45 protein-coding genes, 2 pseudogenes and 1 riboswitch (2 of these 48 cut by a window edge) are annotated in these 57,671 nt (G+C 59.0%); of the genes and pseudogenes, 26 read left to right on the top strand and 21 right to left on the bottom strand.

Annotation, left to right across the window (positions count from 1 at the left end; genetic code table 11):
• The 4 genes from IPK09_13480 to IPK09_13465 form a co-directional block, all read left to right on the top strand.
• Positions 1 to 43 carry the final stretch of an SUF system NifU family Fe-S cluster assembly protein gene (locus IPK09_13480; protein ID MBK7984618.1) on the top strand. It extends 401 nt beyond the left edge of the window, so only the last 43 of its 444 coding nucleotides appear in the window; its start codon lies beyond the left edge, outside the window; the stop codon is at positions 41 to 43.
• A 120-nt stretch (positions 44 to 163) separates the two neighbouring features.
• On the top strand, positions 164 to 1,126 hold the full coding sequence (locus IPK09_13475) for a hypothetical protein (protein MBK7984617.1): 963 nt from the start codon (positions 164 to 166) through the stop codon (positions 1,124 to 1,126).
• Between the two features lie 9 nt (positions 1,127 to 1,135).
• Positions 1,136 to 1,480: an SUF system Fe-S cluster assembly protein gene (locus tag IPK09_13470; GenBank protein ID MBK7984616.1), complete on the top strand. Its 345-nt coding sequence runs from the start codon at positions 1,136 to 1,138 to the stop codon at positions 1,478 to 1,480.
• A 222-nt stretch (positions 1,481 to 1,702) separates the two neighbouring features.
• The gene (locus IPK09_13465) at positions 1,703 to 1,936 is read left to right on the top strand and encodes a hypothetical protein (protein MBK7984615.1); all 234 of its coding nucleotides are present in this window, start codon (positions 1,703 to 1,705) and stop codon (positions 1,934 to 1,936) included.
• 104 nt (positions 1,937 to 2,040) lie between these two features.
• On the opposite strand, the gene IPK09_13460 is transcribed toward IPK09_13465, so the two are convergent.
• The 7 genes and pseudogenes from IPK09_13460 to IPK09_13430 all read right to left on the bottom strand — a co-directional run bounded on the left by IPK09_13460 (position 2,041) and on the right by IPK09_13430 (position 12,105).
• The gene (locus tag IPK09_13460; protein MBK7984614.1) at positions 2,041 to 2,898 is read right to left on the bottom strand and encodes a DMT family transporter; all 858 of its coding nucleotides are present in this window, start codon (positions 2,896 to 2,898) and stop codon (positions 2,041 to 2,043) included.
• A gap of 115 nt (positions 2,899 to 3,013) precedes the next feature.
• Complete coding sequence (locus IPK09_13455; GenBank protein ID MBK7984613.1) at positions 3,014 to 4,180, bottom strand: ATP-binding protein; 1,167 nt, start codon at positions 4,178 to 4,180, stop codon at positions 3,014 to 3,016.
• 266 nt (positions 4,181 to 4,446) lie between these two features.
• Positions 4,447 to 6,054, bottom strand: coding sequence for a type I restriction-modification system subunit M (locus tag IPK09_13450; protein ID MBK7984612.1), 1,608 nt, complete (start codon positions 6,052 to 6,054; stop codon positions 4,447 to 4,449).
• Positions 6,051 to 7,150, bottom strand: a pseudogene (locus tag IPK09_13445) (AAA family ATPase). The gene IPK09_13450 and the pseudogene IPK09_13445 overlap by 4 nt, the downstream one beginning before the upstream one ends.
• Positions 7,147 to 7,563, bottom strand: a complete 417-nt coding sequence (locus IPK09_13440) for an endonuclease domain-containing protein (protein MBK7984611.1) — start codon at positions 7,561 to 7,563, stop codon at positions 7,147 to 7,149. Before IPK09_13440 ends, IPK09_13445 begins: the two are co-directional and overlap by 4 nt.
• Positions 7,564 to 7,718: 155 nt before the next feature.
• Positions 7,719 to 9,152 (bottom strand): restriction endonuclease subunit S, encoded by a 1,434-nt coding sequence (locus IPK09_13435; protein MBK7984610.1) that lies wholly within the window; start codon positions 9,150 to 9,152, stop codon positions 7,719 to 7,721.
• Complete coding sequence (locus tag IPK09_13430; GenBank protein ID MBK7984609.1) at positions 9,142 to 12,105, bottom strand: type I restriction endonuclease subunit R; 2,964 nt, start codon at positions 12,103 to 12,105, stop codon at positions 9,142 to 9,144. Before IPK09_13430 ends, IPK09_13435 begins: the two co-directional genes overlap by 11 nt.
• 143 nt (positions 12,106 to 12,248) lie before the next feature.
• Here IPK09_13430 and serC point away from each other — a divergent pair, with 143 nt between their 5' ends.
• Entirely contained in the window at positions 12,249 to 13,328 is a 1,080-nt protein-coding gene (serC, locus tag IPK09_13425; GenBank protein MBK7984608.1) for a 3-phosphoserine/phosphohydroxythreonine transaminase, read from the top strand.
• Between the two features lie 76 nt (positions 13,329 to 13,404).
• Positions 13,405 to 14,568, top strand: a complete 1,164-nt coding sequence (locus IPK09_13420; protein ID MBK7984607.1) for a 3-phosphoglycerate dehydrogenase — start codon at positions 13,405 to 13,407, stop codon at positions 14,566 to 14,568.
• 45 nt (positions 14,569 to 14,613) lie between these two features.
• Here the strand turns inward: IPK09_13420 and IPK09_13415 are convergent, their stop codons facing one another.
• From IPK09_13415 to IPK09_13395, 5 genes are all read right to left on the bottom strand, one after another.
• A complete protein-coding gene (locus tag IPK09_13415; protein ID MBK7984606.1) occupies positions 14,614 to 15,378 on the bottom strand; it encodes a hypothetical protein in 765 nt (254 codons plus the stop codon).
• A 74-nt stretch (positions 15,379 to 15,452) separates the two neighbouring features.
• Positions 15,453 to 15,653 (bottom strand): hypothetical protein, encoded by a 201-nt coding sequence (locus IPK09_13410; GenBank protein MBK7984605.1) that lies wholly within the window; start codon positions 15,651 to 15,653, stop codon positions 15,453 to 15,455.
• Positions 15,654 to 15,776: 123 nt separating this feature from the next.
• A complete protein-coding gene (locus tag IPK09_13405; GenBank protein ID MBK7984604.1) occupies positions 15,777 to 16,343 on the bottom strand; it encodes an NUDIX hydrolase in 567 nt (188 codons plus the stop codon).
• Positions 16,344 to 16,517: 174 nt separating this feature from the next.
• A complete protein-coding gene (locus IPK09_13400) occupies positions 16,518 to 16,988 on the bottom strand; it encodes a DUF4124 domain-containing protein (GenBank protein ID MBK7984603.1) in 471 nt (156 codons plus the stop codon).
• Positions 16,989 to 17,282: 294 nt separating this feature from the next.
• Positions 17,283 to 17,525: a hypothetical protein gene (locus tag IPK09_13395; GenBank protein MBK7984602.1), complete on the bottom strand. Its 243-nt coding sequence runs from the start codon at positions 17,523 to 17,525 to the stop codon at positions 17,283 to 17,285.
• On the opposite strand from IPK09_13395, the gene IPK09_13390 reads away from it, so the two are divergent.
• The gene (locus IPK09_13390; protein MBK7984601.1) at positions 17,524 to 20,748 is read left to right on the top strand and encodes a discoidin domain-containing protein; all 3,225 of its coding nucleotides are present in this window, start codon (positions 17,524 to 17,526) and stop codon (positions 20,746 to 20,748) included. The genes IPK09_13395 and IPK09_13390 overlap by 2 nt on opposite strands.
• Before the next feature lie 43 nt (positions 20,749 to 20,791).
• Here the strand turns inward: IPK09_13390 and IPK09_13385 are convergent, their stop codons facing one another.
• Complete coding sequence (locus IPK09_13385) at positions 20,792 to 22,012, bottom strand: trypsin-like serine protease (GenBank protein ID MBK7984600.1); 1,221 nt, start codon at positions 22,010 to 22,012, stop codon at positions 20,792 to 20,794.
• A gap of 176 nt (positions 22,013 to 22,188) precedes the next feature.
• Between IPK09_13385 and IPK09_13380 the strand changes: the two genes are divergently transcribed.
• The 15 genes and pseudogenes from IPK09_13380 to IPK09_13310 all read left to right on the top strand — a co-directional run bounded on the left by IPK09_13380 (position 22,189) and on the right by IPK09_13310 (position 45,829).
• Positions 22,189 to 25,629: a glycosyl transferase gene (locus IPK09_13380; protein ID MBK7984599.1), complete on the top strand. Its 3,441-nt coding sequence runs from the start codon at positions 22,189 to 22,191 to the stop codon at positions 25,627 to 25,629.
• 35 nt (positions 25,630 to 25,664) lie between these two features.
• Positions 25,665 to 25,748, top strand: a pseudogene (locus IPK09_13375) (protease).
• A 702-nt stretch (positions 25,749 to 26,450) separates the two neighbouring features.
• Complete coding sequence (locus IPK09_13370) at positions 26,451 to 29,894, top strand: tetratricopeptide repeat protein (GenBank protein MBK7984598.1); 3,444 nt, start codon at positions 26,451 to 26,453, stop codon at positions 29,892 to 29,894.
• 33 nt (positions 29,895 to 29,927) lie between these two features.
• Positions 29,928 to 31,901, top strand: coding sequence for a PatA/PatG family cyanobactin maturation protease (locus IPK09_13365; protein MBK7984597.1), 1,974 nt, complete (start codon positions 29,928 to 29,930; stop codon positions 31,899 to 31,901).
• 507 nt (positions 31,902 to 32,408) lie between these two features.
• A complete protein-coding gene (locus IPK09_13360) occupies positions 32,409 to 33,272 on the top strand; it encodes an HDOD domain-containing protein (GenBank protein MBK7984596.1) in 864 nt (287 codons plus the stop codon).
• Between the two features lie 42 nt (positions 33,273 to 33,314).
• Entirely contained in the window at positions 33,315 to 35,510 is a 2,196-nt protein-coding gene (locus IPK09_13355) for a YgiQ family radical SAM protein (protein ID MBK7984595.1), read from the top strand.
• A 45-nt stretch (positions 35,511 to 35,555) separates the two neighbouring features.
• The gene (locus tag IPK09_13350; protein ID MBK7984594.1) at positions 35,556 to 36,620 is read left to right on the top strand and encodes a YihY/virulence factor BrkB family protein; all 1,065 of its coding nucleotides are present in this window, start codon (positions 35,556 to 35,558) and stop codon (positions 36,618 to 36,620) included.
• A gap of 149 nt (positions 36,621 to 36,769) precedes the next feature.
• Complete coding sequence (locus tag IPK09_13345) at positions 36,770 to 37,753, top strand: lipid A deacylase LpxR family protein (protein ID MBK7984593.1); 984 nt, start codon at positions 36,770 to 36,772, stop codon at positions 37,751 to 37,753.
• Between the two features lie 69 nt (positions 37,754 to 37,822).
• Positions 37,823 to 38,611 (top strand): nucleoside triphosphate pyrophosphohydrolase, encoded by a 789-nt coding sequence (gene mazG / locus IPK09_13340; GenBank protein MBK7984592.1) that lies wholly within the window; start codon positions 37,823 to 37,825, stop codon positions 38,609 to 38,611.
• A 12-nt stretch (positions 38,612 to 38,623) separates the two neighbouring features.
• Positions 38,624 to 39,799, top strand: coding sequence for an acyltransferase (locus IPK09_13335; GenBank protein MBK7984591.1), 1,176 nt, complete (start codon positions 38,624 to 38,626; stop codon positions 39,797 to 39,799).
• A gap of 113 nt (positions 39,800 to 39,912) precedes the next feature.
• Positions 39,913 to 40,112, top strand: a riboswitch (cobalamin riboswitch).
• 219 nt (positions 40,113 to 40,331) lie between these two features.
• Positions 40,332 to 42,227, top strand: coding sequence for a TonB-dependent receptor (locus tag IPK09_13330; GenBank protein MBK7984590.1), 1,896 nt, complete (start codon positions 40,332 to 40,334; stop codon positions 42,225 to 42,227).
• An 8-nt stretch (positions 42,228 to 42,235) separates the two neighbouring features.
• On the top strand, positions 42,236 to 43,084 hold the full coding sequence (locus IPK09_13325) for an ABC transporter substrate-binding protein (GenBank protein MBK7984589.1): 849 nt from the start codon (positions 42,236 to 42,238) through the stop codon (positions 43,082 to 43,084).
• Between the two features lie 38 nt (positions 43,085 to 43,122).
• Complete coding sequence (locus IPK09_13320; protein ID MBK7984588.1) at positions 43,123 to 44,094, top strand: iron ABC transporter permease; 972 nt, start codon at positions 43,123 to 43,125, stop codon at positions 44,092 to 44,094.
• Positions 44,091 to 44,885, top strand: coding sequence for an ABC transporter ATP-binding protein (locus IPK09_13315; GenBank protein MBK7984587.1), 795 nt, complete (start codon positions 44,091 to 44,093; stop codon positions 44,883 to 44,885). The genes IPK09_13320 and IPK09_13315 overlap by 4 nt, the downstream gene beginning before the upstream one ends.
• Complete coding sequence (locus IPK09_13310; GenBank protein ID MBK7984586.1) at positions 44,882 to 45,829, top strand: energy transducer TonB; 948 nt, start codon at positions 44,882 to 44,884, stop codon at positions 45,827 to 45,829. The genes IPK09_13315 and IPK09_13310 overlap by 4 nt, the downstream gene beginning before the upstream one ends.
• 4 nt (positions 45,830 to 45,833) lie before the next feature.
• On the opposite strand, the gene IPK09_13305 is transcribed toward IPK09_13310, so the two are convergent.
• The 8 genes from IPK09_13305 to IPK09_13270 form a co-directional block, all read right to left on the bottom strand.
• On the bottom strand, positions 45,834 to 46,583 hold the full coding sequence (locus tag IPK09_13305) for a DUF599 domain-containing protein (protein MBK7984585.1): 750 nt from the start codon (positions 46,581 to 46,583) through the stop codon (positions 45,834 to 45,836).
• 17 nt (positions 46,584 to 46,600) lie between these two features.
• On the bottom strand, positions 46,601 to 47,194 hold the full coding sequence (gene folA, locus IPK09_13300) for a type 3 dihydrofolate reductase (protein MBK7984584.1): 594 nt from the start codon (positions 47,192 to 47,194) through the stop codon (positions 46,601 to 46,603).
• Positions 47,194 to 48,027, bottom strand: coding sequence for a symmetrical bis(5'-nucleosyl)-tetraphosphatase (locus tag IPK09_13295; protein ID MBK7984583.1), 834 nt, complete (start codon positions 48,025 to 48,027; stop codon positions 47,194 to 47,196). Before IPK09_13295 ends, folA begins: the two co-directional genes overlap by 1 nt.
• A 1-nt stretch (position 48,028) precedes the next feature.
• Positions 48,029 to 49,492 (bottom strand): virulence factor family protein, encoded by a 1,464-nt coding sequence (locus IPK09_13290; GenBank protein MBK7984582.1) that lies wholly within the window; start codon positions 49,490 to 49,492, stop codon positions 48,029 to 48,031.
• 18 nt (positions 49,493 to 49,510) lie between these two features.
• Positions 49,511 to 52,069: a bifunctional lysylphosphatidylglycerol flippase/synthetase MprF gene (mprF, locus tag IPK09_13285; protein MBK7984581.1), complete on the bottom strand. Its 2,559-nt coding sequence runs from the start codon at positions 52,067 to 52,069 to the stop codon at positions 49,511 to 49,513.
• Positions 52,066 to 52,521 (bottom strand): dihydroneopterin triphosphate diphosphatase, encoded by a 456-nt coding sequence (gene nudB, locus IPK09_13280; GenBank protein ID MBK7984580.1) that lies wholly within the window; start codon positions 52,519 to 52,521, stop codon positions 52,066 to 52,068. Before nudB ends, mprF begins: the two co-directional genes overlap by 4 nt.
• Positions 52,522 to 52,560: 39 nt before the next feature.
• On the bottom strand, positions 52,561 to 54,330 hold the full coding sequence (aspS, locus tag IPK09_13275; GenBank protein ID MBK7984579.1) for an aspartate--tRNA ligase: 1,770 nt from the start codon (positions 54,328 to 54,330) through the stop codon (positions 52,561 to 52,563).
• 293 nt (positions 54,331 to 54,623) lie between these two features.
• Positions 54,624 to 54,929, bottom strand: a complete 306-nt coding sequence (locus IPK09_13270) for a zinc ribbon domain-containing protein (protein MBK7984578.1) — start codon at positions 54,927 to 54,929, stop codon at positions 54,624 to 54,626.
• A gap of 119 nt (positions 54,930 to 55,048) precedes the next feature.
• Between IPK09_13270 and IPK09_13265 the strand changes: the two genes are divergently transcribed.
• From IPK09_13265 to IPK09_13250, 4 genes are all read left to right on the top strand, one after another.
• The gene (locus tag IPK09_13265) at positions 55,049 to 56,326 is read left to right on the top strand and encodes an extracellular solute-binding protein (protein MBK7984577.1); all 1,278 of its coding nucleotides are present in this window, start codon (positions 55,049 to 55,051) and stop codon (positions 56,324 to 56,326) included.
• The gene (locus tag IPK09_13260; GenBank protein ID MBK7984576.1) at positions 56,323 to 57,219 is read left to right on the top strand and encodes a sugar ABC transporter permease; all 897 of its coding nucleotides are present in this window, start codon (positions 56,323 to 56,325) and stop codon (positions 57,217 to 57,219) included. Before IPK09_13265 ends, IPK09_13260 begins: the two co-directional genes overlap by 4 nt.
• Before the next feature lie 64 nt (positions 57,220 to 57,283).
• Complete coding sequence (locus IPK09_13255) at positions 57,284 to 57,595, top strand: hypothetical protein (protein MBK7984575.1); 312 nt, start codon at positions 57,284 to 57,286, stop codon at positions 57,593 to 57,595.
• A 52-nt stretch (positions 57,596 to 57,647) separates the two neighbouring features.
• Positions 57,648 to 57,671 carry the start of a starch-binding protein gene (locus IPK09_13250; GenBank protein MBK7984574.1) on the top strand. It continues 2,148 nt past the right edge of the window, so only the first 24 of its 2,172 coding nucleotides appear in the window; its start codon is at positions 57,648 to 57,650; its stop codon lies off the right edge, out of view.

The raw sequence follows: 57,671 nt of genomic DNA, 5'->3' as shown, positions 1-57,671 counted from the left end.
CGCCGCGCTGGAAGAACACAAGGGACCGGTAGCGACCGAGTGAAGCGTTATTGCGGATCGAAAGCCCACGCACTTAAAGGACATTCCGATGCGGATTTGTTATATCGACATCATCGACAAATGCAATTTGCGCTGTCCGACTTGCGTACGTGGAGCGCAGCTTTTGAAAAACTCGGCGTCGGCGATGCCGCTCGATCTTTTTGAAAAGCTGGTGGCAAAAGCGAAAGGCGAAGGTTACGACACCATCGGCCTTTACAATTGGATCGAACCCTTTCTATGCAAGGATGTGGACTCTTTTATAGAAATCATCAAGGCGGCGGATCTTGATTGCGAGCTTTCCAGCAATTTGTCCTTAAAACCAGCCAGTTATTTCGACACCATTCAACGCGCCTTGCGCAAGGGCGTGGATCGTCTGACGGTTTCGGTTTCGGGATTCCACCAGGAGACGTATGAGATCAACCATGTGGGCGGCAACATCGCATGGATTAAGGAGAACCTGGAACAAATCGCGCTTTTGAAAAAGAAGTCGCTGATTCAAACCAAGGTTTTTCTAAGACTCATCCAATTTGATTACAACGCGGCGGATGAGCCTTTGTTGCGCGAGTATGCCCGGTCTTTAAAACTTGAATTTGAAGTCATCCCAGGCGTGGGGAACCCGAAACAGTCCGTCGCGCAATATGCCGCACCGAATTTCTACGAGGAACGTCTAAAAAACTTCAATTCAGCCGACGACCGCGAAGCTCAAGGGGAGGTTTGCCCGCTCATTATGGATACTGTTGCGATTAACAGTCAGGGTGATGTCTATATCTGCTGTGCCTACCCTTATTATTCTTCCTTGCGCATTGGCTCCTACCTCGAACTTTCCAAACAGGAACTCCTGTTGAAACGATACATGCATCCTATTTGCCCCTCTTGTGATTTTACGCGACGCAAGACGACGCCGGCGGATCGCGACAGGCTGGTGGATGCACTTGAGTTCAAATTAGGTTTTGTTAAAAACTTAGATCATTCCCTTGAGACGGTTTCCGCGACGACAGAATTGCCGCAACAACCGCCTCTTTGGACGCGCACGCTCAAAACGGCGTACCGTGGCATGGTGGACAAATTTAAAGCCCATACTTCGTAGGAGCTGACAATGACCACACAGACTCCGGTTTCGAATCTCCCCGATGCCGAGGAAATGGAAGCCAAAATCATCGAGGCGTTGAAAACCGTTTACGATCCCGAAATTCCAGTCAACATTTATGAGTTGGGCCTGATTTATGGGATCAACGTCGATCCGCTGGGCGATCACGCCGACATTCAGATGACCTTGACCGCACCCGGTTGCCCGGTCGCCGGTTCGATGCCGGAATGGGTGGAAAATGCCGTCCGCCACGGCGCGGGCGTGGAATCGGTCAACGTCGAATTGGTCTGGGATCCGCCTTGGTCGCAAGAACGGATGTCGATGCGGGCCAAGCTGGAATTGAATATGGTGTGAAGGATAAACTTCCGTCCGGCGTCTCCGCCCCCTATCGTCGGTGACGCACCGTGATCGACCGTAGCCCGATGGCGGCAACCACGGTTCGTTCATTCCCATCATCCTTTATCGACATCGCTAGCGCTAGAATGCGCTGCTGGTCGGTATCCACAGCACCGACCACAATCTCCGCCTTCTTCCTATTTCTAAATCTGAACGCAAGGTGATCTTGTGGAAAATTTCGTGCCCGTCTTCGAATCGAAAGTTAAAAAACTTCACGAAAAAGTCGTCGAGGAGCTTTCGGCCCCCAAGAAGGAAAGAAACAAAAAACGCCTGAAGAAGATGCTTAAGGAACTCAAAAGCCTCAAGAAAACCATTCGCTCCGCGAAAAAGGTCAAAACTTGCCCACATTGCGGCCATGCCCTGTGGGACGAGGATTCTACATCGGATGCCGATACCGAGGCGCAGCCGTTGTAGTTTTGCCCTGGAGCGGCGCTGGTTCCGGCTGGCTGTCATGATGCAAGAAATATATGGGAAAAAGCGGAAGCGGGTGGGATAAGCTGCTTTGCGCCCACCGTTTCTCATGCCGCCGGCCTCACCACCCGATAAACGCCCCCCACCGCCAGCCCCATCCCGGCCAGCGACAGCAAAGGCAATGTCTCGCCGAACAGCGCCCAAGCGATCAGCGCGGTGCTCAACGGCACCAGATAGAACAGGCTGGCGACGTTGACCGCGCTGCCGCTGTGGATCAGGACGTTGAGCAAGCTAATCGCGCCGATGGAGAGCACCAGCACCAACCAAGCGAGCGCGAACAGGAACCGCGGCGTCCAATCGATCTGAAATTCGGTGAACAAACCGATGGCGATGGCGGTGACGATGGCGCTTGGCACGAATTGAATGACCGAACCCGTGCGCAGATCGAAACCGGCGCAAAAGCGTTTTTGATAGAGCGTTCCCACCGTGATGCCCAGCAAAGCCGCAAGCCCCGGAACCAGCATCGGGCCGAGTTGGGCTTGGATGCCGAACTTGCCGCCGATCACCAGCGCGACGCCGATAAAGCCCAGCACCAATCCGCCCCACTGCCGGGAACTGACCCGCTCGCCGAGCAGCCAACCCGCGCCGAGCGCCGTTAACAGCGGTTGCATCCCGACCACCAGGGCCGCAATTCCGGCGGGAAGGCCATGCTTGATCGCAATGAAGACCCCGCCCAAGTAAATGGCGTGAATTAATATCCCCGATACGCCGATATGACACCAGTCGCGCCATTGCTTCGGCCACGGCGCACCGCTGACGACCGCCAGTGCGGTCATGAGCACGATCACGCATAAATAGCGCACCAGCAGAAAGGATAACGGCTCGGCGTGAGGCAGCCCAAACCGCGCGCCGATAAAGCCGGTGCTCCATAAAAAAACGAAAAGCAATGGGTAGAGGCGTTTCATTCAAGCCTGTAGCGTGGGTTAAAGTTCGTGGCGGCCGCACGCGCGGGGGTCGTCTCGTTCTGCTGGGCGGCGTCGAGTGCGACGGGCCATTCGCGCGCGAGGAGCGGGAACGGTGTCATGCCGCGGAAAGCTCCTCGCACAGGTCGTTGAGCGCAACCGCCTCCACACCCTCGGCGATTGGGAAGCGTTCGACACCACCATACACCACGCGACGGTGTTCCGGTTCGACAGTCTCGCAAGCCAGATGGAACCCCCGTTCGATCTTCGGTGTCAACCCGCGCTTGATCTCGATGGCCCAAGGCGCGCGCCGGCCGGGAAGCTGGAGCAGCAGATCGATTTCGGCACCCGCCGCGCTGCGGTAGAAATGCGCCTCAGTGCCACTGGGAGCGACTGCGATCAGCGACTCGACCGCCAGACCCTCCCAGCTTCCGCCCGCGACCGGGTGCGCCAATAGCGCTTCGCGGTCGCCGATACCGAGCAGCGCGTGCACCAGCCCGCTGTCGCGCACGTACACCTTAGGCGACTTGACCAGACGCTTGCGCAAATTGCCATGCCACGGCGCAAGGCGGCGCACTAGCAGCAGGTCCACGAGCAAATCCAGGTAGGAGGCGACCGTCTTGCCATCGACAGCGAGGGCGCGAGCGAGCACGGCGGCGTTGAGCAGGCCGCCCTGCTGGTGGGCGAGCATGGTCCACAGCCGGCGCAGCGTCTCCGCCGGAATGCGCGGTCCGAGCTGCGGGATGTCGCGCTCCAGGTAGGTGCGGATAAAGTCCACACGCCAGCGCAGGCTGGCCCCATCGGACACGGCCAGCAAGCTTTCCGGAAATCCGCCCCGCAGCCAAAGCGCGTCGAGACGCGCGCGGCCGGCCTCGGCGGCATCGATCGGAGCGAGTTCCAGATAACGGATGCGTCCCGCCAACGACTCGCTGGATTGCCGGAGCAGATCGATGGATGCCGATCCCAGCACGAGGAAGCGGCCCGTGCCCCGGCCGTGCCGTCGCCCGGTGTCGATGAGCCCGCGCAAGCTCTGGAAAAGCTGCGGCGTGCGCTGGATTTCGTCGAGGATAACCAGCTTGTCCTGATGCTGCGACAGGTATAGCTCCGGCTCGGCGAGCTTGGCTCGATCAGCTTCGGATTCCAGATCGAGATAGATGGCCGCCCGACCCTGTACCATCGCGAGAGCCAGGGTGGTTTTGCCGACCTGACGCGGCCCCAACAGCGCCACGGCTGGGGCCTCGGCTAAGGCGGACTCAAGAGTGTCGAGCAATCGGCGCGGTATCATCCGTGCAATTATGGAATTCAATTCCACAAATGCAAGGACGATCAGACCGCGCCGCTTTATTGTTGCAGGTCATCAGGCCACGGGGTACGTCTGAATACTGCGATAGACCCCATCAAGCTGATGATCGATAGATAGCGTGTTAATAAAAGAGCAATGGCCCGGTATACGGTAGCCTCCCAAACCGCGCACCGATAAAACCGGTACTCCATAAGAAGACGAAAAGAAAGGGGTAGAGGCGTTTCATATTCGATAAACAATCGACCGGATCAGGGAAGAAGCGGCAAACCAAGCTCCTTAAGGAATTCATTATGCTTTTTCGTAGTCGCTACGATTTTTTCTTCCAATACCGCCAGCTCACTATTTACCGCACTGAGGTCGATCACTTCATCCGCTATTGCGGTACTGACATAGCGTGAAATGTTCAGGTTATAGCCTTCCTCCGCAATCCGCTCTATTGTTACTCGCTTCGAGTATCGGTCTTCTTCTTTACGAAACTGATAGGTCGAGACGATTTTATCGATGTGCTCTGGCAATAGACGATTCTGTCGTTTGCCTTTCTCGAAGTATTCGCTGGCATTAATAAACAAGATATCGTCCGGCTTCTTGCAACGCTTGAGAACCAGGATACAGACCGGAATGCCAGTGGAGAAAAAGAGATTGGCGGGCAGTCCAATAATGGTGTCGATGTGACCGTCCTTGAGCAGTTTGGTACGGATACGCTCTTCAGCGCCGCCACGAAATAGCACACCGTGGGGCAGGATGATCGCCATTACGCCTTCCTGACCCAGGAAGTGGAAGCCGTGTAGCAGAAAAGCGAAATCGGCGGCGGATTTGGGAGCCAGACCGTAGCTTTTGAAACGGAAATCCTCGCCTAAGGCTTCGGTGGGTTCCCAACGATAGCTAAACGGTGGATTGGCTACTACCGCGTCGAATTGTAGCTTCCTGGCGGGATTAGCTTCTCTAAGCATCGGCCATTCGTTCAGCAGCGAATCGCCGTGATAAATCTCGAATTCCGAATCTTTCAACCCATGCAGCAGCATATTCATCCGGGCCAGATTGTAAGTGGTGATGTTCTTTTCCTGGCCGTAAATCTTGCCGATGCCGTGCGGACCAAGCTGTTTGCGCACGTTGAGGAGGAGCGAGCCGGAACCGCAGGCGAAATCTAACACCTTGTCAAGTTTCTTCTTTTTGCCTGCGGCCGGGTCCTGGCTGTCGAGGGTGACAATCTCGGAGAGGATGGTCGAGATCTGCTGCGGTGTGTAGAACTCTCCGGCCTTTTTACCGGAACCGGCGGCGAATTGGCCAATGAGGTATTCATAGGCGTCGCCCAGGACATCGCTGTGCGTGGAGAATTTGGCGATGCCCTCGGCAATTCGAGTGACGATGGCGCACAGTTTGGCGTTGCGATCTGCATACTTCTTGCCGAGCTTTTCCGAATCCAGGTTAATTTCCGAGAACAGGCCCTGAAAGCTGCTCTGGAAGGATTCGGTTTCGATGTATTTGAAGCCCTGTTGCAGGGTATGCAGCAACTCGCCGTCTTGGGTACGAGCCTGTTCGGCGATACTGCTCCAGAGAAATTCTGGCTTGATTACATAATGCACCTTGCGGCGCATTTGCTGCTCGAATTCCGCAATGTCTTCTGGGTTTGCGTCGTACCACAGGCGCAGCGGCGGCTTATTCGGCTGTGTCGTCGGCTCCGGGTAATCGCGACCCAGCTCTTTTTTGGCCGCCCCCTCGTAGTTGTCCGAGAGGTAGCGCAGAAACAGGAAAGAAAGCATGTAATCGCGGAAGTCGTCCGCGTTCATCGCGCCGCGCAATTGATCGGCGACAGCCCAGAGGGTTTGGCCCAGTTGTCTTTGATCGTTCTCAGTCATGGGGTGTTCGGTGGTGGTCTCGTTTGGGCGGTGATTTCTGGCAACGCGAAGCGGTATCGATCCAGAAAAGCACGGAGGATGCGACAGAACAAATCCTTGGTATCGCCAACCATCTCGCGGGGTTGATAAACGGAATAATTGCCGTGACTCAGGAGATTCAGGGCGCGGGCGTAGAGCACTTCGTCGTCCACGCCGTGAATACATTCAGAGAAGTCGTCGAAACCGAAGAAGGTTGCAGTTTTTTCCAGAATGCCGCGCAGCATATTGAAATGGTGTGTGTAAAGCCGACCGGATTGCGCCGCTTGTTGCAGTTCGCTCAGGAGGGCGACATGGTGAAAAAGGGCATATCGTCAGTCGCTTGCAGGCCATATCTATCTGACGTACCGCTACGGTGGAGGAAATATTTTTTGTGTGATTGTTTCTTGAGTTCGTTGCACATCACATTGAAAAACAGCCCGTGGTGGGACGAAACCACAGTCTTCACCCGACCCTTGGCCCGTTTCAGTAACTGCGCTAGATCGCTGGCCACGGCGATAGCGTTGTTGTCATCTAGTGAGGAAATTGGATCGTCGATGTAGAGAAACTGAACCCAGTTATAAGCGTCCGCGCCGTCAATGGTGAGTTCGCAGAGCGCCAAAAAGATGCACCAGATAAAGATATTCTCCTCGCCACGCGATATTTTGATGTAATCCAGACCGTCGCGCGAGAAGCGAATAGTCCAATGCTCGTAATCGATTTTGAAATCGAAATCGGCGTAACGCACCAGGTAAGTGAAAATCTTTTGTTCCAGAGCCAATTCCTTAAAACCCAGCAAGAAACGTGAATCTGAATTAATTTTTAGATGGCGCTGGCGATCACCGGTTAAATCGTTATCCCAATGAAAGAGGTCTTCAGTGAAGGCGTTGAAGTAGAGCGTATCGCGTTTAACGCCTTTTCTTTTCTTAATTGCGTCCTTGAATTCCATTGACAGGCGCGTTTTACCTGTGCCGTTGTAGGCATAGAGCAAGACAAAATCCTGACTGTTGAGGTCATCACGCAGCCGGTTTACGAGTCCGCGTAGCGTCTTGTAAGAGTAAATCTTCGGTTGATTACTCATTCATTCCCCTCCTTTGGAGGGGTGCCCCGCAGGGGCGGGGTGGTAAACACTGTCTGGTGTCGCAAAAAATCTAATACACCCGATAAATTGCTTTTCACATCGCAGTCCAGCAGATGAACAACGGTCAAATCGAGGCTTATAAGGAATGCATCCCGCCTTGCATCATAGTCGGCCTTGTCATCATGACTACTACCGTCAATTTCGATAACGGTTGCTTTCTCGGCGCAGTAAAAATCAACGATGTAGTTACCGATAATCTTTTGCCGATCAAAGTCAAGACCGAGGAATTGCTTGTTTTTTAGCTGATTCCAAAGCAGAACTTCGGATAAATTTCCCGCGCGGCGTAATTCCCTGGCGCGTTGCTTAAGAGCTGGGTTGTAGGGAAGAGAGAGATATTGCCTAGTACCGCGCATCAGACCACCCCGTCAGGCTTCGCCTGCCACCCCTCCACAGGAGGGGAATTAGCAGCGATTTATTCCCCTCCTGTGGAGGGGTGCCCCGCAGGGGCGGGGTGGTTGTCTTCATTGCAACGCTTCGGAACATTCGATAATCAGAATCTTCTTTAGCATTAGTCGGATGCATCATCCGCCGAGGGGAAGAGTTGCTGCATCAGGCCTTTTTTATGGGCTTTAAGAGCTTCGAGTTTTTGGGTTTGGGCAGTGATGAGATCATCGATAGAAGAGAGGCAGTCAGCAATTTTTTGCTGCTCTTTCAGAATTGGAAAACGAATCGTGAATTTAAGAAATTCATTAAAATGAACACGCCTTTTCTCGATCAATGACCCAATAGCCATATTGTCATAAAACTTAACCATATTATCGCTTTTGAAGTAGTATTCACAAAATCTGGCCTCTACAGATTGGTCGCAATAGAAGATATTATAGTATTTAGATAATGCAACCCTTTCAGCACCAGAGTGTCTTGCAATTGCTCCAAACCTCAAATTCATTGGGTTGTAAGCAAAATCATTAGGTAAAACTACTTTATAAGCTTCTTCTTCATTTTTAACTAAAAAAGATCTCTCATAGCGTTCAGTTTTTGCAGTAATTCCAGTTTCTATAGTTAAACTAAATAATGGTAACTTTTCTTCTAAAGACTGAATTCTTTCAGTGATAAACTCACCTAATTGTCTAGTATGCCACCCCCCATTATCCCGAAACTCAGCAAACCGCAACTTAGGCGCAGTCTCACCCTCCGCCGGAAAAAGCTGCTGCATCAAAGCTTTTTTATGGGTTTTAAGTGCGCTGATTTTTTGGGTTTGGGTGGCGATGAGTTCATCGATGGAAGAAAGACAGTCGGCGATTTTTTGTTGTTCTTTCTTATCTGAAGGAAAGCTAATTCTAATATTCAACAACCTAGTCGCTGAAATGCCAAAAACCTTTGAGCCTTGAGCTTCTTTCCTAATCTGTTCTCGAACTTTGCTTGACCCAAATAGATATCCGCCAAACCCAATCGCCAATTTCTTATTTTTTTGCCGAGCTAAAAGAGTGTGCAATCCAGCCAATAGTTTTTCATTGTTTAATTTAATAATCTCTATACTTTTTCCGATATCGCCTAAGTCTTCCGATGCGTCGGCAAAAATCATATCGCCTAAAACACAGTAGCTAGCTGGCTTAATTTTTAAGAGCGACAATGACGGACTTATAAATGGTACTACTTCATTTTCGATATTAAATAACGCAGAAAATTTTTTGTGTATATCACCGTAGTGGATATTTTTTACTAAACCTTTTTCGTAACTCAGCATATCCCGTGAGTATGTATTTGTTAACTTAAAAGAATATAATTCTTCAAAAAATTCATTTTCCCAATCACCGACATCCCTAAACTCAGGAAACCGCAGCTTAGGCACCACCCCGTCAGGCTTCGCCTGCCACCCCTCCAGAGGAGGGGAATTTTGTTTGCTGGGTGGTTCGGATGCTGTGGGAATCTTCACATTCCCCTCCTCTGGAGGGGTGCCCCGAAGGGGCGGGGTGGTCTTTGTAAAGGTCTTATTGCTCATACGCCCCCAACCCCGAAATCTCCCGCCCCTGTGCCAACCGATGCAACAGCGGTATCAAGTCCTCCATTAAGGCCAGTTCCCTCTGCGTGCGCACCTTCCAACCCAGGCCTAGCGGCGCGAGCAAATCGCTCAAGCGTTCGCCATCAAAAATCATCCGGCCCATAATGCCATCGACGAAGGCTTGCAGCGCCGCCGTGTCCAGACCGTGCTGGTCCGCGATAGCCGCCAATTGCCGCGCATTCTTTTCAGCCTTAAAGGTTTCATAACCCTGGCGGATCGCCTGTTCACTCAAACCCTCGCCCATCTTCAGCGTACCGATGTAATCGGCAATGTCGTCGCGCTCATTCATTAGGTTAGCAGTCGATGAGAGCAGGCCAATCAACTCCTCGCGGCTCACCCTCTGCCGGGCGGGCGCAGCCTGGGTGTAGCGAGCGATCAGCGCCATGATGTAGTCGTAATCAATCACCGCCGAGGCAAACAGCAAAAACTCGAAATCAAGCTGCTGCACCGGATCAGCGTCGCTGCCGCCTTTATCCTGTTGTGCCTTAAGACGTTGCGCGGTCTCTAGATAGACACCCCGGAAGGCTTGTAACTGATCCTGTGAAATCACCCGCTCAATCTTGGCGGCATTGTCTTTGCTTAGGTCAGTGTACTGGTCAAGCTGGGTCTTGAGCCGCTGCACCTCCTTGAACAAATTGATGAACTGACTGCGAGCCGTATCGCCCTTGAGGTTGGCAACCTCTTCCGGCGCGCAAGCCAAACGCTGCGAGGTCATGAACGTATCCAGCGCGGCGACCGCCTGTTCCAGCTTGTCGATGACCACCGTCGCGGTATCGACCAGCCAGATCGTTTTAGCGCGTTCGACCTTTTCGCCGGAGAACAGGGTAATCGCGGCGTCCACCGCCTCCTGCTGCTGGCGAAAGTCGAGCACGTTGCCATAAGGCTTGGTGTCGTTCAGCACGCGATTGGTGCGTGAGAACGCCTGAATCAGACCGTGGTGCTTGAGATTTTTATCGACGTACAGCGTATTCAGGTATTGAGAATCGAAGCCGGTCAGCAGCATATCCACCACGATGACGACATCAATCTTCTGCGCACGCGGCAGGTCACGGTTGGGATACTTTTGATCCTTGATACGCTTTTGCACGTCCTGGTAGTACAGATCGAAATGACTCAGATCATGGTTCGTGCCATAGCGGGCGTTGTAGTCGGCGATGATGGCTTTCAGCGCGGCCTTCTTCTGTTCCGGGGCCTCTTGGTTATCGGCCTTCTCCTGCGGTAAATCTTCCTGAATCTGCTGCACGTCCTTGTTACCCTCCGCCGGGGGCGAAAACACACAGGCGATGTTGAGCGGCTGGAAGGTGTCGTCTTCTGCCCGCCGCCGCGCCTGAATCTTGGCGAACAGGCGATAGTAATCAATAGCGTCGTTGATAGAAGCCGTGGCCAGAAGCGCGTTGAATTTGCGCTTGTTCGTGGCGGCGTCATGCTTGGCCAGAATCGCCTCGACTACCGCCTTACGCGCCAGCGTCTCTCCCGATTTGGGCTTGCCCTGCCCTTCGCCCTTGAAATAATCGATGTGGAAACGCAATACGTTCAGATCTTCGATGGCGTGGGTAATGGTGTAGGCGTGAAGCTGTTTCTCGAAAAGGTCGGCGGTGGTCAGGAATGAAGCTTGCTGGCCCTCGATCTGTTGGTAGCCAGCGTTGGCCTCGAAGATAGGGGTGCCGGTAAAACCAAAAAGCTGCGACTTGGGGAAGAATTCCTTAATCGCCTTATGGTTCTCGCCAAACTGGGAACGGTGGCATTCGTCGAAAATGAAAACCAAACGCTTATGGCGTAGCGGCTCCAGACGCTGCTGATAGTGGCGTTTGTTGCCGCCATCCAGCGCCAAGCCGAGCTTCTGAATGGTGGTGACAATGACTTTATCGGCGTAATCGGTGGACAGCAGACGGCGTACCAGGGTCTCGGTGTTAGTGTTTTCCTCGACGCAGCCGGGTTGGAAACGGTTAAATTCCTCGCGGGTCTGGCGGTCGAGGTCTTTGCGATCCACCACGAACAGGCATTTGTCGATGTCCGGGTTGTCCTTGAGCAGGGTGGACGCCTTAAACGAGGTGAGCGTTTTGCCGCTGCCGGTGGTGTGCCAGATGTAGCCGTTGCCCCGATTCTGGTGGATGCAATCGACGATGGCCCGCACCGCATAGATCTGATAAGGCCGCATCATGAGCAGCTTGCGCTCGCTCGCGACCAGCACCATATAACGGCTGATCATCTCGCCCAACACGCATTTACTTAAGAAAGCGTCGGCAAAGGCGTCGAGACGGGTCATTTTCTGGTTATCGACATCGGCGAACTGGTACAGCGGCAGGAAGCGCTCATCGGCGTCAAAGGCGAAATGCTCGGCGTCGTTGTTGGCGAAATACCAGGTATCGCTGCGGTTGCTGACGACGAATAATTGCACGAAACACAGCAGCGTTTTAGTGTAACCATTGCCAGGATCGTTCTTGTAATCAACGATTTGCTGCATGGCGCGACGCGAACTGATGGCGAGCGTTTTAAGCTCAATCTGCACCACGGGCACGCCGTTGATGAGCAACATGACATCATAGCGGTGGTGACTGTTCTGGGTATTGATGCGCAGTTGATTGACCACCTCGAAGCTGTTCTTGCACCAATCCTTGAGGTTGACCAAGGTGTATTGCAGCGGTGTCCCATCCTCCCGCTCGAAGGTGTTGCGCTCGCGCAGGCGCTGGGCGTTGGCGAACACGCCGGGGTCAATGATCTGCTCCAGCAGGCGGGAAAATTCGCTGTCGGTCAGGTGAACGCGGTTAAGCGCCTCGAACTTCTTGCGGAAGTTTTGTTCTAGGGCGTCTCGGTCGCGGATATCCGAACGATAGGCGTATTTCAAATCCTTCAGCTTTTCGAGCAGTTTTTGCTCTATGTCTTGTTCCAACATCACCTGCGCCCGATAAATAAAAAAGACAGTTTATATTCGTAAATCTCTGACTAACGCTTCAATTAAAGTATCGCAAATTTCCGCTCATAACGGTTTCTGCTACTATGCCCGCGATTTCAGTGCGGTCACGAAGGATGTTTACAATGTCACGCCCCTATAACTTTAGCGCAGGCCCGGCAGTGCTGCCCGAGGCGGTTCTGGAACAGGCCAAGGCCGAAATGCTCGACTGGCGGGGTTCCGGCATGTCGGTGATGGAAATGAGCCATCGCGGCAAGGAATTCGTCTCCATCGCCGAACAGGCCGAAGCCGACCTGCGCGAACTGCTCGCCATTCCGGCTAATTACAAAGTCCTGTTCCTACAAGGCGGCGCGTCCGGCCAGTTCGCGATGGCCCCGATGAACCTGCTGCGCGGCAAGAACAAGGCCGATTACCTCAACACCGGACAGTGGTCAAAAAAGGCCATTTCCGAAGCCAAGAAATTCTGCCAGGTCAACGTCGTCGCCAGTTCCGAATCGGCCAACTTTACCACCGTGCCGGCCCGCGACACCTGGAAATGCGACCCGGACGCCGCCTATTTCCACTGCACGCCGAATGAAACCATCGGCGGCGTCGAGATGCACCAGATCCCCGAAGTCGGCGTGCCGCTGGCGGCGGACATGTCTTCAACGCTGCTGTCGCGACCGATCGACGTGAGCAAATTCGGCCTGATCTACGCCGGCGCGCAGAAAAATATCGGCCCCGCCGGCTTGACCATCGTCATCCTCCGCGAGGATTTGATGGGCCAAACCGTGGCCGGCACCCCGACCATGCTCGACTACGCGACGATGGCCAAGGAAGGCTCGATGTACAACACCCCGCCGACCTACGCTTGGTATATCGCCGGTTTGGTGTTCCAGTGGCTGAAGGCCCAAGGCGGGCTGAAAGCGATGGGCGAGCGCAACCAAGCCAAGGCCGATTTGCTTTATAAAACCATCGACGAATCCGGCTTTTATCGGAATCCGGTCGATCCAGCCTACCGCTCCTGGATGAACGTGCCGTTCATTCTGCCCGACGAAGCGCTGGACAAACCATTTCTGGCCGAAGCTAAAAGCGCCGGGCTGGTGACGCTGGCCGGCCATCGCTCGGTCGGCGGAATGCGCGCCAGCATTTATAACGCCATGCCGTTGGAAGGGGTCAAGGCCCTGGTGGATTTCATGGCCGATTTCCAAAAACGGCGCGGCTGAACGATTTTATTCATCAATCCGCCCCGGACGTTCGCGTCCGGGGTGTTCTTTTTTCAGGCGGATGGTTGATTCATTCATGTACAAGATTCTGACTCTCAACAGCATCAGCGTTTCCGGTCTGGAACGCCTACCCCGCGACCGCTACGAGATCGCTTCCGAAATCCAGCACCCTGACGCTGTGCTGCTGCGCTCATTCGCCATGCACGAGTGGCCGATTCCCGCCAGCCTCAAGGCCGTGGGCCGCGCCGGCGCTGGCGTCAACAACATTCCGGTGCCGCAGATGACCGCCAAGGGCATCTGCGTGTTCAACGCCCCCGGCGCCAACGCCAACGCGGTCAAGGAACTGGTGCTGGCCGGCATGTTGCTGGCGGCCCGCAACATCTGCCCGGCCTGGGATTACACCCGCAAGTTGCAAGGCAGCGACGCCGAACTCTCCAAACAGGTCGAAGCGGGCAAGAAAAATTTCGTCGGCATCGAGCTGCCCAACCGCACCCTGGGGGTGATCGGATTGGGGGCCATCGGCGTCAAGGTCGCCAACGCCGCCCGCGCGCTGGGGATGCGGGTGATCGGCTACGATCCGCACATCACCGTCAGCAACGCCTGGCAACTCTCCTCGCAGGTCGAGCAGGTGTTGAGCGTCAACGAGATGGCGGCACAGGCCGATTTCGTCACGCTGCACGTGCCGCTGAACGACGCCACCCGGCAGCTGATCAACGCGCCGCTGCTGAAGAACGCCAAGCCCGGCCTGATTCTGCTGAACTTTTCGCGCGAGGGCGTGGTGGATGAGGAAGCGCTGTTTGCGGCGCTGGAAGCGGGCACGCTGAAATCTTATGTCTGCGATTTTCCGACCAACCGGCTCAAGGATCACCCACGGGTCATCATGCTGCCGCATCTGGGCGCTTCCACCGGTGAGGCCGAGGAAAACTGTGCGATCATGGTGGCCGATCAGGTGCGCGACTATCTGGAAAACGGCACCATCCACAATTCCGTCAACTTTCCGGAAATGGTGATGCCGCGCAACGGCGGCCCGCGGCTGGCCATCGTCAACGCCAACGTCCCGCACATGATCGAGCGCATCTCCAAGGCGATATCCGGGGCCGGCATCAACATCATGGATATGCTCAACAAATCGCGCGGCGACATCGCCTGCACCTTGGTGGACACCGCCGCTTCGGTACCGGAAGCAGCGGTGGTGCAAATCGCCGATATCGAGGGCGTGCTGGGCGTGCGAGTGCTCTAGCTCGTTTGCGGCAAACCCTTCCGGCCAGCGGTCGGGAGGGTCGGCTCAATCGGATTTGTCGCGAGCGATGTCGAGATAGGCCAGCCAGTAGCGCGACAGTTCGCTCATGCACTCCACTCGGGTCATCAACGCCGTCAGTTCGGCCTTATAACGATCGGCCTCAGGCAGCAGCGCGGCCAGTTCGGCGTCCAGTTCGCTCAGTTGCTTGCTGCGGTTGGAGGCCGCGATGGCGACCTGGGTGGTCGACAGGCGGACGCGGATGTAGAGCAGATCGCCGGGCAGCGTGGTATGCCGCTTGTAGTGAAGGTCGTAAGCTTCCGGGGCCACGTCTTTCTTACCGAGCAGATACGCTTCCAAACCCTCCACCCGCGCCTGCATCATGTTGAGATGAGTCTGGGTGGAGGTGCGATGCGCCATGGGTTCCAGGAGCGCGATTTTCTCCTCCAGCCAGCGCCGCCGTTCCTGCACCCGCGAGCGCAGCCGGTCGATCTCGCAATCCGCTTCCACCAGTTGCTGGCTCAGCGCCAGAATTTCCGCGTCGATCTGATCCAAGAACTCGCGCAACTGCTCGGAAAGCAGCCGTTCCAGGGTCAGCGTGACAAACCGCTCCCAGATCGAGTCGGACCGGGCGCGCAGCCCTCCGACCAGCTGGCGGATACCGCCGGTCCGTTCGATACCCTCTCGCACGCTGCGGTCGTGCTCGGCGCGGTCGGCATCGCTCCAAACCTGGGCCAGTTGTTCTTCTTCCCTGAGCACATACGACATGCTGGCGGCGGTGCTGTCGTCGGTCTCTGGAGTGAGAGGCTCCATGCGGTGGGTCTCCAATCGACAAAAAGTAGGGGTTCAGATCGACAGCGCCGCGATTTCGCGGCGCCCTGGTGGGTTCAATCCTGATAGGTCCAACCGTCGGGATACTCGTGATTCAATTCGTGGACATCGTACACGCATAAATCCTGGTCGGGAAAACTGGGAAACAGTTTTTTGGCCTCCATGTCAGCTTGCTGCTCGTGTTCGGCTCGAATGAGAGCGACATTGAGCACCTTATCGGAACCGGGATCTTCCACAATAACAAGATAGGGTTTCATGGCTACTCCTTCGGTTTTCTCAGGCTACCTAGGCTGGCAGCAGATCTAGTCCGTTCCGTTATAGACAGTTTATTTTGTTATAGATTGAATGGTCTATCGGGCCGGGCCGGGCCGGGCATGGGCTCAATAGTAGCGATGGAGCCGAAACCGCTGGTCCGCCTCGCGGATGATGTCGCCGAGATGGTGATGAAACTGGCCGGTCCGACGTTCGGAAAAATACTGGCGTAGCGCCTCGTGAACCACGGTGAAGGCGATTTGATCCCAGGGAATCTCAGCCTCGGCGTAAAGCCGCACCTCCAGGCTTTCCTCGCCCGGACAGGCGTAACCGTCCTTAAGCCGGCCTTGAAATATCAAATAGACCTGACTGACATGCAAGAGCGAGTACACCCCATACAGGCGGAGGTTTTCACCTTCGGCATGGGCTTCCTCCAGCGCCTCGCGCGCCGCCGCCGCCAACGTCGATTCACCGTTTTCCATGAAGCCGGCCGGCAAGGTCCACAGGCCATAACGCGGTTCGATGGCCCGCCGGCACAACAACACCCGATCCTGCCATTCCAGAATGCAACCCGCCACGACTTTAGGGTTCAGATAATGAATGGTATCGCAAGCGTCGCAGACATAGCGGGGCAGGTTATCACCCACCGGAACACGCAAGGTCACCGAGGCGCCGCATTGGCTGCAAAATTTCATGAAATGATTTCCCGCCCAAAGCTGATTTTTTGAAAGACAGCCGCTATTAGACCACGCTTGTTCGGGCCGCGTCGTAAACCGCCGGATGGCTTCTTCAGCTGTCCAGGAAGGCGACGCCCTGGCCGAACCCGCGCCCGCCGACATAGCGTTGCTAGATTTTCGCACCAACCACAGCTACCGATACTTGATGCCGTATTTTTGGTAAATCTGGCGTAGCTCGTCCTTGAGCGCGCGCAGTTCGCGAGCGCGGCTGGCCGAGGTTCCGAGGGTCGAAGCAGCCAGCCGCCGGATGTCGCTGTTGAGATTGTCGATCCTGGCGCGATCCTCGTAGCCGATATAAGGCGGCTCCTTGGCCTTACCGGCCTTCCTCCCGGCCAGCGGGCGGTCGAGCTCACCGACCGGCACCCCTCGGTTTAGCGCGCGCAGTTCGCGCAGTTCGCGCGTGGCTCGCTGCAAGTCACGGACGTTATCGACCTTGCCGGTCGGGGTAGGCTGCGATGGCACATCCAGGGTTTGCGGGGACGGGGCGTCGGCGGGCGGGGCCGTGTTGCTGTAGTGAACCCGGCCCTCGCCATCGGTCCATTTATAAACTTGAGCCTGGGCCGCTAAACCCAGCACCCACCAAGCCGCGAGACAGCCCCACAACAGCACAGCCGGCGCTACGGCTGAAACCCGAGACGACCCTGAGCAGCGGAAAACGGCTCGCTCAAGCTTTCTGGTGCGGCCAGTCCTGTTTTCGAAAGCCAGGACAGTACCGTTTGCGATCAGTTTCAACATGCGATGGCCACTCTCATTTGCACCGCGCTCGCCGCCCGGACAGCCGGCCGGAAAATCTTAACGCATCGAACCGGTTCGTCCAGCAACAGTTAATAACAGAATATCGGCATCGTGCATTCGCCAACGACAGGCTAATATTAAACTTATGCGTGACAGCCGAACTCAGCCAGGCAAGAAAAAGCCGGCGACTCCAGCAGCCAGCCGGAGGCGCGCCGCGAGCGTTTTCGGAATAATTCCGCCGGAACAAACCGCCCACAAGGCCCGCTCGGCGACCGGCGCCCACCAAAGACCCACGGACATGCCGATACCCAACACGCGTTCTTTCAGCCCTTCGCTCGCATTCTCCCACCGGGCGCTTCGCGGCCAAACGGTAGTCCTTCTCACATTGACGGTGATGTTGTTCATGCTGCCTTTCACGATTCGAGCCGCTCCAGCCGACGCTCCCACGACGCCCGCGGCCACCGCCGCCGACCCGATTGAAGAACGCAAAACCCTCCTGCTGGACGATTTCAAGGATTTGAGCGGTTGGAGCGCCGTCACCTCCGCTGGCGCCCGGCTCGAAATCGCTCAGGATATCGGCCGCAACGGCGGGCGGGCCATGCGTTTGGACTTCGAAGCCTCGGACGGCGCCAGTTGGATCATCGCCCGCAAGACCTTCAAGCGGCGCATGCCCGACAATTACGTTTTCCATGCCTTCATACGAGGCGAAACGCCGCCCGTGGATTTTGAATTCAAGCTGGTGGACCCCCAACAAAATGTCTGGTGGTACAAACAACGCGAACAGACCTTTGCCGGCGACTGGCAACCCCTGACCGTCAAGAAGCGCCACCTCAATCTGGCGTGGGGTCCGGGCGGCGCTCTGGAAGAAGTGACGGCCATCGAATTGGCCATCGTACCGGGCGCGCTCGGTAAAAAAGGTTCGGTGTGGATCGACTCGCTGTCCCTGGAAGAACGCGAGCCCGCGCGAGCTTACATTAAAAATCCCAAGATCAGCGCCTCGACGACCGCCGAGGGTCACCCGGCGCAGGGCATTTTGGAACCCGATCAGATCACCAACGGTTGGCGCAGCGGCGCGCTGGCCGAGGATCAATGGTTGCAGTTGGATTTTCTGACCTCCCGCGAGTACGGCGGTCTGATCATCGACTGGCACCCGGAGGATTACGCGCTCGACTATCAGGTGCAAGCCTCCGATGACGGCGATAGCTGGTGGCCGATCTACACCGTGCGCGACGGCAACGGACGGCGGGATTATCTGTATCTGCCCGACGCCGAATCGCGCTATCTGCGGTTAAACCTGCAACGCAGCAGCCGGGGCCGCGGTTACGGTATCCAGCGCATTCAGGTCCAATCCTACGAGTTTTCCACCTCGCTCAACACTTTCTTTGAAACCGTGGCTCGCGACACCCAGCGCGGCCTTTATCCCCGTTATTTTCAGGGCGAGCAGTCCTACTGGACGGTGCTCGGCGTCAGCGGCGACAGCAAGGAAGCACTGATCAGCCAGGACGGCGCGCTGGAGGTCGACAAAGGCGGCTTCAGCATCGAACCGTTCGTGTTGGCCGACGGCCGGCTGCTCACCTGGGCCGACGTGAACGCCGTGCAGGAACTGAGCGACGGTTACCTCCCCATTCCCACCGTGCGCTGGGAACACGACCAGATCGGCCTTACGATCACCGCATTCGCCAGCGGCAAACCCGGCCAATCGGACTTGCACGCCCGGTATCGGATCGAAAACCGCAGCGATCGAAACCGGCATCTGACCTTGTTCCTGACCGTGCGGCCGTTTCAAGTCAACCCCCCCTGGCAGTCGCTGAACATGACCGGCGGCATCTCACCGATCCGGCGGCTGGAATATGCCGATCGCACTATTTGGGTCAATGGCCGCGCCAAGGCGGTGCTGGTCTTGACCGCCCCGGACCGGTTCGGCGCCGCCGCCTTCGATCAAGGCTCGCTCGCCGATTTTCTGCTGGCGGACCGCTTGCCCGAGCGGACCGCAACGGAAGACCCGCTCGGCTATGCTTCCGGGGTGCTGGAATACGGCTGGAACATCGAACCGGGCGCGGCGCGCGAGGTGTTTTTGCGCGTCCCCTTTCACGGCGTTCAACCCGGCAGCGGCGCGCTAGCGTCCAACGACGCCGATGCCGCCGCGCTGGAAACCCAATTGCTGGAACAGGCCCGACGCGATTGGGAAGCGCGCCTGGATCGGGTCAAGCTGGAACTGCCGCCCGCCGCTCAAAAACTAGCTGACGCCATCAAAAGCAATCTGGCCTATATCCTGATCAACCGCAACGGCCCGGCGATCCAACCCGGTTCGCGGACGTACGCCCGTTCCTGGATCCGCGACGGCGCGTTGACCTCGGCGGCCCTGCTCGGCATGGGCTACACCGACGAGGTCCGGCAATTTCTGCTGTGGTTCACGCCCTACCAACAACCCGACGGCAAAGTGCCCTGCTGCGTGGACCAGCGCGGCGCCGATCCGGTCCCCGAGCACGACAGCCACGGCCAGTTGATCTACGCGATCATGGAGTATTACCGCTACACCCGCGATGTCGGCTTCCTGCGCGAAATGTGGCCTTTCGTGGTCAAGGCGGTCGGCTACATCGATTCCCTGCGCCAGCAGCGGTTGACGGATCAGTACCGAACCGACCCGGCGAGCGTCCCTTATTGGGGGCTGGTGCCAGAGTCCATCAGCCACGAAGGCTACTCCAGCCACCCGCGTCATTCCTATTGGGACAACTTTTTCATCCTGCGCGGCCTGAAAGACGCCGCCGCCATTGCGGTCATCCTGGGGGAGGACGAGCCGGCGCAACGCTTCGCGACGTTGCGCGACGCCTTTCGCAAGGATTTGTACGCCTCGATTCGCGCCACCCTGAAAACCCATCAGATCGATTTCATTCCCGGCGCGGTCGAATTGGGCGACTTCGATCCCACCTCGACCACCGTCGCGGTCGATCCGGGCGGCGAGCTGGGCCGCTTGCCGCAGCCGGCGCTGGATCGAACCTTCGAACGCTATTTCGACCTGTTCCGCCGTCGGCGCGACGGCGAGGACGACTGGCAGGCCTACACCCCCTACGAACTGCGCACCGTCGGCACCTTAGTCCGGTTGGGGTTTCGCGACAAGGCGCAGGAAGCGTTGGCATTCTTTCTGGAGGGCCAGCGGCCGGCGGCCTGGAATCATTGGGCCGAAGTGGTCTGGCACGATCCCAAGGCGCCGCGCTTCATCGGCGACATGCCGCACACCTGGGTCGGTTCCGATTTCATCCGGGCGGCGCGCAGCTTGTTCGTTTACGAACGCGAAGCCGATCAAGCTCTGGTGATCGGGGCCGGCATCCCCGCCGCCTGGGCGACCAGCCCGGAAGGGGTCACGGTCAAGCGGATGCCCACCTGGCACGGCACCCTCAATTATCGGATGATGATGGACGGACCCGACCGCTTGCGGGTGCAATTATCGGGCGATATCACCGTGCCGCCGGGCCGCATCATCCTGTCTTCACCGCTCGACCGACCCCTGCACGGCGTGAAGGTCAACAACCGCGCGGTGGAAACCTTCACCGAAACGACCGTGACCGTGGATCAATTTCCAGCCGAGGTCGAGTTGTACTACGGCGCGCAAGCGACGGCCGCTCCCTGAGCGAATCCGGCCGCTTCCGTGGGTCTCCGCTCGTGAAACTCCGCTAACAATTCCCGTCGCGCCGGGCACATCCTTTGTTCAGCAGCGAGGTAAAATTGCCATCGAGCGTCGAGCTGCCTTGCAGCTCCGTGGTTTGAAAGCCATAGGAGGTCACGCCGATAATCCGGTTGCGCGCGGGATCGTCGGCGCCGGTCTGGCCGGCGGCGGCCGGTCCGAAATTCATGATCCAAGGGCCGCCGCTGGAGCCTTCGTTCATATCTGAACCGTAGAGTACGGTATTGTATCTTCTGTCTCCGCGGTAACTTTGCGCGGTGACTTGGTGCATTCTTTCGCCGTTGTCAAAGGCGGACGGATAGCCGATGAGATGGGCGTGATTGGGGTTAAGACTGTTGGTTTGGTACCCTAAAAAACCGACGACTTCACCGATTCGCCGAGAAACGCCGCCTACCAGTTGATCGTCCATTTCGAGTAAGGCGTAGTCCGCGCTGTTGGGTACGTTGCCTTTGCCGTTGTACCAGGGGCCCGTCACGAACGCCGCTGAGGCTTTCCAGTTGGAAAATGGCGCGACTCCGTCGCGATAGGCGGGCACGAATTCAAAATCGGCGAACCAGCCTTGCTCGCCGTTGGCGCCCGAATGCACGCAATGCCCGGCCGTCAGCACCAAACGGGGAGATACCACCGTACCGGAACAGGCAAATCCCCCCTCGCCGGGAATCGTGAAAAACAACTGGCCGATGGCGGCGTAAGGGTATTCGCGATCGGCCGCCACCGGCACCAGCGGCTGACTGCTGAAATAGGCGCGCCCGACTCCCACATCCAGTGGGATCGCGGTGGTTTTAGCCCGTTGTTGGGTCGGCGCAGTCGCTTGCGGCCCCGCGTTATCGGAGCGGCTTTCATCGGGAACGTACAACCGCTTTTCCAAAGGTTCCCGCTCGGGCGCGTCCAGCAGTGGAGGTTGGCCGGACCGGGATTCACCCGCCGCGGGCATCGGGTCGATCCGATTGCCCGGTGCTTCATCCGGCATCGCTTGAGGAAGCGCATCGTCGCCCGAGGGCAGCGGCATGGGCCGCGCGTTGCGATAGCGCTCGGGCGTCCAATACCCTGGCCGAGGGTTCAAGTTCTTCGCCGCCGGAACGGCTGGGCGCTCTTCAGAACCGGTTACGGGCCCTTGCCCGGAAGCGCCCCGCGCGCTGTCGTCCCCGGCCACGGCCAGCGTGGCGACGAACGACAAGGCCATTCCCATCATCATCGGTCGTGCTTTCATAACACTCCTTTACCTTCAAAAAACGCTTTTATAAAAATGATTTTGAAACAGCTCAATCATTCCTCACGGCCTTAGGGCGAGCGCCGTCACGCACAAATCAACCGAGCGAGCAACGCGAATGCCGAACTAATACTAAACTTCATGATGCCCGCGACCAAGCTAAAGGAAAAGAGTTAATGTCCGTCGCTTTGTTCTCGTATGCTCGCCCTCCCGAGGGCCAAACGATCAGCAACGGCTGTTATACGGCCTTTTTGACCACGGCCGGCACCGGCTATTCCTCATGGGGCGAACTGGCGCTGACCCGCTGGAGCGCCGATCCGACCGAGGATGCGGACGGCTTTTTCCTGTATTTGCGCGACCTGGACAGCGGGGTGTTCTGGTCGATGGGCCAGCCGGCGCTCAAAGCGCCGACGGCCTCGGGCAGCCGGCTCGGCGTGGAACCGATCGAGCTGGCGCGCCAGGATGAGGGCATCGAAGCCCGCTTGGAGATCTGCGTACCCGCGCAACACGATCTCGAATTGCGCCGGGTGACGCTGCGCAACCTCAGCGACCGACCTCGCCGCATAGAGTTGACCAGCTATGCTGAAATCGTGCTGAACGCGCCATCGGCCGATGCCGCCCATCCGGCCTTCTCCAAAATCTTCATTCAAACCGAGTGGGCGGCGGCGACGCGCGCGCTGCTGGCGCGGCGCCGGCCGCGCGTGCCCGATGAGCCCGCCTGCTGGCTGGTGCACGCGTTGGCCGGTCACGATCGCGCCAGCCCCGCCCCGCAGTACGAAACCGATCGCGCTCGGTTCATCGGCCGGGGTTACACGCTGGCCGCGCCGCGCGCCCTAGCGGTCTCCGACCCGCTATCGGGCACGGTCGGCAACGTGCTAGATCCGATTGCCAGCCTGCGCCACACTGTGGCGCTGGCGGCGGGCAGTGAGGCCCGACTGACCTTCCTGCTGGGAGCGGCGGCGGATCGAGAAACCGCTCTGGCGCTGGCGGCGCGCTATGCCGAGACAGCCGCGGTGGAGGCCGCGTTTCAGGCGGTGACGGCCGATCCCCGCGCCCCCGTCCCCTGGCAAACCTACGAACGCCCATCAGCACCCCTGAATGAGCCGGAGGGCTGGCGAGATGATTCCCAGGCGACGCTTTCAGCCGATGAAGCACTGCAATTTTGGAATGGCTACGGCGGCTTTAGCGCCGATGGTCGCGAATACGTCATCCGCATTCAGCCGGACGCCACCGGTCGGCTGCGCTTGCCGCCGCAACCCTGGACCAACGTCATCGCCAATCCCCATTTTGGCTTTCTCACCAGCGAGACCGGCGCCGGTTACACCTGGAGCCAGAACAGCCGCGAAAACCGTCTGACGCCTTGGTACAACGATCCGGTGCTCGACCCGCACGGCGAGGCGCTGTATCTGCGCGATGAGGACAGCGGCGCGGCCTGGTCCTTGCAACCCGGACCGATTCCCCAGCCGGTCGCCTACGAGGTCCGCCACGGTTTCGGCTACAGCCGCTACCGGCAGATCAGCCGCGATCTGGAACAAGAGCTCCACCTGTTCGCGCCGCGTCAAGATCCGGTCAAGCTGACCCTGATCCGCCTGCGCAATCGCAGCGGCCGACCGCGCCAACTGTCGCTCTTTGCCTATTCCCGTCTGGTGCTGGGCGTGCTGCCTACCGATGACACGGCCAAACTCACGATCGCTCAAGACTCGGTGACCGGCGCGCTGCTGGCCGAAAACCAAAACCGGGAATTTGCCGGTCGCCTCGCCTTCGCCGCTTCGCTACAAACCGGCACTCCCCTGTACGTCACCGGAGACCGCGCCTCGTTCCTGGGGCAACACGGCAATCCCAGCCGACCGGCGGCGCTTTTGCACGCCAAGACGCTGGATGGTCGCTTGGGCGCGGACCTCGATCCGTGCTTTGCGCTGCAAGCGACCATCCGCCTGGAACCCGGCGCCGCGCTCGAACACGTTTTTCTGCTGGGCGAAGCCGATCATCGGGAGCACGCTATCTACCTGATCGACCGTTACCGCGCGGACGGGGCCGCGCTTGAGGCCCTGGCCGACGTGCAAACCTTCTGGCGCGACCGGCTGGAACGGGTGCAAATCCAGACACCGACGCCGGCGGTGGATCTGATGGTCAACGGCTGGCTGGCCTATCAAACCCTGGCCTGCCGGCTTTGGGGCCGGTCGGCTTTTTATCAGTCGGGCGGCGCGTTCGGTTTTCGCGATCAGTTGCAGGACGCCGCCGCGCTGCTCTACCACGACCCCGAACTGATCCGCCAGCAACTGCTGTTGAATGCGGCGCATCAGTTCCAGGAGGGTGACGTGCTGCATTGGTGGCACCCTCCCAGCGATTGCGGCATCCGCACCCGCTTCAGCGACGACCTGCTATGGCTGCCGTGGTTGGCCTCTTTCTACGCCCGCGCCACCGGCGATTGGAGCCTGTTCGGCGAGCCGGCGCGCTTTCTGACGGCGCGGTCGCTCGAACCCGGCGAGGATGAAGCGTTTCTGCGGCCGGAAGAGTCCGGTGAAACCGCCAATCTGTACGAACATTGCTGCCGGGCCTTGGATCGTTCGTTGACCCAAGGCGCTCACGGTTTGCCGTTGATGGGAACGGGCGACTGGAACGATGGCATGAATCGGGTCGGTCGCGAGGGTCGGGGCGAAAGCGTTTGGATGGGATTTTTTCTGTACGCGATCCTCGGCGATTTCATACCGGTGTGCGGCCAGCATGGCGATTTCAACCGGGCGCGACGCTATGCGGCGTTCCGCACCCATCTGGCCACCGCGCTCAACGAGCACGCCTGGGATGGCGCATGGTATCGCCGCGCCTGGTACGACGACGGCGCGGTGTTGGGTTCCGCCGCCAGCGACGAATGCCGGATCGACGCGCTGGCGCAAGCTTGGGCGGTGATATCCAAGGCCGCGCCCTGGGAGCGCGCCGAATCGGCGCTGGATGCGGTCGAGCGGCACCTGATTTCAGAACGGGACGGTTTGATTCGCTTGCTCGCGCCGCCGTTCGAGAACACGGCGCACGATCCCGGCTACATCAAGGGTTACGTGGCCGGCGTGCGCGAGAACGGCGGTCAGTATACCCATGCAGCCTTGTGGGTGGTGCGGGCGCTGGCCGAACTGGGCCGGCGCGATCAGGCGGCGCGGCTGCTGGAAATGCTGAGTCCGATCAGCCGCGCCCGCACGCCCGAACAAGTCGCCAACTATCGGGTCGAGCCCTTCGTGGTCGCCGCCGACATCTACGGCGTGGCCCCGCACGTCGGGCGCGGCGGCTGGACTTGGTATACCGGCTCGGCGGGCTGGATGCTGCGGGTGATGCTGGAATCCATTCTGGGCCTGGAGTTGAATGAGGGCCGGACTTTGCGGTTGCGACCCTGCATTCCCGATGATTGGCCGGGGTTTCAGCTGCATTATCGATTGCCGGATGATGAAGCGATTTACGAGATCGAGGTTCGCAATCCCGAGCGGAACGCGAAACGGGTGGCGGCGGTACAAATCGATGAGCGGGAGGGGCTCATCGAATATGGCGCGGCCTGTATTCCAATAGTCCAGGATGGCGCCCGCCACGAGGTGGTGGTGACGCTGGCCGGCGCGCTTTCCCCGCCCAGGTAGGACCAAACGATGCAACGCATTAGCGGAGAATCGAGATGCGCGCCAAACGAATTTTGCTGTTGGTCGGTGATTATTATGTTGAAGACTACGAGGTCATGGTGCCGTTCCAGGCCTTGCGGTCACCGCGCCGGCGTGGCCAGCGCATCCTGCTTGGCTGAGTGAGTTCTTGAAATTATTGGGCACCAAGATCGAGCTTTAAGCGCGAAATTCCAACGGGCCGGTCAGCCGGCGCGGGCTGGCTCCAGACGCTTGCTCCGCCGCCGTCCGTCCTTTGGCGGCGCGAAATCAGCCGTTTCTTCCCCGTTCCTTCAAGCGCTCGATTCAAGTTCAAATCAGAAACAAAAGTATCAAAACAGTGTTAAGTTAGCCTGTTTCAAAACGAATTTATCTGCTCGTTTTTGTTTCATTATGAAACCTTTAGCTATCAATAGCTCTAACTTAAGTTATATTGAAAGCTCTTAACATTGAGTTTATAAAGAGCAGGACAGGTAACATGTGGGACATAGCCAATCATGGCATCAAGCTTGCTGAATTTTTTGCGAGCGGTCGGATTCGCCACGGATCAGAATGGCGCTCTAGCAGTATTCTGATTCAATAAAGCTAAGCTTAATCTGTCGGGAGACAAACCGACGCCTGAGCCGTCACCGAGAACCCAATCTCGGTCAATCAGCGCGTTCGTTCCTCTCCAATCATTCAATAAAAGAACGACTAAGCGCTCACACTACAAGGGGCAAGGAATGGACGCATCTTCCCACGGAAGATCCGCCTCAGTACACGCGATGCGAGGCCGCCGGCCGACGGCGCATTCGCACCGCCTCCGATTGGCTTGGATCAATCTGCTGCTCTGCGTTTTGCTCGGACCGTTCCGCGCCGCCTTCGCTGGAGATGCGGGGGAAATCGTCAGCGTGGTGGGCAGCGTCGAAGTGCGGCGGGAGGGCCGCTGGCAGCCGCTTAAACCCGGTGAAATCTTGGCGGTGGGCGCCGTGCTCAAGACGGCCGCTGGCAGCCGGGTCGCGCTGCAACTGGCCAACGGCTCACAGATCAAGCTGAACGCCAACTGTGAGCTGGAACTCAAGAAGATCGCGCCACGGGAAAGCGTGACGCCGGCCGCGAACACCCCCTTGCAGAACATATTGCGCGTGTTCAAAGGCGAAATTTGGGTTCGCAGCAACGGGGTCCCTTTAGAAGTTCAATCCATGCCCGTGGTCGCCACCATCCGGGGCACGGAATTCAATCTCGCGGTCGGCGCCGATCAGGTGGCGCGGCTGGCCGTGCTCGACGGCATGGTCGAGTTCCACAATCCTCAGGGCAGCGTCATGGTCGCGGCGAACGAACAGGCGACGGCGAAGGTTGGGGAAGCGCCGCATAAGACCGTGTTGCTCGATCCGCTCGATGCCGTGCAATGGTCGCTCTACTATCCGGGTTTGGTAAGCCATCGGGATTATGCGCTATCGAGCGGTGAAGCGCCGCCAGCGAAAGACCGCTCGCAAAACCGGAGCGCTGGCTCAGATCAGCAGGCTTGGACGCTGCTCGAAGCAGGCGATGTCGGGGCGGCCTTGGCTGAATTCCGACAAGCCCGCCCGCCGACCCTGATGAGTTCGGTCGGGACCGCCGAAGCGCTTTACCGGCTAGATCGCTTCGCCGAAGCCGACCGAGCTATCGACGAAACCCAGCAGCGCTACCCGCGCGCCGCTCTACCGTGGGTGCAGGCTGCGCGCAGCGCATTGATTCGAGGTCGTGTTCCCGAAGCCCAACAGGCGCTCGATCAAGCGCTGGCGCGCGATCCTCACTCCGCTCTTGCCCACGGGCTACGCTCGAATATCTTTCTAGTGCAAAACCGCAAAGAGCAGGCGCGGGATGCCGCCGAACGCGCGGTAGCGGCCAATTCCTCCTCACCCACGGCCTATCTTAATTTGAGCTTGGTCGAACAAGCGGACTTCAAGCTGGATGCCGCATTGGCGGCCGCCCGCCAAGCGGTGGCGCTCGATCCCGACAACCCTCAAGCCTTGATTCAAGAAAGCCGCCTGCTGTTCGGCATGGGTCGAGTCAAGGAAGCGCTCAAGGTCGCTGAAAAAGCCCGGCACCGCGCGCCACGGGATGCCTTGGTCAATTCCACCTGGGGTTTCTTGCAACTGGCCCGTGGCCGTACCCACCAAGCCCATCGAGCGTTTCAAGAAGCCATCGCCCAGGATTCGACCCTCGGCGAACCTCACCTCGGCTTGGGCTTGGCCCTATTCCGGCGCAATCAGACCGCTGCCGCCATTGAGGAAATGCGCAAGGCGACCCTGCTGGAGCCGAAAGTTTCACTCTATAACAGCTATCTTGGCAAAGCTTATTTTGAAATCCGTGATGATCGCATGGCACGAAAATATTTCGCCCAAGCCAAACAGCTCGATCCCCGCGATCCTACCCCTCATTTCTATGAGGCACTTCGTTTGCAAAGCGTCAATCGCCCGGTTGCGGCAGTACAGAATTTACAGAAATCCATCGAATTGAATGAAAATCGGGCGATTTATCGGTCAAAGCTGTTACTCGACGAGGATTTGGCAACGCGCGACACCAGCTTAGCGCGCGTCTACGAGGACTTGGGTTTTGATCAGCTCGCTCAAATTGAAGCGTCGAAATCATTGACCCTCAATCCAGCGAATTACTCAGCGCACCGTTTTCTTTCGGATAGTTATGCGACCCGCCCGCGCCATGAAATCGCGAGGGTCAGCGAATTGCTACAGGCCCAGCTTTTGCAACCCCTCAATATCAACCCCGTTCAGCCGAGTCTCAACGAAACCAATTTGAGAATGATCAATGGATTTGATACTTCGACATTAAATGAATATACCTCTTTGTTCGAACGGGATCGCACACAAGTCTTAATTTCGGGAATTGCCGGTAACAACACCACTCTCGCGGACGAAATCGTTCTCTCGGGCCTGCAAGGTCCGATTTCATATAGTTTGGGCCAGTTTCACTATGAAACGGAAGGCTTTCGAGCAAACAACGACTTGAAACACGATATATTTAATCTTTTCACGCAGGTCGCGCTCACGACACACCTCAATGTACAAGCAGAGTTTCGAAGACGGAAAACCAGCATGGGCGATCTCAGCTTAAAGGCTGATGGTAGTTATGATAATGAATTTCATTCAACGACTCAACAAGATATCGCCCGCCTTGGCGCCCATTTTTCACCTTCGTTTCAGTCAGATTTTATTGTTTCAGCCTTCTATAGTGACCGTGATGAAGGAAACAATGTTACGGATAAAGGTTACCAAACAGAAGCTCAACATTTGTTTCATACCGATCAATTTAACTTGACAACAGGTGTAGGCATCTACGATATAGATCATCAGGGAAAATGGGCGTTAACAGCAAAAGAGCAAGATGCATATTTTAATATTAATGTTGCTGTGCCAGAAAATATTATCTGGACCTTAGGATTGGGGTATGTAAGCTTTAAACAATCTAAAGAACAGTTTCTTGATATTGATCAACTGAATCCTAAATTTGGATTACAATGGGCTATAACTGAAAATGTTGGGCTGCGACTGGCTAGTTTCAAAACCTTGAAACCAAGGCTAATCGTTCAACAAACTATAGCTCCCACGCAAATTGCTGGCTTCAATCAATTCTTCGATGCACCTAATGGAACGACAGCGGAAAGCCAAGGCATCGGGCTGGATTTTCGTTTTGCTGATGGCGTATATGGCGGGTTAGAAGGGGTTCAGCGCGATCTCCAAATACCAATTTTTAATGCAAGCAGCGGCGTCTTTGATTTCTTTGATGGACGGGAAAAAGCATATTTAGGATATTTATACTGGACGCCTCACCCTCATTGGGCTATTCGGAGTGAATATCGATTTGATCGCTTCTCAGCAGAAGGCATAGTTAATTTACCATTTGATCTTCATTTATTTGGCGCTTATCAAGTCGACACTAATAGATTGCCATTGATTGTGCGGTACTTTAGCCCTTCTGGGGTTTTTGGAGAAATTAGCCTAACTTATGTTTACCAAAAGGCCAAAATAGACGGAGTTCCTTTCAATGAAACAGGGGAACTCTTTGTTGGAAGTAATAAATTTATCTTAGTGGACACCGCTGTCGGGTATCGATTACCTAAACGGCAAGGCATTCTAAGCCTCGAAATCAAAAATTTACTTGATAGAAACTTTCATTATGAAGAAATATCCAGTCAACTGTCACCTGAACCAGGTAACCCGCTATCTATTCCTCAACGCTTAATTTTTGCAAAATTTACGCTTAATTTTTGATAATTATGCACAGTTAGTACTTACCGTGCTCTCATGGAACTAAAAACCAGCACAGATACTGTTACCGATATTGCGGAAATTCCGGGCATTCGAACAGTATGGGAAGAAACTCTTGGAGATCCTCGTATTTGTGTCGCTCTTCTTGATGGCTCAATCGATCGTTTTCATCCGGCTTTCATCGGATCAAAGCTCGCTTTAGCAAGCACCGTCATACCAAACCTTAGGAAGGGTAAGGCGTTAAGACATGGCACTCAAGTTACCAGCGTCATTTTCGGCCAACATAACGCACAAATTAAAGGTATTGCGCCGGGCTGCCGTGGCCTAGTTATACCCATCGTTAGCGATGGCTCCAATGGTTTGCTGGCCTCTTATTCACAAGTTGGTCTGGCCCAAGCGATTTCGATGGCGATTCAGGCGGGAGCCAATATTATCAATATCAGCTTGGGGCAGCGTTCTCCTGAAGGAGTTGGCCATCCTTTACTACTTACGGCCATTGAGGATTGCCTTGCTAAAGATGTGGTGATCGTAGCGGCTACTGGCAATGAAGGCCGCAATACGCTATCAATTCCTGCCGCCTTACCCTCGGTATTGGCCGTAGGTGCAATGAACAGCCAAGGCTTACCTCTCGAATTTAGCAATTGGCATGAGCGATACCAAACTCAAGGCGTACTGGCACCTGGCGAGAATATTCTAACCGCAGACCTTGGTAATGCTATAACTCTGAGTAATGGGACTAGCTACGCCGCCCCTATCGTTTCTGGAGTCATTGCCTTGTTGGCAAGCCTTCAGATTAAGCATGGACTTCCTGTTAATTTTCGTGCGATACGAGAAGCCATCTTAAATAGCGCATTGGGATGCGAAGGCGAACCGGTAAAAGCTGGCTACCGTTTACTCGCAGGGCGGCTTAATATCAATGGAGCGAAGCTACTCCTTTTAAAAGGCATGAATACCATGAATATGAAAGAAGTACGGGAACCCAAACAGGCGACTAACAATATGCCTTACTCAAGCGAGCCTTCGTTATGGCTGCCAGCCTCAAAACCGCAACCTAACAATCTTTCTGGCAATTTATCTCCATTTCCTATAGAAATTGATGACTATTCCCCTAGTTCGCCAACAAGCCAGAACTCAGTGATGGCTAATTCAGCGACTACTTGTAATTGCGGTCGTAATGGATCAGTGCAATTAGTGTTTGCTTTAGGGAAATTAGGCATTGAATTTGAAACAGAAGCCCGCTTTGATTCAATTCGAAATCATATGGAAAAACCTGATCCCAAGAACGAGGTTGACCCAAACCCATATGACCCCGAACAACTATTAAACCATTTTACAAAAAATCCTTGGGATGCCGCCTCAGTTATCTGGACGCTAAATTTGGATGCAGTACCTATTTATGCGATAAAACCCGAAGGTGCTTTTGCTCAAGAGGCCTACAAAGAACTACGAAACTTCCTGAATGACCAGATCAATAATTCTGTCGAGCGAGTATCGGTTCCTGGCTATATAGTAGGGAACATAAAATTGAAAAATGGACAAATGATTCCCGTTATCAATCCCGACCTTCGAGGTATGTACAGCTGGAATACCCAAGAACTAATTGAAAAGGTTTGCGCTCACGCCGCAGCTAATCAAGAAAAAAGTGATAGGCCGTCCGAATGCAAGAAAAGAGTTGAAAACTTCATCGTCCGTGTCTATGAAGAGCTACGCAATCTTGGCATCACACCTCAAGATCGCGCAATTAACTACGCTGCTTCAAATGCTTTACTCGTTGCGGAGATATTCAAAGAAGCCCTTCAAGAAGGGTTAGAATTCGGATCTTCTATAGTAGAACGCAGTCCAGTTTGTCGTCCCGAGTCGGACTGTTGGGATATTAAGCTTACTTTTTTCAACCCTAAAAAAATATTTGAAGAAGCCAGCAAAGTATACCTTTTGACTGTTGATGTAAGCGATGTTGTTCCTGTAATGGTTGGCCGGAAACGCTCCTGGTTTGTATATGTCCGCCCATAAATACCTTAACCTTTATTTCTGAAGGAGATACTCATGAGCCGTCTCCCTAATTTGACTTTAGGTGTGGACCGTAATGCTGGCATCGGAGCAGAAAAAAATCATAAGATTACTTCCTATAGTCTATCCTCTAAGCTCGAACACGAGCGTTCGAATCAATTTCAATGTTACCGTATATGTTGCAAATGCTGGTGGGAAAGTGGTACAAGAATATGCGTGTATTATGAGTGTCCATAATTAATATGCGCGCTGATAACCCGAGGTGTTAGGCGAGATTATGGTAAGCCAAATCAAAGATTTGGCAGGAAAAATCGCCACTGTGACTCGCCCTATTCAGACCCTTCAAATGTTGGCCGGCCGATAAGTAACGGTGTAGCGAACGACCCGCCGCTTGCGGCGGGTCAGCACTAATAATTGCCGCGCGCGGCAAAGAATTAGACCCGCAGAGATTAAAAAACTTATTCGTGTGGATATCAACTTGCCGCGAGCCGACCTTCCGAGTAAGGGGTTATGAATCCCAAATCCCTGCTACGCACCATCCACACGCTGTTTTCCCTGCCCGACGTAGTGCTTCGAGTCAACCAGTTGATCAACCAGCCGGATACTCGAACGGAAGAGCTGGTGCAAGCGATCCTGTGCGATCCGGGGCTGGCGGCGCGTCTGCTGCGACTGGTCAACAGCGCCTACTACGGCTCGCGACGGCGGGTGGAGACCGTCTCGCAGGCCATCGTCCTGCTGGGCCAGCGTGAGTTGCGCAACCTCATCACCACCACCGTCGCGGTCGAGCTATTCGAAGGCTTGCCGGCGGATCAGATCAACATGGATCGGTTCTGGCAGCACAGCATCATGACCGGCCTCGCCGCGCGCGGTTTGGCCCAACGGCTGCACCTCCGTCAAGGCGAACATTTCTTCATCGCCGGGCTGTTGCACGGAGTTGGCAAACTGATTTTTTACAGTCAATACCCGGACCGCTATCGCGAAGTGCTGGAACGCGCCGGACCCGACCAGCAGGCCCGCATCGCCGCCGAGCGCCAGATTTTTGGATTCACCTATGCCGATTTGAGCGCCGAACTGCTCAAGTCCTGGCGGCTTTTGGATGACTTGCACCTCGCCATCGCCTACCATCTAGAACCCAGCAAAGCTTCTGACCACCGCCGGGAAGCCACTCTCCTTCACGTCGCCGCCCAAATCGCGGACGCCATGCAGCCTAAGACTGATGCCGCGCCCATCGAACACGCTCTGGAACACGTCGCGTCACCGGCCGCTCTCTTGGGCCTACCCCCGGACTCGCTGGTCTTGCTCCCCGCCGAAATCGAAACGCACGCCAAGGAAATTTTCGAAACGATCCGGCCCGGCGCGACCTTCCTCTCATAGAATTGGTTTCTTTACAACCGACTCTGTCCCACCCGAACAATCATGCCTGCCGCCATCCCATTGTTTTCCCCCCGTCAATACTGGGCTGCCCGCTTCGGCATTGCGCCCTTTCTGCCGATGTCGCGCGCCGAAATGGACACGCTCGGCTGGGATTGCTGCGATATCATCCTGGTCACCGGCGATGCTTACGTCGATCATCCCAGCTTCGGCATGGCGATCATCGGTCGGCTGCTGGAAGCGCAGGGTTTTCGGGTCGGCATCCTCGCCCAACCCGACTGGAATTCCGCCGAACCGTTCCGCGCCTTGGGCCGGCCGAATCTGTTTTTCGGGGTCACGGCGGGCAACATGGATTCGATGGTCAACCGCTACACTTCGGATCGGCGGTTGCGCCACAACGACGCTTACACCCCGAACGATGAAGGCGGCAAGCGGCCCGACCGAGCGGTGATCGTTTACAGCCAACGCGGTCGCGAAGCCTATCCCGACGCGCCGATCATCATCGGCGGCATTGAAGCCTCGCTGCGTCGGATCGCCCATTATGACTATTGGTCGGACAAGGTGCGCCGCTCGCTCCTGCTGGACTCAAAAGCGGACTTACTGCTGTACGGCAACGCCGAGCGCGCCATCGTCGAGATCGCCCATCGCATCGCCGCCGGCGAATCACCAAATACGATTCGCGACGTGCGCGGCACCGCATTCATCAGCAAAGGCGCGCCGGAGGATTGGCTGGAAATCGACTCCACCGAAATCGATCAGCCGGGAATCGTCGAACCTCATCCTGATCCCTACGCGGACGCGCCGGCCTCGCCAAAAGCCTGCGCCAGCGTCACTTCAGCCGCGACCGATGCCCGACCGGTGCTGTTCCAGCGCCGCCCGCCGCGCCACGACCGCGCCAAAACCGTCATTCGCCTGCCTGCTTACGAGCAGGTCAAGGACGATCCGGTGCTGTACGCCCACGCCTCGCGGCTGTTGCACCTGGAAACCAATCCCGGCAACGCCCGCGCCCTGATCCAGCGCCACGGCGACCGCGACGTTTGGCTCAATCCGCCGCCGGTGCCGCTCACCACCCCCGAACTGGACGCGGTGTTCGATCTGCCCTACGCCCGCGTGCCGCATCCCGTCTACGAAAAGGCGCGGATTCCAGCCTACGAGATGATCCGATTTTCGGTCAACATCATGCGCGGTTGCTTCGGCGGCTGCACCTTCTGCTCGATCACCGAACACGAAGGCCGCATTATCCAATCCCGTTCCGAAGCCTCGATCCTGCGCGAAATCGAAGACATCCGCGACCGGACGCCGGGTTTTACCGGGGTGATTTCCGACCTCGGCGGGCCGACCGCCAACATGTATCGGCTGGCCTGCAAGTCCCAGGACATCGAACGCGCCTGCCGCAAGCTATCCTGCGTCTATCCCGAGATTTGCCCGAACCTCAACACCGATCATGCCGCGCTGACGGGCTTGTATCGCAAGGCGCGGACACTGCCGGGCATCAAGAAAATCCTGATCGCCTCCGGGCTGCGCTACGATCTGGCGATCCGCGATCCAGCCTACGTCCGCGAATTGGTCACCCACCATGTCGGCGGCTACCTCAAGATCGCGCCCGAACACACCGAAGCCGGGCCGTTGACCAAGATGATGAAGCCGGGCCTCGGCGCTTACGACACGTTCAAGGCGCTGTTTGAGAAATTCTCCGAGGAAGCCGGTAAGAAGCAATATCTGATCCCCTACTTCATCGCCGCCCACCCCGGCACCACCGACGAGGATATGCTGAATCTCGCCCTATGGCTGAAGCGCAACGGCTTTCGCGCCGATCAAGTGCAAGCCTTCCTGCCCGGCCCGATGGCCCTGGCGACCGCCATGTATCACAGCGGCCGCAACCCACTGAAAGGCATCCATCGCGAACGGGGCGAACTCGTGGCCTCACCGAAGGGTCTCAAACAGCGACGGTTGCACAAGGCTTTCTTGCGCTACCACGATGCGGAAAACTGGCCGCTGTTGCGGGAGGCACTCAAACGCATGGGTCGGACGGAGTTGATCGGCAACGGCAAGCGCCACTTGATCCCCAGCTGGCAACCCGCCGGCACCGGGACGGTCGGGGGGGAAGGCTCGCGGACCGGCCGCAAGCACGGCGCGCAACTGTTTTTGACCCAGCACACCGGCTTGCCGCCCAAAAACCCGCTTGCCACGAACCTCGGCAAACGCCAGCATCAGGCGGCCAGCCGCCGCAAGCGGCCCTAATCCGTTACCCGGATTCGGCGAGCGAGCGCCGAATCAAGGAAAGCCATGAATACGCCAACAACTTGGGAGTTGCTGAAAGAAACCTACAAATCATGGGACGAAGACCGCGCGCCGCGCCTGGCCGCCGCGCTGGCTTACTACACCATTTTCGCGCTGGCCCCGCTTCTGATCATCGCCATCGCGGTGGCCGCCCTGTTTTTTGACGAAGCTCACGTGCGCCATAGCATTCTGACCGAACTTGGCGGCTTGATCGGCAAGAACGGCCAACAAGCCCTTGAGATGATGATTGACGGCGCGCGCAAACCCACCACCGGTCTCATCGCCACCGCCATCGGCGTGGTCACGCTGCTGGTGGCGGCCGGGGGGTTGTTCGGCCAGTTGCAGGATGCGCTCAACACCATCTGGGAGGTCCAACCGAAACCGGGCCGGGGGATCTGGGGAATGCTGCGCGACCGTTTCTTTTCATTCGCCATGGTGCTGGGCAGCGGTTTCCTATTGTTGGTTACGCTGCTCATCAGCACGGCATTAGCGGCGGTAGGCCAATGGGCGGTCGGCACGGCTTACGGCGAGACACAGATGTGGCGCGCCATCAGTTTTGTGGTCTCTTTTGGCGTCACCACTGTTTTATTCGCAATGATTTTCAAGATTTTGCCCGACGCCAAGGTGCGCTGGCGCGATGTCTGGATCGGCGCGGCGGCGACCGCCGCCTTGTTTTCACTCGGCCGGTTCCTGATCGGCTGGTACCTGGGTCAGGCCGCCACCGAATCGACCTACGGCGCGGCCGGCTCTCTGGTGGCGCTGCTGATCTGGATTTACTATTCGACCCAGATTTTGTTCCTGGGCGCCGAATTTACCCAGGTTTACGCGCGGACCTATGGCTCCAAGATCGAGCCGACCGAGAACGCGGTCCGCGTCACCGAACCAGAACGCATCCAGCAAGGAATGCCGAGCCAGGAAAAGGTCGCCGCCGCCACCGCGCCCCACACCGTCGTCTCACAGGCCAGCGGCGCGCTCTGGCCAACGACCGGCACGCCCGTTGCCGGCGCGATACTGGCCTTCATGGTCGGTGTCTTGTTGGGTTGGCAACGAAAACCGCCTCCAGCCCGCTGAAGCGGCGCGAAAGCACCGCTCCACGCTACGACGAGTGCCTCTAGCGACTTGACCCGTTGCGGTTTCAGGTCGAGATGCCCCGTAAAACCGGTAAAATCCATCATTCGATTGACTCGAAAGATCCGACAAACCGACTCGGAGTATGTCTTATGATTAGACTTACCGTTATCGCCGGCTTTTTTATCCTGGCCACGGCGACCGTCAACGCCCAGCAATACCGCGATCAAGGCACTTTAGGCTTGCTCGTGGAGAACGACAAATTCACTGGCACCGACGAGCACTACACCAACGGTGTCGAACTGACCTATCTTACCGCGAAAGATGATGTCCCCCAGTGGTTGCGTAGCGCCGCCGTTTATCTGCCCGGCGTGCGGGAGTCCGCCGCGCTGCGCACGGGCTACGTGCTGGGCCAGAGCATCTTTACCCCCAGCAATACCTTGTCGGCTGCCCCGGTGCCGAACGAGCGCCCCTACGCCGGATGGCTTTACGGCGGCTTGGCGTTGGTGGCGGAAGACGACGGTCGGCTCGATACCTGGGAATTGCAGTTGGGCATCGTTGGGCCTTCGGCGCGCGGCGAGGAAGTGCAAAATTCTTTTCACGATTTGATCGGCTCGGACGAAGCGGCGGGCTGGGACAATCAACTGCACGACGAATTCGGCTATGCGCTGATCTACGAGCGCAAGTGGCGCAATCTGTTGGAGCATCAGGGGACCGGCCTCGGGGTGGATGTCACCCCTTACGTCGGCGGCAGTCTGGGTAACGTGGGCACCTATCTGGAGGTCGGCGCCACCTTGCGGATCGGCAACGATTTACCCAACGATTACGGCGCGCCCCGCATCCGCCCCAGCCTGCCCGGCTCGAATTTCTTTCTGCCGCGCGATAATTTCGGATGGTATCTGTTTGCCGGAGCGGGCGGACGCGCCGTCGCGTACAACATTTTTCTCGATGGCAATACCGACGGCAATAGCTTGGGCGTCGACCGCAAACCGTTCGTCGGCGAATTGCAGGCCGGCTTGGTGACCAGTATCGGCTGGGCCAGACTGGCCTACACCTACGTCTTGCGCACTCGCGAGTTCGACGGTCAGGACAAACCCGACCGCTTCGGCTCCGTCGGCATATCGTTCAAATTCTAATCTTGGCCGGTCGCGCCGTGCGTCGATCGATCGTCGGCCGCACGCACGGCGCATTGGCGCAGGTGCATCATGACTGATTCTTCCCCGCTGGACGCCTTATTGGAGTTGATGGCCCGCTTGCGCGATCCGCAAACGGGATGCCCGTGGGATCGGGAGCAGACCTACGCGACTATCGTGCCTCACACCATCGAGGAAGCTTACGAAGTCGCCGATGCCATCGCTCGCGAAGATTGGGCGGAGCTGCGGGATGAATTGGGCGATTTATTATTTCAGGTGGTGTTCTATGCCCAAATCGCCCGCGAGGAAGGGCGCTTCGAATTTGCCGATGTGGCGCGCGGGATCGTCGAAAAGATGACTCGCCGCCACCCGCATGTCTTTGCCGACGCCCGCTACGCCGACGCCGCCGAACAAACCGCCGCCTGGGAACAACTGAAGGCCGCGGAGAAAGCCGAGCAACCGGCTGGCGTGTTGGCGGGCGTTCCGCTGGCGCTGCCGGCCTTGACCCGCGCGGTCAAGCTACAAAAGAAAGCCTCCAAGGTCGGTTTCGACTGGGGCGCGCTGGGGCCGATTCTGGCCAAGATTCAAGAGGAAATTGGGGAAATCCGCCACGAAATCACTAGCCACGCCCCGGCGGAACGGCTGGCCGATGAACTGGGTGATGTGCTATTCGCCGTCGCCAACCTAGCCCGTCATCTCCAGATCGACCCGGAAGCAGCGTTGCGCGGAACCAATCGCAAATTCGAGCGGCGGTTTCGCTGGATCGAGCATTGGCTGGCCGAAACAGGCCGGACGCCGACCGAATCGACGCTAGCGGAAATGGATGCCCTGTGGGAACGCGCCAAACTCGACGAAAAATAACCGATCAACCTCATGGAAATAGCGCGAGAAATCCCAGAAAACAGCGATCGTTTGAGCGGCATTCATGGACTGCGAGCGATCGCGGCCTTGATGGTCGTGGTTTTTCACGTTCAGGGCATCCACCAACTCGCCATACCACCGTCCTTTTCCATCATCAAGACGCACTTTGGCCTGGGCGTTCAGCTTTTTTTCGTGCTGAGTGCTTTTTCCTTGTTCTTTAGCACTCAGCATCGAGTCGGCAGACCTCATTGGATTCAAGATTATTCCATCCGGCGATTTTTTAGAATCGCTCCGCTGTTTTACATCATGCTCGTCGTCTGGTTCCTGATGGCGTGGTTTAAATTCAATCAGCGCGTGCCGCTTTACGATCTGTTATTGAATTTTTCATTTCTATTTAACTTGGTTCCAGGACGACACGACAGCATCGTATGGGCCGGCTGGACCATCGGGGTGGAAATGCTGTTTTATGCGGTATTGCCCGTGTTGCTGGTCTATGTACGGACGATCCGGCTGGCGCTGATCTTGGTCCTCATCGGCGCGGCGGTTAGTCTCGCTTCCCGCATGGCCTACGATTCATCAGGTCTACCGCTGCTGCAAGGTTACGGCCACCATGCCTTTTTGACCCAGTTCGGCATCTTTTGCGGCGGGGTGCTGAGTTATTTCCTTTATTGGCGGCGCGCCACCTATCGATTCCTGAGTGAGAATCCCGCTCTTTACGACGCACTGTCGGTTTGCGGGCTCGGCTTGATGATCCTGTTGCTGGCTTCACCGACGGAATCACTGATTCTCTTTGGCAGAACTGACATTCTGGTGTGGGGGATCGCTTTTGCATTGCTGGCCGGCGGTCAGGCCAGTCGCCCGTGGCCGGTCTTCGCCAATCGCTCTCTGTTTTTCGCGGGGGAACGCAGCTTCAGCATCTATCTGCTGCATCCCTTCATCATCTATGAACTAGGCCCGGTTTATTCAAAAATCTATTCAATTTTAGGCAGCCGCGCCGGTATTGCCTTTATCTGTTGCGTTCTTGCTACTTTCATAGTTCTGCTACCGGCGTCCGCCATAACTTATCGGCTTATCGAAGCACCAGGCATGGATATCGGTCGATGGCTGATCAGCCGCAATAGAGATTTGAACGGGCGGAACAGCATGACCGCAAGCGCGGCCATGCCACTGCAAACCGGCAAAACCTGAAGGCTTTCGGCCGAGCAATTATTTTTCGCTATCAACACGCGCTGCTCGCGTTGCAAGCCGAGCCGACATCAGGCGCTCCAACGCATTCATTGCCAACCCCCCGTTTCTGCCGTTACTCTATCCGCCAAGACGGTTCCCCCAGCGGGATTAAAAGGGAACGCGGTGCTACCGAACCTCGGTGGAAATCCGCGGCTGTCCCCGCAACTGTGAGCGGCGAGCCGGCGTTCGTACAAGGCCACTGGGCAACCGGGAAGGCCGAACGCCCGGCCACGACCCGCCAGCCAGGAGACCTGCCGTCCCAAGCGTCGCCTGCCGTCGAACGGGATTTTTCGGCGGGACGGTCTTCCGTTTTGGCGATGCGGGAAACCGAGCGTTCGCCAGCGGCCGACCGATGCCTTGTTTCTCTGCATGGTGTTTTCCGCTCCTCTTTACAAGCCGGTCAGATGGCCGGGCAAGCGCGCGTTTCCAGCAGGCGGTGAGCCGACCCTCATGATCGGCTCGATAAAAACAATCCTCAGAAAGCGCGCTCGCCATGAAAATTCGCTTTATTCGCCCTCGTTGCCTTCGCTCAGCCTGCGCCGCACTCGGCCTGCTGGCCGGTACCGCTACCGTTGTCTCAGCGCAGGAAGAACTGCCGGAACTGGTCGTTACCGCCACCCGCGTGCCGATCCCGCCGGAACAATCCGGCAGCGCCATCACCGTCATCGACCGCGAACAACTGGAGCAACGTCAAATCCGCATCGTCGCCGACGCCCTGCGCGACGTGCCGGGCGCGACCGTCAGCCGCAGCGGCGGCCCCGGCAACCTGACCGAAATCTACCTGCGCGGCGCGGAAACCAATCAAACCCTGGTGCTGATCGACGGCGTGGAAGTCAACCACCCCGACGGCGGCGCGTTCGACTTCAACAGCCTGCTCGATCTGGAAGTCGAGCGCATCGAAGTGCTGCGCGGCCCGCAGAGCGTGTTATGGGGCAGCTCCGCCATCGGCGGCGTCATCAACATCCTCACCAAACGCGCCGAGCGGCCGTTCCAGGCCAGTGCTCGCCTCGAAGGCGGCAGTTTCAACACCTGGCACACCTCCGGCAGCGTCGGCGGTCGCGGCGAGCGCTACGACGCCTTATTGAGCGGCGGCTGGCTGCAAACCGACGGTTGGTCGGCGGGCAGCGAATGGCGCGGCAACAGCGAGGACGACGGCGCGAAAATCGGCGCGCTGTTGTTCAAGGGCAGCGTCCGGCCCGTGGACGATCTGGAACTGACCCTGACCGAACGCTACACCCGCAACCGCACCGAGTTCGACGCCTTTCTAGGCGGCGATCAAAAACCCGTAGTGGATAGCAACGACCGTATCGACAACAAGCAAAATTTGCTGCGCTTGCAAGGCCGTTACACTCTGCTCGGCGGCGCGTGGGAGCACCTGCTGGGCTTGGCCCGCTACGACATGGATTCGACCACCAACAGCGCCGGTTTCGAGCCGTTCGACAGTGAGAGCCATTCCAACCAGATTGATTATCAAAGCAATTACTTTTTGAACGCAGGCAGCGCCCGCCACACCTTCACCCTGCTGGTCAAGGACAAGAAGGACGAAGCCAGCAATACCTATTTTGCCACCAACTCGGTGCATAACACCGGCGTCGCTTTTCAATATGGCCTGGGATTGGACGAGCGCCTGTTTCTGACCGCTGGCGTGCGCCGCGACTTCAACGACCGCTTCGACGACACCAGCACCTATCGACTGACGGCGGCGTATCTGTGGCCGGAATTCGGCGGCCGACTACATGCCAGCTATGGCACAGCGATCAAAAATCCGACCCTCACCGAACTGTTCGGCTTTTCCGGCGACTTCAAGGGCAATCCCAATTTGCAGCCGGAAGAAAGTCAGGGTTTCGACATCGGCTGGGAACAAAGCGTGCTCGATCAGCGGCTGAAATTCGACGTGACCGCCTTCGACAACCGCATCGACAATATCATCGTCGGCGCGGGCCGCACCGTCATCAATCTGCCCGGCGAAAGCCGCGCCCGTGGCGTCGAAATCAGCGCCAGCGCCCGCCTGACGCCCGATCTGAGCAGCACGCTGGCCTACACCTTCACCGATACCGAGGACACCAAAGGCGACGAACTGCGCCGCCGTCCGCGCCACGTCGCCAGCCTCGGCTTGAACTATCGCTTCATCGACCGAGGCAATCTGAATCTGACCGTGCGCCATAACGGTTCCTTTGTCGATACCGCATTCGATGCGCAAACCTTCGAGACGCATCTCGCACCGATGAAAAGCTACACCGTGGTCAATCTGGCGGCGGATTATCGGCTGGATGAGCAATGGCAATTCTTCGGGCGGATCGACAACGTGTTCGACGAAAAGTATGAGGACGTGCTGGGTTACAGCGGCACCGAACGCGGGGTTTATGTCGGCGCGCGTTATCGGTTTTGAACGTGAAGATGAGCGAAATCGGTGCCTTGGCGAGACTTCTCGCCTGGGTGTTGGGCCTGTCGCCGCTATGGGTGCTGGCCTTGCCGCGCGCTGCCTCCTTAACGCCCTGCGCCGACCAATACCTGTTGGGACTGGCTGATCCCGCCCAAATCGTCGCCGTCTCCAGCAACGCTACCGACCCACGGCAATCGCTGTTCGCCGCCGAAGCGAGCCGCTTTTCAAGCACGCGCGGCAGCGGTGAGGAACTGGTGGCATTGCGGGTGGAACTGGTGCTGACCGATCGCTGGATGCCGTTGCGCGTCACCGAACGGCTGGGGCGCTTCGGTATCCGCGTCGTGCAAATTCCCTTGCCGGACACCTGGGACGACATCGCCGCGACCACCCGCGCCATCGCCGCCGAGTTGGGCCGCCCCGCACAGGGCGAGGCGCGCGTCGCCGAAATGCGGGCGAGATTGGCCAAGCTGACTGCTCGCCACCCTTCCACCGCCGCGCCACCGCTCGCCGCCTATTTCCTGCCCGACGGCAGCAGCGCGGGCCGAGGCACTTTTATCGATGCGGTCTTGGAGGCGGCGGGAACCCGCAACTTGGCGACGACGCTGGGCCGCAACGGCTGGGGCACCTTCAATCTGGAGCAACTGGCGAGCACTGCGCCAGAGTTGATCGTCACGGGGTTTTTCGACCAGGGCGGCGACAGCGCGCGGATGGCTTTTGCCCGCCATCCGGTGTTCCAGCGCCTGCTGGCGCGCGTGCCGGCCATCAGCGTGCCGGATCGCTACTGGATTTGCAGCGGCTGGTTTCTGGCCGAAGCGGCCGAATACATCGCCGACCGGCTGCCGGCGGCGGAGGCTCGACCGTGACCGAGGACGCTGGAGCCGATCACCGACGCTACCGGCGGATCAATCTCGGCTTGACGGCGCTGCTGGCCGCATTAACTTTTGCCGGTTTGCTGCTGGGGCATTTATCTCTCAATCCGTGGCAAACGCTGACCGGCTTGCTGGGCGGCGACGAGCGACTGGCGGTGATCGTGCTGGAAATTCGCCTGCCGCGCGTGTTGTTGGGCTTGCTGGTCGGCGCGTCGCTGGGTTTGAGCGGAGCGGCTTTGCAAGGACTGTTGCGCAACCCGCTGGCCGAACCGGGCATTCTCGGCGTTTCGGCCAGCGCCGGATTGGGCGCGGTGCTGGCGCTGTATTTTGGCCTGGCGCAGGTCACCATGTGGGCGCTGCCGGGCTTCGCGTTGCTCGGCGCGCTGCTGGCGACCGCCTTTCTGGCGTTGTTGGCGATTCGTGATTCCAGTCCCTTATCGCTGCTTTTGGCCGGGGTGGCGGTGTCGAGTCTGGCGGTGGCTTTGACCTCGCTGGCGCTGAATCTGGCCCCCAATCCGCTGGCCTTGAGCGAGATGGTGTTATGGCTGCTCGGCTCGCTGCGCGACCGGGGCTTGTCCGATGTGACGCTGGCCGCGCCGTTCATGGCGGTCGGCTGGGCCTTGTTGGTGAGCGCCGGGCGGGAACTGGATGCGCTGACACTGGGCGAGGACGCCGCCCGCAGTCTGGGCGTCGGCGTGGGTTGGCTGCGGGCGCGGGTGATCGGCGGCACGGCGCTGGCGGTGGGCGCGGCCACGGCGGTCACCGGCTCGGTCGGCTTCGTCGGCCTGATTGCGCCGCACCTGTTGCGGCCTTGGCTCGGCTACCAACCGAGTCGCGTCCTGCTGCCTGGCGCCCTGGCGGGCGCGGCGCTGCTGGCGGCGGCGGATTTGGGGATTCGCTTGCTGCCGACCCGGCAGGAATTGATGCTGGGCGTGGTGACGGCCCTACTGGGAGTGCCGTTCTTCGTTCATTTGCTGCTGCGCACCCGACGGATGCTGCCATGATGCTGCTGGAAGCGGAACGGATCAGCGTCGCGCTGGCCGGGCGCACCGTGGTCAACAGCGTCAGTTTCCGCGCCGCCGCCGGACAACTGCTCGCTCTGCTCGGCCCGAACGGCGCGGGCAAAACTACCCTGCTGGCGGCGCTGGCCGGCTTGCGGCCGTTTCAGGGCAACGTGCGGATTCAAGGCCGGCCGCTGGCCAGCCTAAACCGGCGCGAGAAAGCGCGGACGCTCGCCTATCTACCCCAAGGTCAGATCGTACACTGGCCGCTGACCGTGCGCCGTCTGGTCGAACTCGGTCGCCTGCCGCATCTGGCCCCGTGGCAACCGCCCGCCGCCGCCGACCGGCTGGCGGTCGAAACCGCCTTGCAACGCACCGGCATCGGTGACTTGGCCGACCGGCCGTTTGACACCCTGTCGGGTGGCGAACGGGCGCGCACCTTGCTGGCGCGGGTGCTGGCGGTGGAAGCGCCGCTGGTGCTGGCCGACGAGCCGGTCGCCTCCCTCGATCCTTACCATCAACTGCAAGTCATGGAATTGTTGCGGGATTATGCCGACGGCGGCGCAGCGGTCACGGTCGTGCTGCACGATCTCACGCTGGCGGCGCGCTTCTGCGACTCCCTGGTTCTACTGCGGGATGGGGTGCTGGTCGCTCAAGGTTCCGCCGCCGCCGTCCTGTCCGCCGAGCATCTCGCCGACGCCTACCGGGTGACGGCGCTACATGGCGAACACGAGGACCAACGTTATGTTCTGCCGTGGCGGCAGCAAACGGCGGATCGAGACGAACCCGGATGAACGATGGTTTCCGACTTCAGGCCGACGCCACTCGCCTCAGCGTCGCGGCGCTACTGGCGCTGGCGATGCACGCGGGCCTGGCCTGTCTGCCCGTCGTCTGGGGGCCGACCGGCAAAGCGTCCACGGTACTGCGGGTGACGTTGGCCCCGCCGCCGGCGGTTGCCGTTGCCGTCCCTTCGCCATCTGCGCCGGTTGCATCCACCGCGCCTGTAGCCCCACCGTCCGCCGAGCCGACAGCGCCCGCACCGCCCGCGCCGCCGTCTTCGACGGTAGCGTTGGTCGATCCAGCGCCAGTAGCGAAAGCCGTTCAACCGTCGCCCAAATCGAGAATTAAACCACAGCCGCCCAAGCAGAAACCGATCAAGCCGATTGTCGAGACGCTACCGGTCGCGGTAAAAAAACCCCCAGCCGCACCGTCACGCCCTCCCGCGGAGAAGCCGGTCAAGCAGGCGGAACGGCCGCCGGTCGCGGCGAAAACTACCGAGGATGAGCCAAGCCGAGGCTTTGAGCGCCTCCGTCCGGCGCGGCAGGGACAGGAGGCCGCGGCAAGCCCATTCGGTTCGCTCGCTGCTGGCGCTGAGAGAGAGCCCGCCAGCAGAAAAGCGACCAACGGCGATTCCGGCGGTTCCGTGACGGCGAGCGCGTCCGTCCAACCGGCGCGACCGCCGCCGGCTGCGACTGGCTTGCGCCTCTTGCCGGGAGGAGCCCCGCAACCTCGTTATCCACCGCTGGCCCGCCAGCGCGGCATCGAGGGGCGAGTCGTGCTGCGCCTCACAGTCAACGCGGCGGGCGCCGTGGAAGCGGTCGGCATCGCCCAGAGCAGCGGCGACGATCTGCTGGATCAGGAAGCGCGGCTGACGGCGACGCGCTGGCGCTTTCAGCCCTTGCAAGGACGGAATCAAGCCGTGGCGCAAGTGCCGATCACCTTCCGGCTGCGAGATTGAGGCTCTAACGGGCGGGCGGCGCGCCGCGTTCGTTACCTTCGCCCTCATCACCGAGCAACAACGCTGGTTCGGAGGTAAATTCGCGCTGGTACAGCACCGCCACCACCCAGATCGAAGCGCCGGCGAACATCCCCGGATGGATGAACCAAGCCAACAGCGCCAGCCCGAAATAGTAGGCGCGCAATCCGAGGTTGAAATCATCTCCGGCCAGCGTATTCAACCGGCCAAGGCGTCGCGCCCAGATTTGCCGGCGAGCGTCGTCGATCTGGCCGGGCAGAGGCGCGGCCCCAATCAAGATCGCGCAGCGGTTGAACTGACGCAACGACCACGTGAGTTTGAAGAAGGCATAGATGAACACCACCAGCAGCGACAAGAGTTTGAGCGTCCACACCTCGCGGCTGGCGGCGACCAGAAAACCGAGATTCGCGGTCAGTGCCATCTCGCGGTCGATAGCCCCGAACGCCGCGATCAAGCTGCCGATGATCAGGATGGTGGTCGAGGCGAAAAAAGACACGCTCTGCATCAAAGTGCTGAGCAGCCCGGAATCCACGATGCGGACATCGCGTTCGAGCATCCGCTCCATCCACACCGTCCGCAACCGATCCGTGCCACGCATCAAGCTACGACGCGCCCAGCCCCCGTGTTTGGAATAAACGGTATAACCCACCCAGCAGATCACAAACCAAGCCAGCGCCAGCCAATCCGGCCCCGGTACGGCGGCGCAAAACCGGTTCAAATTTTCCTGGAAATCCATGATTGAACCATCCAACCTCATGCAACGGGATTTTCACTGCGCTCATCGCAGCGCCGCTCCCAACGTTGAAAGCGAAAAGGCCAAGCGTGTTTGCCATCGGCCGGATGCGCCTCCTCCCAAGCCAGCCGCCATTGCCGCGCATCCCATTCTGGAAACCAGACATCGCCCGGAATCTCGGCCTCGACCCGCGTCAAGTACATCCGCTCGGCCAGCGGCAAGGTTTGTTCGAACAACCCGGCGCCGCCGATCACCATGATCTCGGACGCTGCACCGAGCAGGCTTAGCGCCTCGCGCAATGAATGCGCCACCGCGCACCCCTCCGCTCGATAGGTCGGATCGCCGGTCAAGACGATCATCCGACGGCCCGGCAGCGGCCGACCGATGGATTCCCAAGTGCGCCGGCCCAGCAACAGCGGTTTGCCCATCGTGGTTTGCTTGAAGAAGCGCAAATCCGCCGGCAAATGCCACGGCAGAGCGTTGTTACGCCCGATCACCCGGTTGCGCGCCAGCGCCGCTATCAATGCCAGTGGCGGCGGCCTGTCGGAATTTGCCGTGACCGCGACGCGCGGCTCATCGTCCGCCGCGCAGGCGTTCGAGGCCGGCGTTGGCATCATGTCGGCGTCGGAGGCGGCCCGGCCGCCGGCACGCTCCAGGCCGGCACGCCGGGTTCGTCCAAGCGGATGGCGGTCAAGCGGTTGCCCCAGACGCAGCCGCTGTCCAGCGCGAAAATGCCCGGCGCGCGATAGTAGCCGAGCGCCGCCCAATGCCCGAACACCAAATTGAGATCGGCGTTGCGGCGGTCGGGCGCTTGGAACCACGGTAACAAAGTCGGAGGTTGACTGCCGGGCGCACCCTTATCGTCGAAGGTCAACACGCCGTTCGACGTGCAGAACCGGATTCGCGTCAGGGCATTGACCATGAAGCGCAGCCGGTCGTAGCCGCTCAGATCGTCCCGCCAGCGGCGTGGCTCGCCGCCGAACATCCGCGCCAGAAATTCCTCGCAGAGCGGCCCGCGCAGAACCCCTTCCACTTCCGCCGCGCACTGTTGCGCCAGCGCCAGATCCCATTGCGGCGGCAATCCGGCATGAACCATGGTAAAGCCGAGCGCCGGATCGTGATGGAGTAACGGACAGCGGCGCAACCAGTCCAACAGTTCGACCCGATCCGGCGCTTCCAAAACCGAATGAAAGGTATCCTTGCGCTTGGGCTTCACCCGACCGGCCGCCACGGCCAGCAACGTCAGATCGTGATTGCCCAGGACCGCGACCACCCGCTCGCCCAACTCGCACATCAGCCGCAGCACGTCCAACGATCGCGGCCCGCGATTGACCAGATCGCCGACCAGCCACAGCCTATCGGCGGCGGGATCGAAGCGCAGCGCCTCCAGCAACCGCTGTAAAGGCTCGTAGCAGCCTTGAATGTCGCCGATGGCGTAGACGGCCATTTCAATTCTTGGCGGGGGGTGGGTCCGCCGCTGGCGCGGGGGGCGGCGCGGCGGTCGCTGGGGCGGCGGGCAATGGTGGCAACCGGTCGAGAATGCGGCGGGCCACTCCGGGGTAATCTTCATCGAAATGATGGTCGCCCGGCATCTTTTCGGCGCTTATCCCCAGATCGGCTACTTTCGGACAGGAAGCGTCCTCCTCATCCGCGCCGTAAACGCACAACCGCTTGAACGCGGCCATTTTTTCCAGTTCCGGGCGAACCGGCCGATCGCCTTCGTCCGGTTCGTCGCTGATCCAGTTGTTCAGTTTGAACTCGAAGGCGGCATAATCCGACAGGCCCAAAAACGCCACCAAATCGATCCGGTCTCGCAGGTCTTGCGGCAACCGGTTGACGGTCGCCGGCAACACATCCGCGCCGAAGGAATAGCCCAGCAACACGATGCGTCCCTTCTTCCAAAGCGCCAAGTAGTAGCGCAGCACACGCTCCAAATCCAGCGCCACTTCATCCGGCTGGCGGGCTTTCCAAAAATAGCTCAACGAATCCAACCCCACGGTCGGCAGGCCGTTTTTCGCCAGCTCCGCCGTCACGGCGCGATCCAACAGCGCCCAGCCGCCATCGCCGGACAGCATGACCGCCAGCTGCGGTCGGTCCGGACCGTCGGTCGCCGGCACCTCGGTCAGCGGTACGCCGCTGACGCTGGCATCGGGTTGCACCTGTTTGACGATGCTGGGGTCCAGCCATTGCAGCAAGGCGGCAACCTGCGGCTGCCACGTTTTAACCCCCCCGAGGCCGGGCAATTCGCTCAGCCGGACCAGTTGGATCGATTTGACGAATTGTCCGGTCGCCCCGGCATCGCAAGCGGGCCGATTTTGAAACACGAACCAGGTGGTCGGCATCCGGGCGATCGGTTTCAAAAGCACGCCCTTGTTATCCGGCCGCGGCGCGCTCTCCAGATTCGCCGGCCCCTTGCAGAGCGGTTTGCGCAAGGGCAGTTCCGGGCAGAAATCCACCCCCAGCCCAGCGTGAAAGCGTTCGACCGGCGCCTGGGCCAGCGCGGTGTAAACCAGCGTCGCACCGGCGCCGTAACCCAGCAGGACCGGCGGCTGGTGGGTCTCGATGGGATAACGCTGCTCCAGCAGCCGGTTCAAACGGTCGAGATCCAGCGATAAGTCAGCGCAGGCGCCGTCCGAGCGCTCCAGCCGGGTCGAATACTCATCCAGGTTGATCGCCGCCACCACGTAATCGAGTTTTGCCATCTCCCTGGCGGCGGCGGTCAGCTCCGCGCTCCACCCGCCGGCTCCCGACGCGAACAGCAGCACGCCTTTAGGTTCGTCAGTCGCGCGATAGACCGCCAGCTTGCCGAAACCGGCATCGTCCAGCGTCTCTTCGACCGGTTCCGCCCGCGCGCCGGCGGCCGCCAGAGCGGCAATCAGCCACACCGTTCGCGCCAGCTTGGGTACAGTCATGAAATTACTCATCAGTCGTTATTTTCCGATAACGCCTCTGAAGCCGCCAGCGATCAGCGCCGTCAGATCCGCCAGCACCAGCGGCAGCGCCAAACCGCCCGGCGTCGCCAGATAGCGGGCCTCCCATTCGGGATCGAATTTATCCTTGTATTGGTGCAGGCCCCGAAAATTGTAAAAGGTCTCACCCTGGCCGAACACCAGCGCGCCGAAGCGGTTCCACAGCGGTGCGAAACTGCGGTTCTGCAAACCGGCCAGCGGCGCCATGCCCAGGTTGAACCATTCATAGCCCTGGCTCCGGCCCCACAACATGATCTGGACGAACAGATAATCCATCAGGCCGTTCGGACTGTCGGGCGGATAGCGCATCAAATCCACCGACAGTTCCTCGCCGCCGCCCTGCCAGAGATTGGCGAAAGCCACCAGCTCCGAGGCGCGCCAGACCGCCGCGACCGGTCCGCTTTGCAGGTAAGCCTCTTTGAAAAAGCCCAGCGAAAAACGCTTCTCGCGGCTGCCTTTATCGCCGAGCCACGCATCGGAAACCGCGCGCAACCGAGGCAGCAAGGCCGGCACGGCGGCGCTCTCGACGACTTCAAAGCGGTAACCTTCCCGCTCCAATCGGCTGAGGTTGTTGCGCATGGATTTACGCGCTTTTCCCTCCAGGGAAAATTCGGACAGCCGCACCCGCGCTTCTTCGCCGAACTTGAGCAAAGCCAGCCCCAATTCCACGTACAAACCCAGATGCGCCGGGTGGACTTGATAAAATACCGGCCAACCGTTATGGCGCTCGCACAGCTCGCGAAAACCCCAGGCCAACTCGCGGCGATCCTCCTCGCAAGCGGCGACCGGGTCGCCCATCGCCACCCAGGTGCGGCCTTCGACCGCATACATCAAAAAAGCGCTGCGGCTTTGATTGAACAGCAGCGCCTTGTCGCCCAGCAACGCCAGATGCGCGTAACCGCGCGAGAACGTGCTAGCAATGGTCCGAGCCTGTTCGAGTTCGACCGCGTCCGGCAAGGCCGGCTCGAAAGGCACTGGCTGCAATAACTTGGCGACGCCGAAGAACAGCGTCACGCCCAACGCGCCCACCATGGCGCGCAAGAACCGCGGCGCATCGCCCTCCCCGCCGAAACTGAACGCCCACCACAAATCATGCGAATATTCGACATGCTTGTAGGAAAAGAAACCCAGCCAGATCGAACAAATCAGCACGACGGCAATAGTGGCCAGCCAACCGGCGGTAAACCGCTCGCCAAACAGCGAGGCGCGCCGATAGAACTGCTCCCTGGAAGGGAGCAATCCGGCCAGCAGAACCGCCAGAAACAGCGCTTCCTCGTAATCGGCGCCCTTGAGCAGCGACGCGACGATGCCGGCCACCAGCAACATCACCGTCAACCACCAGGCGGCATCGAGCCGACGCTGCAACCCCCGCGCCAGCAACAATAAGCCCATCCCCACCAAACTGCTGATGAAGTGAGAGGCTTCCAACACCGACAACGGTAACAAATCTTCCAGCCAGACCAACCGCGCTTCCACCGCCGGAGTGACCGCCGAGAACAGCAGCACCGCGCCGCTGACCAAGGCCAGCAGCGCCAAGACGTGCGGCAACAGCACCGGCGCCCACGGTCCCACTATGCGCGGCAACCACAGAATCCGCTCTCGTTGATGCCGCAACTCGTACAGGCCGAGCGTAATCGCCGCCAACGCCAGCGGCAGCAGATAATAGATCACCCGATAGGCCAACAGCGCGCCGAGCAGATCGGCGGCCGGCAAGCGGTCGCGCAGCAACAGCAGCACCAGCGACTCGAACACACCCAACCCGCCGGGGATCTGACTGAGCAACCCCACGACTTGAGCGATCAGAAATACGCTGACGACCTGGCCGTAGCCGATGGTTCCCAGAGTGGACATCAGTACATACAACACCAGACTGGCCATCAGCCAATCGAGCGCTCCGACCGCCAGTTGCGGCAACGCCAGGCGGGGACGAACCATCGGCAGCTCCCACGGACCCAGTTTGAGCGGCCGCCGGCGCCACGCGCCCAGCAACACATAGACCAGCGGCGGCACCAGCATCAGCAAGCCCAGCCGCCGGCTGTCCAGATCGACGTAGGGCAGCGAACCCAGTTCCAACGGGTCCAGCGCCAGCACGGTTCCACCAACCGTGAGAATGCCCAGCCAAAAGGTCAGGGTGGTGAACATGACGATCTTGGCGATTTCCACCGCCGTCAGACCCCAACTCGAATAGAGCCGATACCGCAGCGAACCGGAAGTCAGCACCGCCATCCCGACCGAATTGCTAAAGGCGTAAGCGAGCGAGGCGGCAAAGCCGACCTTGACCCAAGGCAACGGTCTACGGATGTAACGCAGCGCCAGCCAGTCGTAGCCGGTGGCGACCAGATAGCTGAGCGCCGTGGCGCACAAAGCGGCCACCAGTTGCCAGTTGGGCAGGCGTCGGAAATAAGCCGCCACATCCTCATAGCGATACTCGGTCAGGGCGCGATGCAGCAGCCACAGCGCGGTGCCGAACAGGCCCAATGCGATGAGCGGGCCGAGCGAGCGAGCCAACAACCGTTTCATGGCAGTTGCAGGATGGCGTCCCGGTTGGTCCAGGAGGTGACACGGGCGGCGGCGGCGGCGCGCGGCAGCCACTCGTATTCGCTGTGTTCGGCGGGGTTCAAAACGATGGGACGGCGATCCGACAGCCGGACTTGAAAGACATGCTCGATGTTCTCCACGGCCTCCGGCGCGTAACGAGGCCGCCAGGGCGGCAGTATCGGAAAGCGGTTGATCGTCCCGCAGCGGACGACTGCAACCTCATCACCCAAGCCGGTCTCCTCGCGCAACTCCCGGCGCGCGGCATCCAGCGGATCGGTTTCCTCCCAATCCAGGCTGCCGGTCACCGACTGCCAGAAATCCGGCGGCTGACAACGGCGCAGTAACAGCACCTCATCCGTGGCGGTATAGACTACCACCAACACCGATTCCGGGCGCTTGTAACGGGTTGGCGGCCCTTCACCCGCTGGAAGGATCGGAGCCGGAGGCGAGGAATGATCGTTCACCCGCTGAGATCAGGGCGTGCGGCGCAAGCGGATGTTGAGATCGCGCAACTGTGCCTCACCGACCGGAGCCGGCGCTTGCGTCAACGGACAAGCGGCGGTTTGGGTCTTGGGAAAGGCCATGACCTCGCGGATCGATCTCGCTCCCGCCATCAACATCACCAGCCGATCCAGGCCGAAGGCGATCCCGCCGTGCGGCGGGCAACCGAACTTGAGCGCGTCCAGAAGAAAGCCGAATTTGGCCCATGCCTCCTCGGCGTTGATGCCGAGCAGTTCGAACACCGCGCCTTGCATGTCCGGGCGGTGGATACGCACCGACCCGCCGCCGATTTCGGTGCCGTTCAACACCATGTCGTAGGCTCGCGACAGGCAGTGTTCGGGGTTGGCGCGCACCTCGGCCGCGTCCTCGACCCTCGGCGCGGTGAAAGGATGATGCAGGGCGTTCCAGCGCTGGCCCTGCTCGTCCCATTCAAACATCGGAAAGTTGACCACCCACAGCGGCGCCCAGTCGCCGTTGACCAAGCCAAGGTCCATCCCGACCCGCAACCGCAGCGCGCCCAGGGCGTCGTTGACCACCTTGGCGGTATCGGCGCCGAAAAAGAGTAGATCGCCGTTTTCCGCGCCGGTGCGGGTGAGAATCTTGGCCAGCACCTCATCGGTCAGGAATTTGACGATGGGTGATTGCAGGCCGCCGCTCCCGGCGCGGGTGTCGTTGACCTTGATATAAGCCAAGCCCTTGGCGCCGTAGCGGCTTACGAATTCGGTGTAACCGTCGATTTCGCGACGGGGAATCTTGCCGCCGCCCGGCACCCGCAGCGCCGCCACCCGGCCTTTCGGGTCTTGCGCCGCCGCCGCGAACACCTTGAAATCCACGTCCGCCATCAGATCCGTTAGTTCGGTCAATTCCAGCGGAATGCGCAAATCCGGCTTGTCGGAGCCGTAGCGTTGCATGGCGGTTTCGTAGGGCATCCGGGGAAACGGGTCCGGCAATTCGACCCCCAGCACCTCGTGGAACATCCGGCGAATCATGGCTTCCATCAAGTCGGTAATGGCCTGCTCGTCCATGAATGAGGTTTCGATGTCGAGCTGGGTAAATTCCGGCTGGCGGTCGGCGCGCAGATCCTCGTCGCGGAAGCAGCGCGCGACCTGATAGTAGCGGTCCAGCCCGCCCATCATCAGCAACTGCTTGAACAACTGCGGCGATTGCGGCAGCGCGAAGAAACTGCCGGGGTGGGTGCGGCTCGGCACCAGATAGTCGCGCGCGCCTTCCGGGGTGGCCTTGGTCAGCATCGGCGTTTCGATGTCCATAAACCCCTGCTCTTCCAAAAACTGGCGCAAGGCGCTGATGACGCGGGTGCGCAGCCGCAGCCGCTCCTGCATCACCGGCCGGCGCAGATCGAGATAGCGATAGCGCAGCCGCACTTCCTCGGAGGTGTCCTCATCGTCCAACTGAAACGGCAGCGGCTCGGAGCGATTGATGATTTCCAGTTCGCGGGCCAGCACCTCGACCGCGCCGGTGGCTAGATTCGGATTCTCGGTACCTTCCGGCCGGCGACGCACCCGCCCGATCACGCGCAGCACATATTCGTTGCGGACCCGTTCGGCATCGGCGAAGGCATCGGGCATGTCGGGGTCGATGACGACCTGCACCAAACCCGCGCGGTCGCGCAGGTCGATGAAGATGACCCCACCGTGATCGCGGCGACGGTGCGCCCAGCCGCAGAGGGTAACATCCTGATCGAGCAGAGCTTCGGTGACTTGGCCGCAATAGTGGCTGCGCATGGGTTCGGTTTCCGTTTCACGAAAGGCGATTGAAGCGACGCTGAAGGAGACGCCAAGCGGCGATGTTATTTTAAAGAAAGGGATGGTACGGATTCGGTCAGCGGGCCGCAACCGCGTTTGACCGAGGAACAGGCTCGATCAAACAATCAAATGCTTGCGTGAGTCCAGTTGACGGGTGGGCGAGAAGAAATGACGCGACAGCACTTCTCCAAGACCCTAGCGCGAGGAGCTAGCTGTCTGGCGCGGACGACCTACAAACGCCCGCGCCGCCGAAACCCGCGCGGATCGAGTCCCTAAGTCGCCGCCGGGGCGGGACACGCGCCGCAACCGCCCGCGCCATCGCAAGCTCCGCTGGCGCTGCTTTCCTTGCTTTCCTTGGGCGCCGTATCCTCCTTGACCACATTTTTCTGCGCGCCGCCTTTCTTGAAGTCGGTTTCGTACCAGCCGCCGCCCTTGAGCCGGAATCCGACCACCGAAATCAGTTTCTTGAGGGCCGGCTTGCCGCACGCGGGACAATCGCTCAGTTCGGGGTCGCTGAGCTTTTGCATCGCTTCCAATTCGTGGTTGCAGGACTGACAACGGTATTCGTAAATCGGCATGGCGCACCTCGCAAGCGGGGAAAAACGATTGGGGAATCTAACACGATTGTATGGGGATGGCGGGTCGCGTTTTCAAGCCTTTTGCCAGACGTGGTCAGATTGCAGCTAAACTAAGCGACATGCTGTCACTTCACCGCCTATTGTTCATCGTTCTGCTGGTCTTTGGGTCAGCCGCGTGCGATTCCGCCGCCGACCGGGCGACGACCGTGGAATTCTGGGCGATGGGCCAGGAAGGCGAACAGGTCAAGGCGCTGCTGCCGGACTTCGAGCGCCGCCATCCGGGCATTCGGGTGCGGGTCCAGCAAATCCCTTGGAGCGCGGCGCACGAGAAGTTGCTGACCGCTTACGCTGGCGATTCCATGCCGGACGCCTTCCAGCTCGGCAACACCTGGATTCCCGAATTCGTGGCGTTGCGCGCCATCGAGCCGTTGGATGAGCGGCTGAAGTCGTGGCCGGAAACGGCGCTGGCCGATTATTTTCCCGGCATCCTCGCCACCAACCGGCTGGATGGCCTGACGTATGCGCTGCCGTGGTACGTGGATACCCGCTTGTTTTTCTACCGTAGCGACCTGCTCGCCGCCGCCGGTGTTGCGGGGCCTCCAGCGACCTGGAACGATTGGCTAAGCGCCATGACCGCGCTCAAAGGCTTTGGCGATCCAACGCATTACGCCATCCTGCTGCCGATCAACGAATGGCAGTTGCCGGTCATTCTGGCCTTGCAACGCGGCGCGGCGCTGCTGCGCGACCGCCATCAATACGGCGACTTTCAAAACCCGCTGTTTCGCGAAGCGTTCGCGACTTATCTGCAACTGTTCGAGCAAGGTTTCGCGCCGCCGGTCAGCAACGCCCAGATGGCGAATCTTTATCAGGAGTTCGCCAAAGGCACGTTCGCGGTCTATGTCAGCGGACCGTGGAATATCGGCGAGTTCGGGCGGCGCTTGCCCGCCGACCTGCAACCGCACTGGAGCACCGCCGCGCTGCCGACTTTCGACGGCCGCGCCGGAGTGTCGTTGGCCGGTGGCGCGAGCCTGGCGCTCAGCCGGACCTCGCCCCGCCGGGAAGCGGCTTGGAAACTGCTGGAATTTCTGGCCGAGCCGGAACAGCAAACACGCTTTTATCAACTGACCGGCGATCTGCCGGCCCGGCAATCCGCCTGGAACGATTCCGCCTTGACTGACAACCGTTACGCCCGCGCCTTCCGCCAACAATTGCAAAACGTGCGGGCCACGCCGCCGATTCCCGAATGGGAGCGCATCGCCAACCGGATCGCCTACTACGCCGAACTGGCGGTCCGTCGCGAACTGACAGCCGACGCCGCCCTCGCCGCACTGGATCGGGACGTGGACCGGATTCTGGAAAAACGGCGCTGGTTGCTGGCGCGAGGCGTGCCGCCATGATCGGTCCCGAACGCCATGCCGCCTTGAGCGCCTGGGCTTTTCTCGCCCCGGCCCTGCTGTTGATCGGCGTGTTTTTCTTTCTGCCGGTCTTGGCGGCGTTGCTGTTGAGTTTCACCGATTTCGACATTTACGCATTGGGCGATCTCGATCGGCTGCGCTTCGTCGGTCTCAACAATTATCTGAATCTGCTGCAAAGCCCGCTGTTTTGGACCGCGCTCGGCAATACTTTCTATTTCGTGGCGGCCGGCGGTCCGCTGTCGGTGGCGGTGTCGCTGGGGGCGGCGTTGCTGGTCAATTCGCGCCTGACCCGCTTGCCGGGTTTGTTCCGCACCGCTTTCTTTCTGCCGGTGGTCACCACGCTGGTGGCGGTGGCGGTGGTGTGGCGCTATCTCTACCACCCCCGCTACGGCTTGTTGAATTACGGTCTGAGTTGGCTCGGCATCCAGCCCATCGACTGGCTCGGCGATCCGGCTTGGGCGATGCCCGCGATCATCCTCATGGCGGTATGGAAAAATTTCGGCTTCAACATGATCATTTTCATCGCCGGCTTGCAAAACATTCCATCCCAATTGTACGAAGCGGCGTGCATCGACGGCGCCAGCACCTGGCGACAGTTCCGTTACATCACCCTACCCTTGCTCGGTCCGACCTTTCTGTTCGTGGCGCTGATGACCATGATCGGTTATTTTCAGGTGTTCGCGGAACCTTATGTGATGACGCAGGGCGGCCCCGCCAACCGCACCCTCAGCGTGGTGCTGCTGATGTACGAGGAAGGCTTCCGCTGGTGGAATATGGGTTACGCTTCAGCGGCGGCCTTCGTGTTGTTCGCGCTGATTCTAGCGGCCACCGCGTTGCAGTTGAAACTGCGGCGCAAAAACACCTTCGACGGCTGATCGTCGGGCTTCAATTCCAAGAATCAAAAGTCCCCATCAACCTATCCATTCAGGAGAACTCACGATGTTCAAGCGCCTGTTCTTGGCTCTGTGCGCCAGCCTGTTACCGCTGTCCGCGCAAGCCGCCAGCTACGATTGCACCCGCGCCGAAACGGCCGCCGAAATCGCCGTATGCAGCAATCCGGGCCTCAACCGTTTGGACGAGGATGTGGCGGTGGAGTATCGCTCTCTGTTGAACCGGCTGCCGCCGCGCCGCGCCGAGATGGTCCGGCGGGATCAACGCTCCTGGCTGGTCGCCCGCGATAGCTGCGGGGCGGACGTGCGCTGCTTGCGCGCCCGCTATCAGGAACGCAGCGCGCGCTTGAACGAGTACTAATCGCTTGATCTGGTGAATTTTGACTGTTTTCTAACCTTCTGGAATGCTTTTCATGGCCGATCTGACCGTCTATTTC

The organism is Candidatus Competibacteraceae bacterium (assembly GCA_016713505.1).
Taxonomy (GTDB): domain Bacteria; phylum Pseudomonadota; class Gammaproteobacteria; order Competibacterales; family Competibacteraceae; genus Competibacter_A.
The sequence above is the reverse complement of the archived record's forward strand: the minus strand, read 5'-3'. Positions and strand labels throughout refer to the sequence as shown.

What these genes read in the sequence shown, in the direction of transcription:
- mprF (MBK7984581.1), bottom strand. Translation starts at nt 52,069, where the DNA reads ATGAAACGGTTGTTGGCTCGCTCGCTCGGCCCGCTCATCGCATTGGGC.
- folA (MBK7984584.1), bottom strand. Translation starts at nt 47,194, where the DNA reads ATGCCAACGCCGGCCTCGAACGCCTGCGCGGCGGACGATGAGCCGCGC.
- IPK09_13440 (MBK7984611.1), bottom strand. Translation starts at nt 7,563, where the DNA reads ATGCGCGGTACTAGGCAATATCTCTCTCTTCCCTACAACCCAGCTCTT.
- IPK09_13450 (MBK7984612.1), bottom strand. Translation starts at nt 6,054, where the DNA reads ATGACTGAGAACGATCAAAGACAACTGGGCCAAACCCTCTGGGCTGTC.
- IPK09_13455 (MBK7984613.1), bottom strand. Translation starts at nt 4,180, where the DNA reads ATGATACCGCGCCGATTGCTCGACACTCTTGAGTCCGCCTTAGCCGAG.
- IPK09_13345 (MBK7984593.1), top strand. Translation starts at nt 36,770, where the DNA reads ATGATTAGACTTACCGTTATCGCCGGCTTTTTTATCCTGGCCACGGCG.
- IPK09_13260 (MBK7984576.1), top strand. Translation starts at nt 56,323, where the DNA reads ATGATCGGTCCCGAACGCCATGCCGCCTTGAGCGCCTGGGCTTTTCTC.
- IPK09_13430 (MBK7984609.1), bottom strand. Translation starts at nt 12,105, where the DNA reads ATGTTGGAACAAGACATAGAGCAAAAACTGCTCGAAAAGCTGAAGGAT.
- IPK09_13355 (MBK7984595.1), top strand. Translation starts at nt 33,315, where the DNA reads ATGCCTGCCGCCATCCCATTGTTTTCCCCCCGTCAATACTGGGCTGCC.
- IPK09_13305 (MBK7984585.1), bottom strand. Translation starts at nt 46,583, where the DNA reads ATGGATTTCCAGGAAAATTTGAACCGGTTTTGCGCCGCCGTACCGGGG.
- IPK09_13310 (MBK7984586.1), top strand. Translation starts at nt 44,882, where the DNA reads ATGAACGATGGTTTCCGACTTCAGGCCGACGCCACTCGCCTCAGCGTC.
- IPK09_13365 (MBK7984597.1), top strand. Translation starts at nt 29,928, where the DNA reads ATGGAACTAAAAACCAGCACAGATACTGTTACCGATATTGCGGAAATT.
- IPK09_13435 (MBK7984610.1), bottom strand. Translation starts at nt 9,152, where the DNA reads ATGAGCAATAAGACCTTTACAAAGACCACCCCGCCCCTTCGGGGCACC.
- serC (MBK7984608.1), top strand. Translation starts at nt 12,249, where the DNA reads ATGTCACGCCCCTATAACTTTAGCGCAGGCCCGGCAGTGCTGCCCGAG.
- IPK09_13265 (MBK7984577.1), top strand. Translation starts at nt 55,049, where the DNA reads ATGCTGTCACTTCACCGCCTATTGTTCATCGTTCTGCTGGTCTTTGGG.
- IPK09_13290 (MBK7984582.1), bottom strand. Translation starts at nt 49,492, where the DNA reads ATGACTGTACCCAAGCTGGCGCGAACGGTGTGGCTGATTGCCGCTCTG.
- IPK09_13330 (MBK7984590.1), top strand. Translation starts at nt 40,332, where the DNA reads ATGAAAATTCGCTTTATTCGCCCTCGTTGCCTTCGCTCAGCCTGCGCC.
- IPK09_13410 (MBK7984605.1), bottom strand. Translation starts at nt 15,653, where the DNA reads ATGAAACCCTATCTTGTTATTGTGGAAGATCCCGGTTCCGATAAGGTG.
- IPK09_13420 (MBK7984607.1), top strand. Translation starts at nt 13,405, where the DNA reads ATGTACAAGATTCTGACTCTCAACAGCATCAGCGTTTCCGGTCTGGAA.
- IPK09_13270 (MBK7984578.1), bottom strand. Translation starts at nt 54,929, where the DNA reads ATGCCGATTTACGAATACCGTTGTCAGTCCTGCAACCACGAATTGGAA.
- IPK09_13470 (MBK7984616.1), top strand. Translation starts at nt 1,136, where the DNA reads ATGACCACACAGACTCCGGTTTCGAATCTCCCCGATGCCGAGGAAATG.
- mazG (MBK7984592.1), top strand. Translation starts at nt 37,823, where the DNA reads ATGACTGATTCTTCCCCGCTGGACGCCTTATTGGAGTTGATGGCCCGC.
- IPK09_13390 (MBK7984601.1), top strand. Translation starts at nt 17,524, where the DNA reads ATGCTGCCTTTCACGATTCGAGCCGCTCCAGCCGACGCTCCCACGACG.
- IPK09_13385 (MBK7984600.1), bottom strand. Translation starts at nt 22,012, where the DNA reads ATGAAAGCACGACCGATGATGATGGGAATGGCCTTGTCGTTCGTCGCC.
- IPK09_13335 (MBK7984591.1), top strand. Translation starts at nt 38,624, where the DNA reads ATGGAAATAGCGCGAGAAATCCCAGAAAACAGCGATCGTTTGAGCGGC.
- aspS (MBK7984579.1), bottom strand. Translation starts at nt 54,330, where the DNA reads ATGCGCAGCCACTATTGCGGCCAAGTCACCGAAGCTCTGCTCGATCAG.
- IPK09_13295 (MBK7984583.1), bottom strand. Translation starts at nt 48,027, where the DNA reads ATGGCCGTCTACGCCATCGGCGACATTCAAGGCTGCTACGAGCCTTTA.
- IPK09_13350 (MBK7984594.1), top strand. Translation starts at nt 35,556, where the DNA reads ATGAATACGCCAACAACTTGGGAGTTGCTGAAAGAAACCTACAAATCA.
- IPK09_13405 (MBK7984604.1), bottom strand. Translation starts at nt 16,343, where the DNA reads ATGAAATTTTGCAGCCAATGCGGCGCCTCGGTGACCTTGCGTGTTCCG.
- IPK09_13395 (MBK7984602.1), bottom strand. Translation starts at nt 17,525, where the DNA reads ATGAACAACATCACCGTCAATGTGAGAAGGACTACCGTTTGGCCGCGA.
- IPK09_13380 (MBK7984599.1), top strand. Translation starts at nt 22,189, where the DNA reads ATGTCCGTCGCTTTGTTCTCGTATGCTCGCCCTCCCGAGGGCCAAACG.
- IPK09_13360 (MBK7984596.1), top strand. Translation starts at nt 32,409, where the DNA reads ATGAATCCCAAATCCCTGCTACGCACCATCCACACGCTGTTTTCCCTG.
- IPK09_13325 (MBK7984589.1), top strand. Translation starts at nt 42,236, where the DNA reads ATGAGCGAAATCGGTGCCTTGGCGAGACTTCTCGCCTGGGTGTTGGGC.
- IPK09_13255 (MBK7984575.1), top strand. Translation starts at nt 57,284, where the DNA reads ATGTTCAAGCGCCTGTTCTTGGCTCTGTGCGCCAGCCTGTTACCGCTG.
- IPK09_13460 (MBK7984614.1), bottom strand. Translation starts at nt 2,898, where the DNA reads ATGAAACGCCTCTACCCATTGCTTTTCGTTTTTTTATGGAGCACCGGC.
- IPK09_13415 (MBK7984606.1), bottom strand. Translation starts at nt 15,378, where the DNA reads ATGGAGCCTCTCACTCCAGAGACCGACGACAGCACCGCCGCCAGCATG.
- IPK09_13315 (MBK7984587.1), top strand. Translation starts at nt 44,091, where the DNA reads ATGATGCTGCTGGAAGCGGAACGGATCAGCGTCGCGCTGGCCGGGCGC.